A 56,116-nucleotide genomic window follows, 5' to 3' on the forward strand; every position below is an offset into this window, starting at 1 on the left:
GGCGGTGGGCCGGTGTGGAGCGGCGGGCGGCGCGGGGTGGGGTCGATGCCGGGGAGGTGTTCGGCATCGCGTGGGCGGTGGTGTGCCGGCGGTGGCTGGCCGGCTACCGGCATCCCCGCAACGGGGGTCGGCCCGACCTGATGTCCTCGGTGCTTGATGCCTTCACACAGGCGCGGCCGTTGATCGAGGGCGTCGAAGCGGTTGGCGATCCGATCGAAGTCCTCCCCTGCGCCTTCCACGCCCTGTGGCACGGGCGGTTGACGGCGTCCTTGGACGAGCCGTTGCACGAACGCGTCCTGGTCGGTCCCGGTGGCCCTTCCCTCGGCGGACACGATGTCCGTGGCGGTGGGAAGGACGAGGACGAGGACGACGTCGTCGGCGGCGAAGACGCGGGTGCCGGTCGTGGCGGAGACGAAGAGTGAACGAGGCGCAGCGGGGTGGTCGGCCGGTGGTGGCGGTCGGTGCGCAGGTGTGTTTTCGCGGTGGGTGGTGGCAAGTCGTCGGCTTGGCCGGAGCGCGGATCCATCTGGTCGGCGAGGGCGGGGCGGAGGAGGTGGTGCTGGCCGGGCACCTGTTCGCCGATCCTGGCTTCGCGGTCCTGGGCGCGGAGGTGGGGCAGCCTTGGGCGGTGCCGCGGTGGGGGTTGTTCGAGACCGCCTCGGCGGCGGCGCGGGAGAGGGCGATGGCGTGGCAGCGGCACATCCGTGAGATCGAGACCGGAGTGGCCGGTGTCGATGGTGGTGGGACGCCGCGGCCGGAGTACGACCCCGAGCGGTTCACCGTGGCACAGCGGGAGCGTGCCAAGGCCGAGGAGTTGACGGCGTCGGGCTTCGGGCGGGTGTCGCGGACGACGGTGCAGCGCATGCGCGGCCGGTATCGGCGGCAGGGATTGTGGGGCTTGGTCGACCACCGCACGACGCATGCCGCCGGCGGGGTGGGACGAACCGACGAGCGGGTCGTCGCTGCGATCGAGGACGTGCTCCGAGGGTGCCGGGGGCGTTCCAAGGGGACCGTCAAGGGCCTGATGCCGTTGGTCGCGAAGGTCCTCGAGGACCGGCACGGTGATGTGGTGGTGATGCCGTCGCAGGCCACCTTCTACCGGCTCGTCCGTGAACTCGCCCAGCCCGCCGACCATCCGGGGCGGCCTGTCCGCAATCCCCCGATCACCGAGGACGGGCGGGGGTTCGTCCCGGCGGTGGCGCCTCGAGCCGGGGAACAGGTCCAGATCGACACGACTCGTCTCGATGTTCTGGCCTTGTTCGAGGACGGCACGGTGGGGCGGCCCGAACTCACGATCGCCGTCGACGTCGCCACTCGGGCGGTCCTGGCGGCGGTGCTGTGCCCGGGCGGGACACAGGCCGTGGACGCGGCGCTGTTGCTCGCGGAGATGGCCGTCCCCCATCCCGCCCGGCCGACATGGCCCGACGCCCTGCGTTTCGCCCACACCCGGCTGCTCTTCCGTGACCGGCTGATGTCGCTGGACGAACGCCTCGCGGGCGCGGCGGCGCGGCCGGTCGTGGTGCCGGAGACGATCGTCGTGGACCGGGGAAAGGTCTTCCTGTCGGGGGCGTTCACCGCGGCCTGTGAGACGCTCGGGATCAGCGTGCAGCCCGCCCCGCCGTTCGCGCCGACGGCGAAGGGCATCGTGGAGCGCACCTTCGGGTCGATCAACTCCCTGTTCTGCCAACACCTTCCGGGATACACCGGCTCCGACGCCGGCCGACGCGGCAAAGACGCCGAGCGTAAGGCGTGTTTCAGTATCGCCCAGTTGCAGGATCTGCTCGACGAATGGCTCGTGCACTGGCACCAGCGTCCCCACGAAGGGCTGCGACATCCGGTGATGCCGAGGGTCGCGTTGACGCCGAACCAGATGTGGGCCGCCCTGGTCGCGGTGGCCGGGTACGTGCCGGTACCGCTGAGCGGCGGCGACTACCTCGAACTGCTGCCGGTGCGATGGCAGGCCGTCACCGAACGCGGGATCCGCATCGACCACCGCACCTACGACCACGAGGTGCTGGGCCCGCTCCGCGGGCAGTCCTCCGGGATCGCCGCCCGAGGCGGGAAATGGGAGGTCCACCACAACCCCCACGACGGCCGCCAGGTATGGGTACGCCTGCCCGACGGCGAGTTGACCGAGATCCCATGGATTCACCGCGACCACGCCCACCACCCGTTCGACGAACGCATGTGGCGATACGTCAAATCGGTCACCGCCCACCACGCGGACCGCGACCGGTACGAGGCCGACCTCGCCGACGCCCTCGCGGCGCTCATGCGCGAGGTCCGCCCCGCCGTGGGGCCCGCCCACACCGAACAACGCCTCCTCGCCCGCGACACACCCACCCGACCGACGACCAACCACCACCACAACCTATCTATTCCTCAAGTCTTCCAACCGGAACAAACGCAGGATAATCACCGTCCTCCGCTGGAAATACCGGAGGATCAGGATCCCCCGAAAGGCCTCGTACCATAAAATCCGCAAAGCTCATCCTATATTCATCCCACCCGAAACGCCAATCAAAAATCAGTGAACACGATGCCCCTTCCGGGGAGCTTCTACACAGAAGGATTTGCGAACCCGTCGATTCGCGTGCAATTGGCACTGCCCAGCCGGATTCCGGATAGATTGGCCACGGCACTAGAGACGCGTCGATCGACCGGGTATACCGATACGACTTGGCAGTTCTTTGGATCTCACGCCCCAGACTCAGGCTTCCTGGCTCCATCGGGGCCTTCGGATGAAAGAAGATGACATTGTTGCGAACTCGCCCGGGTCCGTAAGAGGAAATAAAATCCTTGTAGTCCGACGGCAGTGAGATACAAAATTCTTCCTCGAATTCTCGCCAATCCGCATCGACGCTACGATTTACTTTCGATCTCCCGAGGAACGAGGAAATGCTACTCAACATGCCACTCCTTCTCACGTGCACGTAACCCCACGGTTAGTGGATGCGCTCTGCAAGTCCAGATAGATCGTACAGTTGAGACTAAAACCCTTCGAGCCCTCCGCCTTGAAACGTAGTGCGGACGGGATCGCCAGACCGGACGGAAAGTTTCGATCGGAAGATCGTGTATATACAGGGAGAACACCGAGAGAGACGGTTTGGGTCTTGGCAGCCGTGTTCACCGGCTTTTCAAGAGCCCAGAACATATTTGGATAGTTCACAGGATCCTGATACCCGGGAACAAAGTTTCGGAGCGTATTCCCCGCCTCACCATTAGCACTGGCGATCAAATGTAGAGCGGCTCGATTGTCGGCGGGAAATTGATTAATCCCAGCCGAGTCATTCCAAGTCGGGTCAACGCGAGCATTTCTGCCCACTCGACGATCAGAATTATCGATGACGGCAACCGCACCTGTCGCTCTGCAATCGTTCGCCCCAGGGCCAAAGCGCGTCATCGGCGCATAGAAGTAGCCCACATCTTGCGATGGGTAATCCCGCTCACAAGCGGATAATGTTCTTCTACGCTGAATATCTGCGCTTGAGCCACCGTAACCCAATTCCGTATCTATATTCTCCCCCGGGAAAAATTGCTTTAGAAGCTCGAGCGAATACTTGTCCGCCTCGATCTGCTCTGGAGTGTGCCGGTCTTCCTGCTGCACCGCCGCTTGGATCGGGTCCAAGATCTGCGTCGCATCGAGGACCCCGCGGATGACGGCAGTCAAGGGATCGACGATCGGTGTGGCGGTCGTCGGGGGGCGATTCTTGGGGGCGGTGGGGCGGTGTGGGGGCTTCGGCTTGGGTTTGATCGGAGACTTGCCGCCAGGGCCCTTGCCGTCGTGGCCCTTGCTCCCGGGGCCTTTGCCGCTGCCGGTCCAGCACCCATTGTTGCCAGGGCCGTTGGGATTGCCGCTTGTCCCCGTGGACGGCCCGCTGCTCCCAGGACCGCGGGAGCCGGGTTGGGACTGGGCCCACCTGTTGTATTCGGACCACTTCGTAGAGGCCGCTTCGGCGCGAGCGTAGTCTGCGGCGTAGCTCTGGGCCCACCTGTTGTATTCGGACCATCGCTGTGCCTGCGCCCGCTCGTAGGCGCTCGCCCCACCCGATGACGATCCGTAACTGGTGGCGGCGTTCCATGTCTTCTCGCAGTAGGCGATGCATCCGAGGACTCCGACCGGGATAACTCCGACCATCGGATTGACGCCGCCGAGGTGGCGGCCTGCTTCGGTCGACCTCTGGCGCTCCTGGAGGGGGTGCGGCGGCTCGGGGATCCCGTGGCCGTGTGGCCGGCCGTCCACCACGCGTTGTGGAGCGGGGTGTTGCGCGCGGCCCTGGATCGACCCCTGCACGAGCGGACCATCGCCCGGGGCGACGCAACACGCGTGGTGACGCTTTGAAGGGCAACACACTCGCCGTCGGGGACCGGGTCCGTCTGGAGGGGCGGGAGTGGACGGTCGTGGTCCTGGCGGGGAGTTCGGCGCGACTCCTGGACGAGGCCAGGGCCGTCGCGGCCGTGTCGCTGCCCCACGTGTTCGCCGACCCGGGCTTCGAGGTCGTGGGGGCCGCGCGGCCCGTGGTGCCGCCGTTCGCGCTCCTGGACGCGCTCCCCGAGGACGTCCGCAACCGGGCCCTGGCGTGGGAACGCCACGTACGCGAGGTCGAGTCGGGCCTCGCGGACCCGCGGGGAGGGACTCCGCGGGCGCAGTACGACCCGGCGCTGCGGAATCTGACACAGCGGGAGAAGGCCAAGGCCGCGGAACTGACGGACGCGGGGACGCCGACGAGTGTGGCGACCGTACGCAGGATGCGGGCGCGGTACCGGAGCAAGGGCGTGTGGGGGCTGGTCGATCAGCGGGTGGTGCGCCCCGGGTCGCCGGTGGGGCGGGCCGATCCGCGGGTGGTGGAGGCGGTGTCGGCGGTGCTGCGGGAGCAGCGGGAGCAGCGGGAGCGGTCGACGGGCACGCTGACCGCGATGCGGGTGCGGGTGGGGTGGCTCCTGGAGGACCGGTTCGGGCCGGGTGCGCCGGCGGTGCCGCCCCCGTCGACGTTCAACCGGCTGGTGCACGCGCTCGGCGACGGCCAGGGGCTTTTGGGAAGTGCCGTGCGGCGGCGTGCTCACGCCTGTCGTCCCGAGCCGCCGTTTCGCGTGACGGTGGCCTTGCGGCCGGGCGAGTTGGTGATGATGGACAGCACGTCGTTGGACGTGTTCGCGGTGATGGCGGACGGGGTGCTCGATCGCCCGGAGTTGACGATCGCGATCGACGTGGCGACCCGGGCGATCTGCGCCGCGGTGCTGCGGCCGCCGGGCAGTAGCGCGGTGCACGCGGCGGTGTTGCTCGCGGAGATGGTCGCGCCGATGCGGATGCGCCCGGGCTGGGACGCGAACCTGGCGATGCGGCGGTCGATCGTGCCCTACGAGCGGCTGGTGGGTCTGGACAAGCGGCTGGAGGGGGCGGCCGCTTGGCCGGTGATCGTTCCCGAGACGGTGGTCGTCGACCAGGGGAAGGTGTTCGTGTCCTCCTCGTTCGTGGCCGCGTGCGAGAGCCTGGGGGTGTCGCTGCAGCCGGTGCCGCCGGCGAACGGCCCGGCGAAGGGTCACGTGGAGCGCACGTTCGACGAAAGACATAGCGGCACCCCGACCAGCACGGAATCACCCACGCCACACTCCGACGCCACTGACGACCAACCACCGCCACCCAATCACTCACACCGCGGCAGGCGCCCGGGCGGGTGGCTGACAGCACACCACACACTCACATATTGAATGGTCTGAATCGGGCACCCGGACGAGGCCATGACCTGTCCACAAAGGAAGGGCGCTCCGAAGAATGCTGGAAGCATCGAACGAGATATTCGGTGAACGTTCCGTCAGTTTTGAACCATTCTCCAGCCTCGCTGGTGATCACAATTTTCCAATCAGAGGCGTCTGGTGCGGACGGGAGGAAGAAATAGCTGTTCGAATGCTGGTCCGAACCCCATTCAATCAAGCCATTTCGATCCGGAGCGAAAGCGTACGGGTAAGCATCAGGACGGGACTCCCTTGCCCTCACCCACGACGCCAGGGACCAAAACTCCACAACCTCTTCGGATGACGGCCCTTCAGGGAGATCCAATAGCAGATACTCATCCAACAGACCCGGGCCGTAGAAATCCATAAATTGTTTATAATCTGACGGCAACCGAAGCCCCAGATATTCTTCGCTCGCAATCCATACATCGGAATTTGAACGAACCCACCAGTCCGGATCCCCCAGCAGTGAACGCAAAGATTCGAAACTCGACATATGTGCAAACTCCATTCACCGGATCGTGCGCCCATCTACGGACAACTACGGAACGCCGCCTCTGTTGGCGCAACTATCCCACGAATCGACTTGGCACCCACCAACGCAGGCACGTTCACTCGCCCCTGCTCTGCGAACACTCCCCGTCAACACCATCACACTCGACCAACCAACGTCGCCCGTACCCGCCGCGCCCCGTCTTCGGCGATATGCGCGCAGATCAACGCAAAGATGCCAGCGATGTTGACCCTTCCCGAGAGGAAACAAGCGGGGCATCATTTTCTGTAGTCCTGCGAGCTGCAGATCGGCGCCTGCGGATTTTGCACGTTCTGAACATAGCAATCGACATTCATGCCCCGATTGCCATTGGCCGTCAAGTGCATGTAATCGGGCCTTGCCCCCGCACCCGGCGAATATACCGGCCGTACTTCGTACACGACTTTCTGCCCATTCTTGATCTCTCCGGCGATTGCATTTTCGATAGTGCTCATTTCCGGGCTATTCGCCCTCTTCCACAAGGGGACAAGGTTTCTGAGATCGGTACCCGATCCACCGAATTGCCTGCCCATGATATGGCCACGAGCTCGCTTGTTCTCCGGAATTTCCCAGAAACCAGGAGGTTGAACCATTCCGGATTCGAATGCTTTATTCCATGCGGTGGGAGTGCCATCTTCGAGATCCAGAGGGCTATTGAACCTGCCTATGGCTCCCGTGGCCCGGCACCCGTCTCTTCCTGGCCGGAAACGCTCGCGAGGGTAGTAGGTTATATTTCCATGAAGATTCTGACCAGGACCGTCGTCGCATCTATCCGAGTCGGCAGAATCACCTCCGGGATTTCTGGCTTCGGGTGCAACCAAGAAGGCATTCTCCTCCTCAGAACGGGACAGAGTTTCATCTTGAGAATTGAAAGCGGTTTCAGGGCCCCCCAATGGATTTTGAATATTATCCAGCGTCCGGCTTCCGTCCAGAAAACCTCTAATGATGGCCACCAGCGGGTCAACAATCGGTGTTGCGGCAGTCGGGGGCCGGTTCTTGGGGGCAGTCGGGCGGTGTGGGGGCTTCGGCTTGGGCTTGATGGGAGGCTTACTCGATGGGCCCTTGCCGGGGCCCTTACCGCCTCCACCTCGGCATCCCACGACGCAGCGACCCGGTCCGCCGGAACCGCCGGGGCCGGTGGTGCTTCCGGGGCCCTTACCAGGGCCGCCGCTGGATCCGCAGGCGCCGTAAGTTCGGCATGCCCAGGCGTTGAGGTCGCCTGCCCGCGTCCCGGCTGCCGCCGCGCTGGAGGCGGCGCTACTGGCAGTGGTGGGGTGAGCTATCCACCAACTGGCCACTGCACCAGCGCCGGCCGTTGCTCCCCCGCTTCCGGTCCACGAGTTCCACTTGTTTTTGATCTTGGATCCGAGGCTTTGAGCACCGGACCATGTGTTCGACAGGCCGTTGGCCAAACCCTGCGCCAGGGACTGGCACTTGGCTATGCATGCGGCACCGACGGCAAGGGCCCCTGCGGCAGCCCAATAGACCGCAGATCCCTCTACCACGCAGCCATCCCATAGGCAATGTCCAGAGGGGTCGGTGTTCCCCATGGGATCGCTTCCGCCGTATGCATATCGGTTGGCATTGGCTGAGGGGCTTGGGTTGAGGGTCCAGGTGTCTCGGGAGTCGAAGCCGCCGGTTGATGGGTCGTACCAGCGGCTGGACATGTTGACTTGGCCGGTGGTGGGGTCGGTCCAGGCGCCCTGGTAGCCGAGGCCGGGCTTGGGGCCGGTCTGGGTGGTGACCTGGCCGAAGGGGTCGTATGTGGTGGAGCTTGTGCGGTTGAGGGTGGTGGGGTCGATCGCTGCGGTGACGTCGCCGTGTTGGTCGGTGATGGCAAGGGTGCCGGTGGTGCCGTTGCCGGTGGCGATCAGGTCGCCGCCCGCGCCTCGGGTGAATTTGGTGGTGCCGTCGGCGACGAGGTTGTTGGTGGTGCCGTCGTAGGCGAAGCCGGATTGGCCGTCGCGGGCGACCATGCGGCCCTGGGCGTCGTAGCCGTACGTGGCGCTGTCCTGGGCGAGTTGTTCGAACGCGTCGAATTGCAGCGACTTGGTCAGGCCGGGGACGGTGATCGTGGAGCGGGTGCCGCGTGGGGTGTAGGTGTAGGTGGTGTCGCCTGCGGTGAGCAGGCGGTTGCGTTCGTCGTAGGTGGCGGTCTTGGGGCCGGCGGTGGTGCGGTTGCCGGCGGCGTCCCAGGTGTAGGGGGTGGCTGTGGTGCCGTCGTTCCACTGGGTGAGGCGGCCGGCCAGGTCGTAGGTGTAGGTGTTGTCGCGGCCGCCGGTGGTGGAGTCGTCCTTGCCGGTCATGTGGTCGTCGGCGTCGTAGGTGTAGGAGGTGGAGATCCTCGGCAGGTCGTCCCCTCCTCGTACCTCGTCCGTCGTCATTCGGCCGAGGTCGTCGTAGGCGAATGCGCGGTCGGCTCGAACGGCGGAGCGGGCCGCTGCCGTGTTGGTTTGTGGCCATTCGATGATGGGCCAGTGGTCCCAGTACTTCTGCCCCACGACGTTGCCGGAGCCGTCGTAGGCGTATTCCACGGTGTGGCCGGTCTGCGGATCCGATGCGAGGTAGGGGCGTCCCTGGTGGTTGTACGCGAAGCGGGCGGTGCCGGCCGCGTCCGTGCGTTCGGCCATCTGGCCTTCGGCGTCCCAGGTGTAGTGCGAGGTGCCCGAGGTGCCGGCGGTGGTCAGCAGGAGGCCGCGGTCGTTGTAGGTGTAGGTGTTCGTGGACTTGGGGGCCGCCGCGCCGAGGGTTTGTGCCTTGGTCAGGCGTCCGGCGTCGTCGTAGGCGAACACGCGTTTGTCGGTGGTGGCTTCGGCGCCGGTGCCGGTTTGTTCGATCAGGCGGCCGAGGTGGTCGTAGGCGTTGTCGGAGCGCACGCCGCCCGGTGCCGATTGGATCGTGGCCTGGCCCACGGCGTCGTACGTGGTGGTCCAGGTGCGGTCGGCGGGGTTCGGGTGTGCGGTGGTGGCGGGCTCGATCACGCTCTCGGGCTGGTCCCAGGCCGTGTGGGTGTAGATCGTGGCGTTGCCCTTGCCGTCGGTGAAGCGCGTACGGTTGCCCACCGCGTCGTACCCGAAGGAGGAGACGATCGACTCCGTCGCGTTGATCTTCTCGGTCTGGCGGATCAGGCGACCGGCGGCGTCGTAGGCCAGGTCGGTGCGACCACCGGCGGGGGTCACGGTCGAGGTCTGGTTGCCGTTGGGGTCGTACGACTGGGACGACGTGCGCAGGGATGCCTCGCCCAGGACGTCGCCGTTGTAGCGCATGACGATGTCCTCGACCTTGTCCGCCCGGCCCAGCGGGCTGTAGGTCCATCGGTTGCCCCGCCCTTGCCCGTCATAGGCGCGGACCTGGCGACCCAACCCGTCGTAGTCGACGGTGACTTCGTCGGTGTCGCCCCATCGGCGCGTCGGCTCTCCCGCCGGGTTGTAGACCTGGAACGCCTCGCGGCCCGTCGGCGACGTGGTCGCGACCACGCGGCCCGCGTCGTCGTAGGTCATCGTGGTGGTGAAGTTGTTGGCCGTCGGGAAGCGTTCGACCCGGGTGGCGGTGAGTTGGCGGCCGAGTTGGTCGTAGGTGGCCTCGGTGCGGGCGCCTTCGGGGTCGACCGCGGACAGTTGGCGGCCGTTGGCGTCGTAGGTGTAGTGCCAGGTGGGGGGCGTGGGTGGGGTGTCCGTGAAGGTCTGGTTCAGCAGCGGGCCCCGGTTGGTGCCCGGGGCGGCCAACACGCTCGGCTGGGTGGGTGCTTGGGGGGCCGTCTTCTCGACGACGTTGCCCATGCGGTCGTAGCGCACCTTGCTGGTCCGGCCGAGCGGGTCGGTCGACTCGATGGCGCGGCCGGCCTTGTCGTAGCGGACCTGGGAGGTGGCGGTGATCGGCTGGCCGGCACCCGCGGGGGTGTACGGGGGCAGGGTTGTGGCGGTGGTGCGGCCCGTGCGGTCGGTGACGCTCGTGGTCACCCGGCCGTTCGCGTCGCGGGAGACGACCGGCTCGCTGAAGGTGTTGTAGCCGACGGTCGTGGTCGGGCGGGTGTTCGTCGGCGGGGCGCCGGCCACCGTGACCTCGACGGTCGGGGACGCCGTGGAGATCTCCCGGCCCAGGACGTCGTAGGTGTGGGTGATCGTGTGCGCGCTCGGCGTCGCGCCGGTGGCGTTTCCGTTGGGTGAGACCTCCTCCAGGACCAGGCCGCGTTGGTCCCGCTTCCAGGTGCCGACGAGGACGTCGTCGACGCGTGGGGCGGCGGTCTCGTTGTGGGCGGTCTGACGCAGGACGCGGCCGGCCTTGTCGTAGGTGAAGTCGGTCGCTTCGGGGGTAGTGATGCCGGCGCCGGTGCGCTGCGTGCGGGCGACGAAGCCGGCAGTGTCGTATTGCGTGGTGCTTTCGCGGTTCAGGCCGCCGGGGTCGAGGACGGTCCTGGTCGGGCGGTTCAGTGCGTCGTAGGCGATCTCGGTGATCGTGGTGCCGCCGGTGGTGCTGCGTGTGACGTTGCCGGCGCCGTCGTAGCCGAGGCGTTCCAGGACGATGTCTCGGGTCGTGCCGTTGGGTTGCCGGACGGCGCGGGCGATGGTCTCGGCCTTGGTGTCGTCGTCGTAGTAGGTGTAGGAGGTGGTCGCGCCCATGGCGTCGGTGATCGAGGCGAGGCGGCCGGCGGGGTCGTAGGCGCGGGACTGTACGACGAGGTCCCGTGGGGTTCCGGAAGGGTCGCCGTCCCAGCCGATCAGGGTGGTCTCGGCGGGTTGTCCGCCCGGTGTGTAGGTGTGGCGGGTTTCGGTGCCGACCGGGTCGGTGGTCGAGGTCAGGCGTCCGAAGGCGTCGTAGGCGGTTCGGGTCACTCCGCCCTCGGGGTCGGTGGCGGTTTCGGGTCGGCCCTTGGCGTCGTAGGTGTAGGTGGTGGTGCGGGTGGTGTCGCCGCCGGTGAGGTCGGCGGTGGATTGTTCGACCACGCGGCCGTCGGCGTCGTAGGTGGTGGTGCCGCGGATCGTGTGGGTGACGCCGGTGATCTCGTTGCGGACGCCCGGCCCGGTCGCGGTCGTCGGCCGCGACGCGTAGTCGTAGGACGTGGTCGTGGTGACGCCGGCGGGGACGCTGTCCGAGACCTCGGTGGTGGTGATCTTGCGGCCGATTCCGTCGTAGGTCTGGCGGGTGATCAGCCCGACCGGGTCGATCGTGGAGGCCAGGTCGCCGTTGGCGTGGTAGGCGAAGGTGGTGACGCGGTCGCCGGGTTCGGTGGTGGAGGCGAGCAATCCGGCCGGGACGGTGCCGCCGCCGACCGCGGCCTCCGTGCCGGTGGTGTAGGCGCGTTGGGTGGTGGATCCGTCGGGTCGTGTCTCGCCGCTGGGGTGGCCGGTGGGGGTGTACGTGTATGTGGTCTTGTACGTGTTGTCGCCGACGTCGGCGGTGCGCGGGTCGCGGATCGCGACGAGTTGGTCGTTGCGCGGGTCGAGCGGGTCGTCCTTGTTGAGATGGAACTCTTGGTACCCGGTCCAGCATTGGGTGGTGGTGCGGCAGGTGGTGCGGGATATCTCGTTGCCGCGTGTGTCGTGGCCGCTGATGACCGAGTTGCCGTTGGCGTCGGTGACGGTGTGTCGGAAGCCGCCGCTGTCGTAGCCGTAGGTGGTGGTGGCGCCCTCGACGTCGGTGACGCTGAGCGCGCGGCCGCGGAACGCGTCGTAGGTGCGCGTTTCCTGGCGGTTGTTCGGGTCGGTGACCGTGGTCGTGGTGGTGAGCGTGGCCGGGTCGGTGGTGGAGCCGCTCGCGTAGTGGGTGCCGATGGTGTCGGCGCCGAGTGCCTGGTGGTGGATGGCCACTTCGTCGATGGCGCCCTTGAAGTAGCCGCGGACGTCGGTGGGCTTGGCGGGCCAGGCGAGGTTGTTCACCGATCCGGCGCCGATGGTGAGGTACGGGTCCACGACGACGAAGGTGGCGTCGAGGGGGGTGCCGACGATGTTGCCGTCGAGGTAGAGCTTTTGTGTCTTGCCCGGGGTGTCGACGCTGAGGGCGAGGTGGTGCCAGCGGCCGTCGAGGACCGATTCCGGTGAGGTGATCGGGGCGGGTGTGCCGTTCCAGACCTCGCCGCGCAGTTGGCCGTCGGTGCCGACGTAGAGCATGGGTGTGGCCGGGGTGTCGGGGTTCGTGTACGGGAGTTCCTGGGTGGAGTAGCCCATCAGCACGCCCGGGCCCTCGGCTTGGAACCACATTTCCACGGTGAATTGTGGGACGCCCGTCAGTTGGTCCTTGGGCAGGCGGATGTTCGACGCGGTGCCGTCGAAGCCCGCCGCTCGGTCGCCGCCGGGGCCGAAGGCGCCCACGACGCCCTGTCGGACGTTCCAGGCACCGGCGGCGTCGGTGGCGGGTCCGGGCACGAGGTCGATCGGCGCGGTGGCGCTGTCGGTGAGCGTGAGAGGCCAGTATCCGGTCGGGCCGGAAGCGAGGATCGTCCTGCGGTAGTCCGCCGCCAGGTCCTGGGCCGCGCTCGCGTGTGCGGCGGCGGTGGTCGCGTCCAGGCTCTTGCGGTAGACGGCGACTTCGTCGATCTGCCCGTAGAAGTGTCCGTCGCCCGGCGGCGCCTTCTCGTATCCGAGCGTGGTTCCGGCGCCGATGAAGTTGCGCAGGCTCTTCTCGTGGAAGACCGCGCCGCTGATCGTGCCGGCCGCCACACCGTCGAGGTAGAGGGTGTGGACGAGGCCGTCGGTGGTCAGGACGACGTGATGCCAGTAGCCGTCGGTCACCGATGCCTCGGTGACGATCTGCGGTAGGGCGGTTCCGCTGGTCGTGAAGAACTTGCCGCGGAGTTTCCCGTCGGTGTCGACGTACAGGGCGGGTGTGTAGGTCGTCTGGGGCTCGCCGATCCCGGCGGATTGGTAGGCGAACAACACGCCCGGCGTCGACGTGCGGAAGGACAACTCGATGGTGGCCTGGGAGGAGCCGTGGATCAGGCCCTGCGGCAGTTCGATGTAGGACGTGGTGCCGTTGAAGTCCGCGGAGCCCTCGTCCTCCGTGGTGCCCACGGGGTAGCCGGTCGTGTCGTGGGCGCGTCCGGCGCCATTGGTGCCGCGGGTGCCCTGCTGGGAGTCGACGCGGGCTCCGGAGGTCTCGTTGAGGCGGTAGTACGACCACGGGCCCGAGGACGTGACCGCCGCCCGGTATGCGGGGGCGCTGTTCGGGACGGCCGCGCTTCGTGCCGCGAAGTGTTCGGTCACCGCACTCGCGTCGATCGCGCGGTCGTAGACGGCGACTTCGTCGATGGAGCCGTCGAAGCGGTTGTTGGTCGCGGGGGCCTCCGGCCAGCCGGTGGCGAAACCCGCGCCCAGGTATACGCGGCTGGAGGCCTCGTGGTTGACCGCGCCGTTGACGGTGCCCGTCTTGGTGCCGTCCAGGTAGAGCGTCTGTACGGTTCCGTCGGCGGTGAGCACCGCGTGGTGCCAGCGGCTGTCGGTGACCGACGTGGTGGAGGCGATCGGTGGCTGCCAGGGGGCGTCGGCCTGGAGGAACTTCCCGCGGAGTTTGCCGTTGGTGTCGACGTAGAGCGCGGGCGTGTAGTTTCCGCCGACCCCTGCGGGGTCGTCGATCGTGTTGGACTGGTGTCCGAGGATCACTCCGGGCTTGTCCGTCTTGAACCACAGCTCGAGGGAGAGCCGCGGCATCGTCCGCAGCAGGTTCTGCGGCAATTCGACCCAGGAGGTGGTGCCGTTGAACTCGGCCGCAGTGTCGTCGCCACCCGCGAACGTGCCGGCGCGGCCGGGGATCACCTCGTGGTAGGTGCCGGGTCCGGCGTTGCCCGAGGTGTTGCGCGCGGTGGTGCCGTTCTGCTCGCCGAGGCGGTAGTAGGCCACCGGCGTGGAGGCGGTGACGGCGCCCGCGTAGGCGGCGGAGGATGCCGTGTAGGTGGGCTGAGACAGCTTCCACGCGCCGCCGTTGACGTCGGTGACCTGCGTGACGCGGTCGGTGCGCGCGTCGTAGGCGACCTCGGCGTGGGTGCGGCCGGACGGCAGCGTGACCTTGGTCAGCTGGGTGGCCGCGGCACGCGCCGCGTAGTGCTCGGCCACGCCGGTCGCGCCCAACGGGCGCTCGTACAGGGCGACGTCGTCGATGCTGCCCGTGAAGTACGAAATGTTCCCGGGCGATTGGGGCGTGCCCTGGGCGAAGCCGGCGCCGATCACGGTGTTGCTCGCGGCAGGGTGGTAGACCTCGCCCGGGAGGGCGCCGACGGTCTGACCGTCGAGGTAGAGGGTCTGTGCGGTTCCGGTGGCGGACAGGACGGCGTGGTGCCACTGGTCGTCGGTGACGTTCGTCGTGGAGGTGATGGGGTCGGGGGTGGTGCCTCGGGTGAGGAAACGGCCGCGGAGTTTGCCGTTGGTGTCGATGTACAGGGCGGGGTTGAAGTCGCCGCCGACGCCCGCGGGGTCGTCGAGGGTGCGGGTCTGTTGGCTGAACAGGACGCCGGGGCGGGTGGTCTTGAACCACATCTCGATGCTGAGGAACGTGGACTTGCCGACGATGTCCGCGGGGAGTCGGATGTGGGAGGAGGTGCCGTCGAATCCGGCGGCCTGGTCGGGGGATCCGGCGAGCGCGCCGGGCCGACCGAGGGTGACGTTGCGGTATTCGGCGCCCTCGCGGGCGGTCGCGGTGGGCACGGTGTCGGCCGCGGTGGTGGTCGGGCCCGCCTCGCCGAGCCGCCAGTACGAGCGGGGGGCGGCGTCCATCACGACGGAGCGGTAGTGCGATCCGGTGGTGTAGTCGTACCGGGTGCACGGCGCGGCCGGGCCGCCGGCGGGGGCGGGCGGGCAGACGGTGGTCAGCCGGTCGCCGTCGTAGCCGTACGTCCACACCGGGCCGGGCGTGTTCGCGTCGATCGGGTTGGTGCCGGCCTGGGTGACGTGGGCGCCGGTCCAGGTGAAGGTCAGGTAGCGGCCCGAGGTGGCATCGGTGGCCCTGGAGATGCGGCCGTCGGTGCCGTAGGTGATCTGTTGGGTGCGGCCGGCGTAGTCGGCGACGGAGAGCAGGCGGCCGTTCGCGTCGAAGACCTGGCGGGTGCCGGACTTGTCGGCGAGTTGCCAACCCCCGCCGGGCACGGCGGTGAAGGTGGCGAAGCCGCCGGAGGGTGCGGCGTAGGTGCCGTCGGGGTTGCGGCCGAAGCGGACCTGTCCGCCGGTGGCCAGGACCACGACGACGTTGCCGGAGCCGTCGTTGTCGGGGATGGCCCGCATGTCCCAGCGGGATGCCCAGCCGGCGCCGAACGCGGTGTCGGTGCGCGGGTCGAGCGAGTTGTAGGTGCGCGAGACGGTCAGGTCGGGGCCGACCGCGCTCACCGAGGCGTCGGTGGCGGCGGTGGTGTAGTTGCCGACCTGTTCGTTGAACTCCTTGCCGGCCGAGCCCGCCGAGAGCCGGCTGGTGATCGCCGGCTGCGGCACCTGGGTCGAGAACATGGCGGCCCGCGCGAACGTGCCGTCGGCGCCGCCCGCGTCGCCGACGGTGCCGTACCAGGCGTAGGTCTTGCCCCAGGTGAGGTTCCACTCCTTGGGGACCGACCACGGCGACTGCGGTTGCCAGTCGGAGGTGTGGCAGTCCTTGCGGGTGTTCGCGCCGTCGACCTCGCAGACCTCGAACTTGTAGCGCAGCGGTTGGTTCGCGGGCCACGCGTCGCGGTCGTGCCCGGTGACGTGGAGCATGGGGGTCAGGGTCGAGAAGGTGTAGCCGCTCGGCGGCCAGGCGGTGTCGACGGCCGGCGGGCGGTTGGGGATGGTGAACACGGCTGGGTTCGGGCGCACCGACGGGCTCTCGCCATCGCCGATGTAGGCGTACCAGGCGTACTTGCCGCCCTTGGCCAGTCCCCAGCTCGGCGGAACGGTGAACGACGCGGACGTCTGCCAGGGGGTGTTCTTGCAGTCCTTGCGGTAGTCCTGGCCGTCGACCGTGCAGACCTCGAAGTAGTAGTCGAGGGACGGGCGGGGGTAGTTGTCGGGGTCGTTGCCCGCGACGGTGAACGTGGGGGTGGTGGTGTCGGACTCGTAGCCGTTGCCGGGGGTCATCGAAGTGATGACGGGCCATTTGTTGGCGGTGCCGAGTGCCATCGGCAGGGGCGGGACGCCCATCTGGGAGAACTTGGGAATGTTGGTGCCGTCCATGTCCCAGGCGAGGGTGTACGTGCCGGGGGGCAGTTTGGCGATGGTGGCGTCGAGGGTGACCGACTGGCCCGGGGGGACGTCGTTGGGCAATTGTGTCCAGGCGACCGTGTTCAACTCGGTGCCGCTCGCGTTGAACAGGCGGTAGTGGAGGGAGTGGATGCCCTTGGTCCAGCCGACAGCGCCGTTGTTGGTGACGGTGACGTTGGCGATGCCGTCCTGGGTCGCGGTCACCTCGCGCACGAGGTTGTTGAACCTGTACGCGGCGCGGTAGGGGGTGTAGTCGATGTCGAGTTTGACGCCGCCGTTGGGTGCGGTGTCGAACTTCTTCCACGTCTTCGGGTCGCCCTCGGTGGTGCGCACGGTCAGGCCGTTGTTCGCCGCTCCCGTAACCCAGCCCTGAATCAGGTCGCGCCCGCCCGAGCCGAGGTCGACGACGCCCCAGCCGTCGTTGCAGCCGTCCGACTCGTTGCCCAGCGCAAAGGAGGCCGAACCGAGGGCGGGGCCGTAGGAGGGGCCCGGCCAGCGCACCGAACTCGGGTTCCAGGCGGCGGTGTTGCCGTGTACCGACACCGCGCGCGGCGCCTGGCAGTCCCACGAGTGCACGTTCCACAGCGCGAGTCGGGCGCCGGTGATCGTGTTGTTCTGCAACTGGGCGGAGACCGCCGAGGTGTTGAGCAGGATCGCGGCGTTGGCGCAGCCGCTGTCGCAGTTGTAGCCGAGGCGGTAGACGTCGGTCTGGAAGAAGTTGCGGCCCTGGACGATGCTCACAGAGTTCGACGCGGGCGTGACCGCGACGGTGGGGTCGACCTTGACCGGGTACACGCGGCGGGCGTCGTTCAGCCACGCGCGGTCGAGCTTGACGCGCAGGACTCGGGTGTTGTCGTCGCGGGTGAGGAGTTCGTAGGTCACGCCGCCGGATGTGGCGCCCTCGCCGGAGGCGGGGGCGACGGCGGAATCCATCATCCACCCGTGCGGAACCATCGCCTGGACCGCGCCCGCGGTGTCGGTCAACACGACGTTGCCGTTCTCGTCCAACGTGGGGGTCAGGCCCGCCAGGTGCAGCGGGAAGTCCCAGGTGTCGGGCGCGGACGGCGAGTTGAGAAGGATCGTCTCCTTGATCTCGCCGTCGCCGGCCTTGAGGTTGACGTCCGACTGAGGACGGGCGCCGGTGAAGGTGATGCTGTCGGACGCCGTGCGGCCGACCGTGGGGGTCGCGTTGTCGAGGCCGAAGCCGACACTGGTTCCGTTGCCCGTGTGCAGGGTCGCCAGCCGCGCCGCGTCGGCCTTGGTGGCGACGTCGACGGGGTTGGCGGCGGCGCGGGTACGCCACCACGCCGGGTCGGCGGGGTTGCCGCCCATCGGGGCGAGGGTGTTGTCGACCCTGGCCCATGTCCCGTCCGGGAGACGGTAGTTGACCGGGTCCTGGGAGACCTTGAGGGTACGGCTGCCGTCGACGTTCTCGTAGACACTGGTGTGCGAGTCGCGCTCGGCCGGGAGTTCGCGGCTGGTCCGCTCGTCGAACGACGAGCCCGCAGCCGGCTTGGCGGGCTCCGTCGGGGCGGCGGTGATCGTGGTGCCGCCGGCCTGCGGCGCCGACTGGACCTGCTGCGTGACGGCGCCCGCGAGCGGCCGCTCCGGCGTGGACTCGACCGGGAGCGGCGTCAACGGCCCCTGATCGGGGCCGAGTTCACCGGGGGCCTTGCCGGCGGGACGCCCATCGGTGTCCAATCCCGCGCGGGTCCGGGCCGTGTCGACCTGGTGCGAACGGCCGGCGGCCGATCCCCACTCCTGGGACGGCTTGCCGTACCTCGTCTCACCCGGGGCGGCGGCGGACACGGCGGACGCCCCACCGACGACGAGACCCACGGTCATCGCCATCGCGGCGACGAACGCGGTCGGACGCTGCACACGCAGCCACAACAGCCCACCGAACACGGGACTGCTCCCCCACGAGATAGAGAAATGACAGGCGCACATCCAAACGGCTGGTGAAAACCCACGGCAATGTATGTAGAAACTTGTCGACAGATGATTCACGTCATACGAAATCCCTACAACCTTGCAGCCCCTTCAGGAGTCGATGGGGCACCAACAGGAATGCAGACGTGGGTATTTGGTCGGATTACGACCCGCCGGTGAGAGGCAGGGCGGATGCCCGGGCATCGCCACACACGGCATGCAGGACGTCCAGGCGAGCGCGGCCGAGCCGCTGCCCGGGCAGCGGCTCGTCGCCGGCAACTCCCTGCCACCGTGAGGCTGATCGCCGGTATCACCGGGGGCGGTGGTCCCGGTGTGCTTCAGCATCCACGCAGAATGATCCCGCCACCCTTCACGCACACGTGGAGGAGCGCTACCACGACAAGGCCCACGGCCTATCCGAAGCAGAGCCGAGGGCCGATCGTCACTCTGCCCGTTACCCGCGCTCCTGCCCCTGGCGGCGATCCTCACCGATCTTCGGCGTCTTCTCGGCTCAAGATTTATCCCTTCTCTTCGTTTTCGGAAGCCGCCTTTTTCACCCGTTCTCGGGCGTTCCGATCCGATGCGGTGGCGCGAAGCCGGGGTGTTTTCTTCTCCCGGGGCCGCCCGGAACCGGGTCGCGTGAATTTCGGCCCACGGGCCGGGTGCCCACTCGGTCTCGCCCGTGTCGAAAGGCGCTGCCGGAGGAAGCGGGAGACCGGGAAGGCGCCCACGCCCAACGCCCGTACCGCCCGGTCGCCGATTCCGGAAACGCCTACGCGGATTCGCGATCCGCGTGGTCGTCTCGCCCGGTACGGTGTGCAGCCGATCGTCCGGGGGATGGGTGGGGTGTCGTGGCGGGGTTGCGTGTGACGGTGTGTCTGCCCGCGAAGGCACCAGGCGGTGACCTCGCGGCGGCGATCGGCGCGGCGATGGCTCCGTTCGAGGAGGACCACACCTCGGACGAGGCGCGCGACATCTGGGACTCGTGGACCATTCGCGGCGGCAGCGACGGCTGCGGCTACTTCGTCGCCCCCGGCCACGCCGACGACCCGCGTCTCGTCCACGACACGCCGTGGTCCGACGGAGAGGAACTGCCGAGTCTGCCGGGCATGTCGGCCGGAGGCCCCCGGGAGACGCTCGATTTCACGCAGCCGCGGACCAGGGCGAGGGCGGCCCTCCGCTCCGGGTGGGAGCTGTGGCGTCGGATCCACACGGACGGGCGGCCCGTTCGGCCGCTGTCCTGGTTCGAGACCCGGTACGAATCGGAGCACGCGGTGTGTCCCGGCCCGGAGGCGTTCTGGGATTACGCCGCCCAACCGGAGGTCAGGGAGTTCCACGACCGCTGGAGCCGGATGAAGGACATCCCCGGGATGCTCAACTTCGGGTACTCCACCATCAGGGATCTGGATTCCTGGTTCGCGGGCGACCGCGAGGAGTTCGTCGAACGCGAAGCCCCCAGAGCGCTCCGGCACTTCGGGGACCTGCTCACCCTCGACGGCTGGTGGATCGAGGCGGGAAGAAGCGACGCCGGCGTCCACGGCCCCTGTGGTGAACCGGTGCCATGCGAGCACGCACCGCACGACCCCCTCTGCCTGACCGATCCGGTCAACTACCTGGAATCACTCCGCGACGACACACTCCTCGTCACACTCAGGTGCCACGTCTGAACCCCGCTCAACACACGACGGCCACCACCCCCGCCCACCCGGACCCCGGACCGCCGCCGCCCCCGCGAGGCCGACGAAAAACGAGAGCAACCACCCAGATCTTCCCAACGGAACCGACCATCCGTCCCGGATCCCGCAAAACCACAGGTCACAGGCCGAACGAAGTCGAACAAGACAGCAAAACCACAGGTCACCCAGTCAAGATCCCATATCCCAGATTCCGCAAATCCACTGGTCAACACATGGACGATCGACAAGATCTTTCAAAGCAGCCGGGACGGAGCAGACAGCACGGCCGGGCGACACGACGTCGAGCGGATTCCGAAATCAGGCAATGACCTTGGACACGACCGCGTCGCCCGCTCGCGCCGCTTCGTCGTAGAAGTCCCTGAGGCGGTCCAGGCCTCGCACGATGCGATCGGCATCGTCCTGCTCCCAGGTGAGGTTGCCCTTGCCGACGAAGGCCGCCTCCGCGGCGAGTTCCGTGTCCCAGCCCCGAACCCATGCCTCGTACGGGAGATCCCGCAACGACTCCGCGGCGGCTCGCACCGCGTCGGCGGTACGAACGAACACCTCGACGCCGACGAAGCCGTAGTCCGGGTCCTCCTCGCCCTCGACACGGACCTCCGCCGCCCCGTACACCGCACAATCGTCCTCGTCGGTACGTCCGGAAGCCCCGCGGGTGAGCGTGAAACTCATGAGCGCGTCCAGGTTCACCACGCTCAGGAGCAGCCCCCGTTCCACCAACGGCTCATATTCCGCGTCGAAACGAAACGGAATCAACCCATCCAGCTCACGTGGCGACAGCTCGGACAGCACGGGATCGGGAACCCTGCGCCAGTAGAAATCCACACTCATCGGAAAACCGCTCCCTCGACCGCATCCATGGTTGTGAGGAATCCGCGCCGGCAGGGCCCGCGCCCCGGCCGCGTGGAGTACCTGCGGGCAGAGCAGCAAACGCAAAGAGTCTTCCCCGGGATCCTACCGAGCGGCCACGTCCGGGCTCCACGCGATGGCCGCCGCAGCGACTGGTGCTCCTCCGGTGTTGCCCTGGGAAATCGCGCTCACCCCCGCGGGCGCCTGTACTGATCGGTCAGGCCGGCGTCGCCCCATCCCCGAGACGGGAAGCACAGCATCCAGCGCCGGGTCTCGACGGGCCCTGCGTGTGCCGGGACGTGGGGTTCGATACGTGTGACGAAAATCGAGGCGGCACGCGGTAGGCGACTCCGGAACACCTCGCCCCCATCGTGGACGAGGTGAACCCGCATCGGGTGTCGGACTGCAACCAGGATCTCACCGACACGACCGCATTCCCCGCGTCGAACGCCGGCGACCACGCCTGGCGGTGGCCCACCGAATCGGCCGAACAAGGCGCGACCGCTCTACGTATCCGGCTCGGCGAGGGTCGTGTGCGTGGACACGCGATCGCAGTGCGGACGAACCGGTGACGAAGCCGGGGCCACGCCCCGAAGCGGCCGTAGCCGGGGACGCCCTCGCAGCAACGAGAGGCGTCCGATTCACCATTGCGAACGACGCCGCTGCAGGCGCCCACCCGTTTCGTCGCGCCGCACTCCGGGATCCCGGCCGGCACTCGCGGACCGAGGAAAAGTCGAGAATTCACACGGATCGGTTGTGGCCCAGGCATGATGGCGCCAGGTACCGCAGTTCGGCTCTGCACCGAGACGCACACTCTCCGAGCATTCCGGCATTCCGCCGCGAAGACCATGGACCCGGCATCCCGCAACTGCGACTCGTCGCCGGGAACGTGCGATGGATGAATGTCCGACGACCCGACGGTCGGCGGGCCACCGCCGGCACGGGTAGGGACGCGCCGGACGCGAACGAGCGCATCAGCAACGTGTCGTCCTGGTAGTGACGACCCGGCCGGCGAAGGGAGGGCAACCGATTCGGATCCGGGGACGCCTGGCCCGCCGGGTGGGACAAACGCGTCGAGAGTGGGTGATCAATGATCCCGGATGAGCCTCGGGCCTCGGAACCCGCAATCGGGCGCGGTCCGGGGGAGGTCCACCTGGAGGCACACGCCTCCGACGCCGCCCGTGTCTATCTGGCCGCCGGGGACCAGCATTTCTACTTCGTCGACGACGTGCGTTACGTGCGTCGGACCACACCGGGCGCAGTAGCGGGGGAATGCCCGTATCCGGGGTTGTCATCGTTCGGTCCCGAGCAGGCGAGGTGGTTCTTCGGACGGGACAGGCTGCTCGCGGAGTTGACCGAGCGCCTGGACGACCGCCGGGACCGCGGCGGGATGCAGATGGTCATTGCCCCGTCCGGGGCGGGGAAGTCCTCGTTGCTTCGGGCGGGCCTGGTACCGGCGCTCGCGCGGACCGCCCTGCCGGGCTCGCACCGTTGGCCGATGTTGGTGTTCACCCCGGGCGCCGACCCGCTCCACACGCTGGCCTGCCAGCTCGCCTCGTTGACCGGCGCCGACCCGGCCGTACTCGCCCGGGACCTTGCCGAGGATCCGCCATCGTGCCTGTCCGCTGTGTCCCGCCTCCTGCGCGAACACCTCGACGCTCAGGAGGCCCGACACGCCCGCGTCGTCCTGGTGGTCGACCAGTTCGAGGAGTTGTTCACCCAGTGCCACGACCGGGCGCGCCGACACACCTTCGTCGACGTACTCGCCCGCGTGGCCGCCGGCGGCGACCAAGCGCCCTTGGGGCTGGTCGTGGTGGGGGCACGCGCGGACTTCTACACCGCTTGCGTGGACCATCCCCCGTTGCGTACCGCGTTGCAGGACGCGCCCCTGGTGGTCGGTCCGATGTCGGACGCGGAGTTGCGCGAGGCGATCCTGCATCCCGCGCGGTCCGTGGGCGTACACGTCGAGGACGGGCTGGTCGGGCTGCTGCTCCGCGATCTGGGGACCACGGCGAGGGAGGGCACGCCGGGATCGACAGGCTACGAGGCCGGGCGGTTGCCGCTGCTGGCCCACGCGTTGCGGGCCACCTGGCGCCGGTGCGGCGCCGGCGGCACGCTCACGGTCGAGGGGTACGAACTCACCGGCGGCATCCACGGCGCCATCGCCCGCACGGCCGACGACGTCTACGAGCGTCTGGACGACACCGGCAGACAGGTGGCGGAATCGCTGTTCCTGCGACTGGTCAGGATCGGCGACGGGACGGAGGACACCCGACGGCGCCTGTCCCGCGCCGAGTTGGCAAACACCGCCGCCGACCCCGCGGTCGTCGCGCGGGTCGTGGACGCGTTCACCGACAAACGACTGCTCACCCGGCACCGCGACACGGTCGAGATCACCCACGAGGCCCTGCTCCACAGTTGGCCGGAGTTGCGGGGTTGGATCGATACCGACCGCGTCGGCCGATTGACCCACCAGACCCTGGAGGACGCGGCGGCCATCTGGGATCGGGAGAGTCGCGACTCGTCCCTGTTGTACACCGGCAACCGGCTGGAGGTTGTCGATGCCTGGGCGGCAAGGCATCCGGCGGACCCGAGTCCCACCGCCGTGGCGTTCCTGCGTGCGGCGAAGCGTCGGGAGCAACGCAGCCGGCGTGTGCGACGGCGTGTTCTCGCCGGGATCACGGCTCTGGCGGTGCTCGCCAGTGGCATCGCGGTGTTCGCCTTCCGTCAGAGGGATCGGGCGCAGGCTGCCGCGACGACGGCCATCACCAACCAGATCTCGGCCGAGGCACTGCAGTTGTCGGCCACTGATCCGGCACTGGCCGCCCAGCTCGCCCTGCTCGCCTACCGCAGAGAGCCGAACCGGGACCGCGCGTCACAGTTGATGAACCTGCAGAACAGCCCGACGGCCACCGCCCTGACCGCCGCGGGCGAGGCCGTATCGTCGATCGCGTTCGCTCCCCGGGAGCACGTACTCGCCACCGGCAACCGGGACGGCACAGTACGGTTGTGGAACGCGGGCGACCCACACCGCCCGAAGGCTTTGGGTCAACCGGCGAACGCACTCGCCGGCCAGGTCGACTCGCTGGCATTCAGCCCCGACGGGCACACCCTCGCCGCAGTGACCACCGACGGCACCGTCGCGCTGTGGAGCGTGAGCGACCCCCGAGCCCCGGCACCGCTCGGCGAGCCCTTGCCCGGAACCGGCGACGCCAGCGCCGGCGGCGTCGTCGCCTTCAGCCCCGACGGGCACACCCTCGCGGCGGGCGGCGGCATGCGCACGAACAGTGGTGGAAGCGGCTTCGTGAACCTGTGGAACGTGACCGACCCAACCCGTCCGATTGCCCTGAACGAACCTCTGATTCGCCCCATGGGCGCTGTGAAGTCCGTGCTGTTCAGCCCGGATGGCAAGGTCCTGATCACCGGCAGTTGGTACCTCGACCTGTGGGTTCTGGGCAGCCCCTCGGGGCGTGGGACAACCGGCGAGCCCTCCGCGCGATTCAGCACCGCGGGTAACGTCTTGGCATCAAGCCCTGACAGCAGTGTTGTCGTCGCAGGCGGCCCGAACGACTCGATCGAGTTCTTGGACCCGGCGAACCCACATGATCCCCTTACCCCTCGAATTTCTCAGCCCTTGGCCGGACGCGCCAGCCCCATCCTCTCGCTGGCGTTCGGTCCCGATGGGCGCACTCTGGCCATCGGCCACGGCAACGGCGTCATCAGTCTGTGGAACACGACCGACGCCGTGCAACCCGCAGCCTTAGGTCAGTTGCCGACCGCTTCGGCCGCCCCTGTGGAATCGGTCGCGTTCGGCCCCGACGGGCATACGCTGGCCGCGGTCCAAGGGCATGGCACCGTCGCCCTGTGGAGCCTGTCACCAACACTGCTCGCCGGGGGCGGTCCGGTGGCCTTCAGCCCGGACGGGCACACTCTCGCGACCTTGAACTCCATCACGTCGCCCCGACTGTGGAATGTCGCCGACCCGCACAATCCGTCACGTCTCGGTATGCCCCAGTCCGGTTCCTCGGCACCTGTCGGGTCGGTGGCGTTCAGCCCCGACGGCCATATCCTGGCTATCGGGAGCATCGGCGACAACGGGACAATATGGCTGTCGGACATCACAGATCCGCGCAAGCCAGTACCTCTGGGGCCACCACCGACCGGTTTCGCCGCCCCCGTCAACTCGGCGGCGTTCGCTCCGAACGGCCGCACGATCGCCGCTGGCAGCGGCGACGGCACTGTCCGACTGTGGAACGTGAGCGATCCCCGAACCCCGACCGCCCTCGGCAAGCCCCTGACCGGACCCAACGGACCCGTCAACTCCGTGGCCTTCAGCCCCAACGGACACACCCTCGCCACGGCCGGCGTCGACAACACCGTCCGCCTGTGGGAACTCGACGTGGATGCCGCCATCCAGCGCATCTGCGCGACAAGCTCGGGCGCGCTCACCCGGGAGCGGTGGAAGCAGTACGTGCCTCAACTCGCCTACCGGCCACCCTGCCAGGCGTGATCGACCTCCCCATTGCCGCCGTCAGCCGTGCTGCGGCGGGCGGGGACCCTTCTGGTCGAGGGGGAAGTCCTGGGTGGGCTCCGGGGCCGTGGGAGCATCGACGTGCATGGACGTGTAGGCCTCGCCGGTCAGGCCTGTGACGGTCACCGTGGCGGGGTAGGGAATGCGCCTGCCCCGAGCGCAGCTCGGTGTGCAGTCCTTCCGCCAGAGCTGTCCGGTGGCGGTGGCGGTGGGTCGGCCCCAGGCCGACCAGGTCAGACCACTCAAGCTCAACCCGCCATCACCGCAGAGCAGGATGAACTCCTCAGGTTGGGCGACCGGTGCACCGCCACAGTCGTAGATCACTGTTGCGGACGCCGCCTTCGGTTCGGTCGTCGCCGGGCGCGACGGGGGTACGGCCGGGGCCGATGGCGTCGAGACCGCCTGCGGTCGCGTCGGGGTCGGGCTGCTTCCCGAATCGTCGCATCCCGACACCCCGATCAGCAGCGCGACCGCACCGCACGTCACAGCGAGGACGGGTAAACCACGCCGCCGGTCCGTCTTTCGCGTCGCCTGCCGCACGGGCCCTCCAAGAAGTTGTCTGGCTTCGGGAACGAACCGCGAAATGCAGAAATCATCCGCATACGGCCGGTGGTACCTGTCGCGTCGATACCTCAGGCCACCCCGCTCGCACACGGCGGCGCGATGGCGAGGTACAGATCTCGGGCCTTCCGAAACGAACGGACGGGCGGAGTTCTTCGAGGGCCACGACCCGACAACTCCCCGTACGCCTCGTGTATATCGCCTCCCACGACCCCGGGTACCCCGATCACGGGAATCGGCACGGCGCGGGCTCGCTTCGCCGGACGGGCGCCTGTTCCGCCGGGGATTCCCCGGCGGGGCGACCGGGTTCTACTGTGGGGACGTATCCGTGCCCGCACGGACCGTGACGGTTCGTGGAGTGGCGCGAGTGACGCACGGACGGGAGGAGACACGCATGGGCGAGCATCGCGACCCCAGCACCGACGACGGGAACCATCCCGGCAGGCCGATCCCACCACCGATACCGCCGGACAAGCCACCGAACCCCGGCACCCCCACGAAGAAGTGAGTGACATGGCCGTCGACACCGACATCGCGGCCGCGGATACGGAGCAGGCCCCCGGGGGCCTGCTCCGGCGCGTCGAGGACGTCGTCGGGGCGCTGCCCGGGCCCTGGCGCGAGGCGTTCGCGGGGGTGCCTCGGCACGCGTTCCTGCCCGATGTGATCTGGCTGCGCACCGCGGACGGTCTCGGGCACGAGCGGGTGGTCCGCGGGGAGGATCCGGCGCGGTGGTGGGACGCGGCCTACGCGGACGTCCCCGTGGTCGTGCAGGTGCGCGACGGAATGCCGTGGGAGGCGGGGCAGACGCCGTGGCCGTCGTCGTCGGTGTCGCAGCCCTCGATCGTCGCCGCGACGCTGCTCGCGCTCGAACCGGCCGTCGGCGACACGGTGTTGGAGATCGGCACGGGTGCCGGCTGGAACGCCGGGCTCCTGGCCCATCGGCTCGGCGGCGATCGGGTGGTCACCGTGGAGGTGGATCCGGTCCTGGCCGCGAGCGCGAGCGGGCGCCTGGAGGCACTCGACCTGCGCCCGCGCGTGGTCACCGGCGACGGCGAGCAGGGGTGGGCGCCGGGCGGGCCGTACCGACGGATCGTGTGCACGTGTTCGGTCACCCGCGTCCCCTCCGCGTGGCTGCAACAGACCGTACCCGGCGGGCGGATCGTCACGCCGTGGGCCACCGCCTGGGCCGCCTGGGGCACGCTGCGCCTAGACGTCGACGACGACGGCACCGCGCGCGGGCGGTTCGGGCCCGGCGGGGCGTTCATGGCCATGCGCGGCCACCGCTCCCCCGTCACCGACGTGGCCGACGTCGTCCGCCCCGACCACCGGCCCGACACGTCGATCACCACGCTGTCGCCGTGGGCCGTCGCGGGCGGCGACCGCCACGACGAGGCCGTCATGGGCCTGCTGCTGCCCGGACTGTGGACCCACTGGAACGACGAACCCGACGAGAGCGGCGTGCGGTCACGGTTGTGGGTCGGCGACGACGCCGGGACATCGTGGGCGAGCGTCGACTACGACGGACACCAGCTCGACACCTTCCGCGTCCGCCGGCACGGGCCCCGCCGCGTCTGGGACGAGGTCGAAACGGCGTGGGGGTGGTGGAACGAGCACGGACGTCCCGCCTTCGACACCTTCGGCCTCGACATCCACCCCGACGGGAAGCAACGCGTTTGGTGCGACAAGACACCCGGCGCGACCTGGGCGGTACCCCGACACTGACCACATCCTGCCCAAGCACGTGCGGGGGGCGTCGGTGCGAGGGGCACTCGACCCGGCAGGCATCGATTGCCAGGGGGCGCACCGGGGCGCGGGACACCACCGCGGCACGGTCGCCCCAGCCGGCTCGACAGCACCGACCGTCGCCCCGAAGTCGTCCTCGCGCCGGGCCGGCGCGGACTGGTCGTCTTGCGCCGGCGGTGTACACCCGCGACCGGCGGAAACAGCAGGACCCGCCCCCGGTGGAAACCTCCGATTCGTGCGGCACGCCGACCCTGCCCCACCCGGGCCGGGACCGGAACCCGCCCGGATGAGGCTCCCGGGGAGCACCTATACGCTGAGGCGATGACCGGGTTCGACGACACCGACCGACGGCAACTCGCCCTGGTGTTGCACGAATACGCCGAACACGTCCTGGACGAGGTGGCCATACTGCGGGTGCGGACGAAGTACGGGGACGCGTACCTCGAGATGTTCCGTACGATCCCCCCTGGCACCACCGACGGCTACTTCCACTCGATCGACCCTCTGCTGCCGCCGCTCGGCGCGCGGGAGAACCGATTCACCCCCGCCCACGAGATCCGACTCGCCGTCCTGCTCCACGCCTACGCCGAACACGAACTCGACCAGTGGACCGCGCTCGAGACACGCACCACCCGCGGTCCGGTCTACATCGGCATCACCAACTCCACTCCCTACAGCGGGACCCACGACGACGCCCGGCCGCTCGACCACCTCCTCCCCACACCGGCCACCGACAACCAAAGGGACACCCGCTGAACCTGCGGGAACGAGGCAAATCCCGTGGGTCGCACGCGGGGTTGCGGACGCGGGAGGGGATGAGGATCGGTCCGGCACGCATCACCGGCACGACGCGATCCCGCCGAATGGATCACGGGCGGGTCCGATCCTCGGCGAGGCGGGTGAGGTGGTCGGACAGCCCGTCCAGGCCCGTGACGTCCAGAGGTTGCGGGACGTCGCGCAGGAGCGCGATGCACGGTCCGCCGGGCAATCAACGTCCAGCCCGGGTGCGTCACCGTGACCAGGCGGGTGTCCCGGCGTGCCTCGCCCCACCGCACGCCCTGCGGGTTCGCGGTCGCGGCGAGCGCGGCCTACTCGGACACGAACGCGGCCGTTCGCGGATGGGTCAGGTCGGGCGTGACGGCCGGGTCGACCAGGCGCACCGGCGCCGGAGCGGGGTCGTAGTCGCCGTACATGTGGGCGTCGTCCAGCCACGCGTGCTCGTGGTCCCGGCGGGGCCGGTGGTACTCGAGTTCCTCGGTGATCCGGGCAACCTGCACACGGTGGGACCCGGCCCTCGCGGCTTCCCCCCGTCGGCGGGCGCAGGATCGGCCGGTCGGTGACCGAGTCACACGGCTCGGGGAGGCCGTGCAGGCCCAGGGTGCAGGTCAGGGGCCATCCCGGCGGGTCCGCGACGAGGTCGCCCGGCTCGACGTCCGCGTGGGCCCCGTCGTTTCCAAGTGCGACACCCCAGGCGACGGCGCAGGCGACGCCCCAGGCGACGGGTCAACGGTCCGGCGGGTCGGCGCCAACTCGATGCGGACGCCGACCGGAAGCAACAGGCTATCCAACTGGGAATGCCCCTGTTTCCTACAGCCGCCAGCCTGAACTCTGCCAATCCATAAAAGATAAGAAGCGGAATTGCGCGTTGTCCAGCACCCTGCCGGCGCGACAGGAGATTTCGCGTCACAAGTTCAACCCCTACGCAGGGCCGAAGAGGAAATCGCCCTGCCTACCGATCAGAGTCCCAATGCTCGTCGCCAACCGCATTGTCAGCGAACTCGCGGACGACTAGGTCAACTTCCCTCCGGTGTTCAACGTCGAGCTGGTTGTACAGATCATCAAACTCCTCATCGGGCAGAGACTCAATATTCGCGGTCAGTTCTGCTACGATGCCGGCTTGTTGATCATTGGATTCTCTGTCAGCTTGATCCCCCTGGTTTCGCAGTTGGGTCTCCATGTGGTCGATGGCGCAATCGCCACACAGATTACGTTCGGCAGAATTCAATTCCTGCGTGATTTCCGTTCGATAAGAAAGGTCATAATTGTAATTGGCATCAAATTGCGACTGCGCGTCAGCCACGTAGTATTTGATGCCACATCCACGACACATCATGCTCAAGAACCTCTTTCAACTGTGCAGCATGTCAACTCGGAAACGAGGGGCGCCAACCTCTACAGGAGTCCAACCTTCGGTCTGGGGTTCTCCTGATCCTCAGTCAGTCGTCCGCCATCCATGGGCAGGGACTGGTAGGCGGTGGTGATCGCGCGTGCTGAAGCCGCAGCACAGGGCATCGAGTTCGCATCATCGCCGTATCGTACGGACCGTTGAGACTCAGCCATGGCCGGTTCGGTGAAGTCGAGGACCTGGAGATCAACACGGCCAGCGCCGAGGACCAGGCGGCTCAGCCTGACGTCACACTCAATACCTCAACGGTCCTTCTGGTTGCCCATATTCGGCCTGATCGCCGGACGCTCCAGGCTCCCGTGACCACTTCTCGGAACCCGCCACGTCTGATTAGACGACCGGGCAGCTGAACCAGGCAGGATCTCGACGCCGATCCCCGGGATATCGCGCGTCCGGTCACGCCGGGCAGTGCCTCGGATCTCGGCAATCGTATGATCCTGGCGCCGATCGCCTTGAATCGGAATCTGGATGACGAAGCCGTACGGATCATGGCGAGGCAGTTCGCCAACGGCGATCGCGACGGGGACGGCTTGCCCGACGCCGATCCGATCAACGTGGTCGTCCTGGTCCCCGGCAGACGCGCGGCGACGGCCTGGGAACCGTATGCGGACCACACCCATTTCGTCGGTGACCTCCAAGAAGGCGTGGCGAGATTGCGGTCCGGCCATGTCGGCCTGGTGGTGCTGGTGAACAAGTACGACGGTGTGGACCTGCCCGACGACGCGTGCCGCCTGTTGATCCTGGACGGCGTTCCCCGCCCGTTGGACGCGGTCGAACGGCGCGAGGCCATCGCGCTGTCGAACAGCCCGGCACGTTTGACGCGCGAGGTCCAGCACATCGAACAGGGCATGGGGCGGGGCGTGCGCGACAGCAAGGACTACTGCGCGGTGCTCCTGCTCGGAGCCGAACTCGGTATGGCGACCCACGACGCGCGCCAGCTGAGGCTGTTCTCGCCCGCGACGCGGGCCCAGTTGGCCTTGAGTCGCGACATCGCGAATCAGATCACGGGAGAGGGCCTGAACTCCGTCCGCCAGGCGCTGTCGGCGTGTCTGACCCAGAACCCGGCCTGGGTGGAGCGCAGTCGGCGGGCGTTGGCCGATGTCCGCTACGAGCGGGACAGCACGATCCGGCCCCAGGCCATCGCCGTGCGTGAGGCGTTCGATCTCGCCGCAACGGGCCGATCCGGTGAAGCCGCCGAGCGCATCCGGAAGGCTGTCAACGGCAGCGACGATCGCGCGTTGCGCGGCTGGCTGGGCGAGCAGAGGGCCGCCTACCTCCACCTGACCGACCCCGTCGCGGCGCAGCACGCCCTGGTGAACGCGTTGAGGGAGAACCAGTTCGTGTTGCGCCCCGCCGCGGGTGTGGCTGCGCCGGCGTTGAAGCGGGTGTCGCTGGTGGGTCGGCCGACGGGGTCGAGGTCGGCATGCAGGGATCGTGTCCGTACCAAGCCCGCGGAGCGGCGGCGTTTTGTCCGTCGTCACGACGCCGACCATGGCCGGCACTCGCGGCTTTGTCGCTCGTCGTCGGAGGGCGTCCCGGATCGCTCTACCGTGGGCGGCATGGTGACGGTGCCGTGGCGTGCTCTGAGTGACAACGAGAAGAAGTATCGGGCGCTCGTGTCGATGCTGGTCCTGCGACTGCGGCCCCGAGCGCGGTCGATCGAGGGGTCCGGGGGAGACCGGGGGAAAGACCTCGTCGAATACGACGAGGACAACCGGCTGATCATCTACGAACTGAAGTCGTTCACGGGCCGGTTGGACAAGGACCGCCGTCGCCAGGTCAAGGATTCACTGATCACGGCCGCGCAGCACCAACCAGACGCATGGGATCTGCTGGTCCCCGTTCTGCCCACGAACGGCGAGTGGGAGTGGTTCGACGGCCTGCGCAAGGACTTCCCCTTCGTCCGCAAGATGTGGCACCGCGACCGCTTGGACGAGAAGCTGTCGAAACATACCGATCTGGTGCGCAGTGTCCAGGAGCCGGACGGCTATCTGGCGGAGCGGATGGCGGAACTCAACGCGGAGCATGCCGTGATGCATCGCGGTATCCCGGATCTGGTGGAGCGGTACGAGGCGCTGGAGCGCCGCGCGCGTGAGATATCCGTCCACTACGACGTGTCCGTCTCGCGGACCGGGTCGGGCACGACGACGAGGGTGTCGGCGAAGCGCGGGGGCGGGGCGGTCGAGCTGCCGCCCATCGTCTTGTCGGGGGAGGTGGCTTTCGAGCGCGGAGCGGTGGGCGACGCGGCGCGGCGGGAGTTGGAGGAGGCGCTGACGTACGGCGGGGACGTGCGGTTGGGCGGGGAGCACTTGCGTCGGTGGCGTGTGCGGGCACCGGGCGAGTTGGGGTTGTCCGAAACCGTGGAACGGCCCCATCGGCTGACGTTGTCGGCGCTTCGGATTCCCTTGCGCCCGGCGTTGTGTGCGACGTTGAGTCTGCTGGGTGGATCGGGTATTCCCGTGCGTTCGGTGCCGGTGCGCTTCGACGAGCGCGCGCAGGGCCGGATGGGCGCGACGTACCACGGCGAGGACCTCACCGGGCTGTGGTCGACGCGGCTGCGGGTGGACGAACGCGGGTGGACGCTCGACGTGACCCAACGCGAGGGGGCGATGCTGCCGGGAGCGGTGCTGCCGATGGTGCGGCTGCTCGCCGCGGCCCGGGCCGGAGACACGCTTCGCCTGGGCATGCCGGTCGACGGGCACACCCGCTTTCTCGACGTCGTGCTCACCGACGACCTCCAGGACGACGACTACCGCGTGTGGGCGAGCGCCGTGGAGACCCTGCACGCCGTCCAGGAACGCACCGCGGCGTCGTTTCCCGTCCCGGCGCGGATGACCGGTCTCGATGTCCGCAACGTCCGGGACGCCCTGTGTCTGCTCGACGGCGAAGCCGTGACGGTGGGGAACGGTGACGTCCTGACGATCAAGGGTCTGCATCCTGGCGCGGGGGCCCTGGGGCGATTGACCGCGCCGGGGCGGTTCCAGGTCGCGGTGGTCCGGCAGGCGTTCGCGTACGACTTCGAGGGATGGCAACTTCCCCTGGGGCCCTGTGCGGAGACGTGCGTGGTCGAGGGGCTGATCAACCCCGACGAGGTGCGCGAGGCCATCGCGTCGGGAGGCCCGACACGGTTGTGTCTTCGCCTGGCCCCCGGACAGGAACTGCAGCGGCGGCTGCTGGCACACCTGCCGCCCGGCGCCGACCTGCCCACGGCCTCGGGCATGTTGTACGTGCGGCCGTGGCCTGCGGAGGCAGAAGACGCGGTACCCGAACGAGACTGACCGGGCAACCGCCCGGGTCCGTCGATTGCACTCCTCGGCCGCGCTCCTGGTCGCGGACGAGGGCTACGTCCGCCTGGTGGCGTCCGCGCTCCGACCGGCCCGGCGGGCGCTGTCTACCAGGATGAGCCCGAGGCCCGGCAGGTGCCCTCGATCTGCATTCCTCAACAGGCCGCCAAGGAGCTGCCAGTGGAGCAACACGGCGTCCTGGACATCCTGCGCGAACCCAGGACCGTCGCGCGCCGGGGCGGGTGTCGGTTGCGGGGTGGGCGGGCGGCCCTCGTGGGGTCCTCATATATCCGCCTCGTGCGTGGTGTGCGGGCTGTGCCCCTCCGACGGAGGTGAACCGGTACGGCCTCGCCAGCGCATGCGCGCTGTCGAGGCCGTACCCTTCGCGACCCCGCCGGCCGCCGAGGACACCGCCGCCCGGCCCACGTGAAGGCTTCGCCGAGATGCGGTTCGTGCCGGGCCCCGGCTCTGCCTTTGCGGCGGCGCAGCGGGGCGGTCGTTTCGGGTGTTGCGGTTCGGTGGGTGAAGGCGCGATGCCACGATGGTCGGCATGAGGCAACGATTACGACAAGTGGTGCGCGATTCCTGCCGATCCGGCGAACTGTCCTGTCGTGATCGATGCCGCGCGGGGCGCCGAACCGGGCCCGGGCCGGGGCGAGACGGCGTCGGGCGGAGGCGGTCGATTCCGGCGCCGGCTCCGGCGGGTGTTCCGTCGGGCGGGGACGACGGTCCCGCCCGTGGACGGTCCCCCGTCGCCTCCGGCTGTGTCGAGGCGGGGTGGGACGCGCCGGAACAGGTTTCGGTCGGGCTGATGGACGGCGACGAGTTCGAGCGGCGCCTCACCGCGAATCGCGCTCGCCGGGCGGCGCTCGAGGAGCGACGCACCGCGGTGTACCGGCTGTTCGACGTTGACGGTGTCCTGTTGTACGTGGGGATCTCCACGGGCCCGAGGAAGAGGTTCCACGGCCACCGATACGGCAACAAGCGGTCGAAGCCGAAGGGCCGCAGGTCGCGTCGACCCGCATCGAGTGCTTCGCCTCCCGCGCGCAGGCCGAATTCGCGGAGTCGTTCGCCGTCGTCACCGAACACCCGCGCCACAACAAGGCCAAGACCGGGGAGGCGGCCGCCCGCCGGTTCCGCCACCGCTGGCTGGAGGAGCGCCTCGTCGGTGGACCCCGTCCGGTACCGGACGCGGGCGCGGACGTATGGAGGGTATGGGACGAGTTCACCGCCAAGATCTGCGGCCACGAGGTGCCGTTCGAGCTGTGGTGGAGCCCGCACCGGCCGTGCAACCGGCTGATGGCGGAACGCGCCGAGGCGGCACGCGAGCACGGTCGAACGATCCCGGAGCACACCGCGTGGCCGCTGCGGGCCGGGGAGCTGACACGCCTGACGCGTCATCGTCACGGTCACTGCGAGCGTTGCCGGGCGCCGTACCCGTGCGTGGTGGTCCGCTCGGCCGCCACGCGCTTCGCGAACGACCCGCAGTACGCACTGCTGTGGGGCCCGCCGGTTACGTTGTGAGCGCATTCCGGATCGGCGTACCGCGCGGCGATGGGACGTGATCGAGTCGGGCAGTTCGTCCGACATCGGAAGCACCTGAGCATGTACGCTCCCCCTCCGCCTGGACGGCCACCGGCACGACGACACGGCGAGGACTCCGGGCGCCCCAATCGGGTGGGCTGCGCAGACCCGGCTTGGTGGGCCTCGCGCTCGCGCCTGTGGTCCGTGCTCAGTCGTCGATGAAGTCTCGATCAACCGAGGTGGGCAGGGTCCTCACGACCACTAACCCAAATCACATCAACGAACTAGACCAACCCCAGCCCGGGAACCTGAAGCGCCAGCCCCAGAACCAGCACCGGCACCCCGACCACAAACCGCCGCCGCCGAAGACACGCGGTCGACACGAACCCGGCGAGGGTCACCACGAAGCTGAGCGCGCAGATCCCGAGCGTCCACCGAAAGTCACTTCGATACCGTGCCCGACACGCGGCGGCATCGCAGATCCCCGACCCATCCGCGACACCGTAGAGCGCGAACAGATCCACCATCGCCATCACCACGAACACCCCGAGCGTCGCGACCCCGGCCAGCGCGGCCAGAACCCCATGCACCCCACCACGCGGCGTCGAAACCGTCTTCTTCATGCCGAGCACCCTACGAACCGGCCCCACCCCGGAGCATCCGCACACATACTCAGCCGGGTACCCAAGTGGCCCCGCCAGCCCCGGCCGGCCGCGGCCGGGCCCCGGCCGGCGCGATCCACCACCCGACACGAAGTCCCCGTCGTTTCCCAGGAAGCGCCGGATCGATGGAGGAACCCGCCACCGAGACACGGCGGGTCCTCACGTGGCAAGCCCTCGGGCACCGTCGACCGGCAGGCCGCGTCGAACCTGCGGACGGTCCGCTACGTCCCGGGCCGGTCCGGGGAGCGGTGCCGGGCCGGTCGCACGCAGGTCGGTGCCGGTGAGCAGGCCCGCGCACGGAGGGCCCCGGGTGGGCTCGAGCACTGTGCCGAGGACGAAGCCGACTGGGGCGACGAAGGCGATGAACACGACAACGACGGTGCCGGAGCGTTGCGCATGCATGGCGGACGCCCGGTCCACTCGTCGCTGCCGTCCCGCCGCACGCGAACCCGGACACCTCCACGACGGCACCATCGCGATGGCATCCATCCGCCTTCGGCCCGATCGCTCCCGGCGCCACATCCGGCTCGACATCGTCGAACACCCTCGATATCGAGGAGACCTCGTCGGCGAACGCCGTCGGATCTTTCCCGGGCCCGGTCCGACCGTTCGATCACCTGCATCGGTCGGTCCGAGGGCCCTAGATTCACTCTTCTACAGCAGGGGGTAGATGAGCGACGACACCGACGACACCTCGACTCCCGAGGGTCTGGAGCGCTTGGATGCTCGCAAGAGTGACAAGAGGGACCTGGTCGACGGGCAACTGCCGATGACGGCCCGCGAGGAGCAGATCAGTCTCGCGTTCACCCGGATGATCACGTACGCGGCCGGGTGCGCCGTCAAGACGCACGACACCGACTACGAGGGTGTGGATCTCACCATCGCGTCGTCGGTGGAGTACAAGCGGATTCTCGGACCGCAGTTCGATCTCCAACTCAAGGCGACGATTCAGCACAAATTGCTCACCGACGAGCGCATGGCGTGGCCGATGAAGGTCAAGCCGTTCCGCAAGCTCGTGCGCGGCAACGACGGGAAACGGCACATCCCCGCCTATCTCGGGGTGCTCGTTCTCCCCGAGGACGCGTCCGAATGGGTCGTGGTCGACGAGAATCGTCTGATCACGGAGAGCCGCATGTTCTGGCAGGCGGCTTCCGCCTTTCCCGGTGGGACGGCGTCCAAGCTGACGCAGACCGTCCATTTGCCGAGACGTAACCTGTTTACCGTCGAGCAGCTGCTCGGCATCATGGAGACTATCGGCGAAGGCGAGAGGTGGTCGTGATGGGCGTTGCCGAGCTCGACGGCTACCGCGAGGTGGCCTCCACCCTCACACCGACCGCCGTGTCGCAATTCCTCGCCTCCCGGGACTGGGAACTCGAGGCACGACAGCCCGACGTCCGTGAAATCTGGCGCCTGGTATCCAGCGGCGGCGCAGTCGAAGGTCGGGTCCTGGTCCCCCTTGCCACCGGCTGGGCGGACTTCCGGCAGCGGTTCCAGGAAACCCTGGAATCGCTGGCCTACATCCACGACTGGGACGCGCAGGAGCTGTACGAGCGGGTCGTGGGCACGCACGCGGATCTGTTCTTCGTGCGGCTCGACCAGGCCATGACTGACGGGACCATCCCGTTCCACCAGGCCGAGAAGACCATCGAGGCGCTCTACAAGATGATCCGCGCGGCCGCGACGACCACCGCCTCCCCCGCGCATCCGCATCGCGGCCGGCTGCCGGCCGGTGTGTCCGACTTCCTGGACGACGACGTGCGGCTCGGACACACCAAACGGGGCAGCTTCGTCTTCACCCTCGTGACCCGGCTGGGGCCGCCGTCCGCACCCGATCGCGATGACGACGGCTCGTCGCGGGACGTCGTGCAGCCGTTTCCCCGACGGGTGATGGAGACCCTGGCGCGCGGCCTGGAGACCACGGAACGCCTCAGTCGCCAATGGGACGAGAGCGTGATCGAGAACCCGGGTGGACAGGGGGTGAGTGCCGGTCTGATCGAGTCGTTGGAGGACATCGTCGCGCCGCACCTGCGCTCGCTGAACCTGTCGTTCGAATGGGCCGCCGCCGCTCCCCGCCCGGACGTGGGGCTGGCGACCATCGTCTTCGATCGCGACGTGATGGTGGAACTGCCCCGCGTCCGCGAACGGCTCGTGCGCCAGGAGGAACCACCGCGGCAGGAGACCCTGGTGGGGGTGGTGCACGGCCTGCAACGCGACGAGGCCGGCCCCGACGAGGAAGAGACCGCGTCGGTCACCCTGGTCGCCGAAGTCCGCGGCAGAACACGCAAGGTCCACATGACCCTGTCCGGCGCCGACCACGACTGGGCCGTTATTGCGTATCGGCACAAGGTGCCGTTCACCCTCACCGGCATGCTGGCCTTCGAACGCCGGGCATGGCGACTGACCGACGTCGAGGTCGACTCCAGCTTCCTACGCCACACCTTGGCCCGGGGAAGCAACCCGTCCGGCGACACCGAGCCCGTTTAGGTTCCGCGGCTGAACGACGTCGCGTCGGGCGTCGGCTGTGACCCGGGCCCTCGTCCGGGTCACAGCACGCAACGCCGGACCCCTGCAGACCACAACGACATCTCGAGGTCGAAATTCCTTGAGCGCACGACTCTCCCGGCCGCGGCCGGGCGGTGATCCGACCTGATTCACAGGCATTCGCTGCGGAGCGTGGCGCCGCCGCGCCGCCCCGACGACGTTACCGGCGCGTCGTTGCGCGAAATGGCGGGGTGCGACGGATCACTGACGTAGCGTCGAGGGCGGTCGCCGGTGCCTGGAGCGCCGGCAGGAGCCGGTCCCAGAGGCCGGAGTCGGGAGTACTGCCATGCCTATTTCGTCGAGGCCGGACCCGCGCCCGGTGGTGTACACGATCCGGGACCGTGACAACCGCATCGTCTACGTCGGTCGCGGCCGGAGTGAGGACCGCGCGCAGAGCCACGCGGCCGACACCCACAACGCGAGGCTCGCCGCCATCCTGGACACCCCCGGCTACACGATCGACGTCGCCGAGATGCCCGACCACGCCACCGCCGCCGTGGTGGAGAGCATCCTGATCGACGTCCTGTCCCCCGGCGTGAAGGCGAAGCTCGCCAACGTCCGCCGGGAGAGGTGGCGCTTCACCCCGCTCGGCACACCTCCCGAATACGCCCACCGCCTCGGTATGGAGCCGCTGACGGTCGCCGACCTCGGACGGAGCCTGAACGGAGTCTTGATCGTGTTCCACAGCTCCAAGCCGTATCGGGACCTGGACCGACCGCGGGCCGACGCCGGCGGAACCGACCCGGCAGTACTCGCCGAGAACACCGTCCGCTGGTGGCAACTCGGCCCCTGGGCCCGACAGTGGGCCGCCGACCCGCAGACCGCGCCACGTGCCGTGGTCGCGGTCAAAGGTCCCACCGCCCGCCGCTACGTCCGAAGCGCCATCGCCACCGACCCCGCCGGTTGGACCACCGCCACCCGCGAAGGCGCGTCCTACCAGATCCCCACCATCCACAACGGTGACACGTGGACCCACGACAATCTCGACCACGCCCGGCTGCGCGGCCGGCTCGTCCACGACGCCAAGTTCAGCAACCGCGCCCAGGACCTGGTCATCTGGGTCGACTCCACCGGCACCGCGCACCACCAGTCCTGACCCGCCACGGCGCCGTGGCATGTGCGCCGACGCGCCCTCGCGGGTGGCGTCCGGACGACCGGTCGGGAGGGCTGGATGGGCGAGAGGATGCGTCCTCGTGACGTGTTGCCGGTCCGTGCGCGCTCGACGGTGGAGGCCTTGACCGGTCCGATCCACCGGATCACGCCCGTGGAGGGAGGCCATCACAGCGATCTGGCCGTGCGTGTGGACACCGCGACCGGGCCGGTGTTCGTCAAAGGACTGCGCACGTGTGACCCGCACGTGGCGGCACAGCGGCGCGAGGCCCTGATCGGGGAGAGCGTGGCGGGAGCGGGCCCGCGGGTGTTGTGGCGGCTGTTGGTCGGGGGTTGGGATCTGGTCGGGTTCGAGTTCGTCACCGGCCGTCACGCCGACTATCGCCAACACTCCCGGGACCTGGACCTGTTGGCCGACACACTCACCGCACTCGCCGGTCTTCGGCTGCCCGCGGTGGAGCTGCCGTCGGCCGGAGAGCGGTGGGCGCGGTGTGCTCCCGCCGGTCTCGGCGAGGCGCTGGCGGGGTCGACGTTGTGCCACACGGACTTCAACCCCGAGAACGTCCTCGTGGAGCCCGACAGGGCGGTGCTCGTGGACTGGGGGTGGGCCGTGCGGGGGCCGGCCTGGTTGGACCCGGCGCTTGTGGTCGTGCGCCTGATCGCCACGGGCGGACAGTCGCCCGCCGCCGCGCAGGCGTGGGCGACGCGACTGCCCGGCTGGCGCGGCGTGCCCGATCGGGTGCTCACCGACTTCGCCGAAGCCGAGGCCCGCTACTGGGCCAGCATCACGAGACGCAGACCGGCGCCCTGGTCCCGCGCGTTGGCGGAGGCCGCCCGCGCGTGGGCCGCGTACCGCGCGCTCTAACAGCTCGGCGATCCCGATCACGCACGCCCGACCTGCCTCTCCGAGCGATGGTGGAGACCGTGCCCGGCCTGCGGAGCTCACGACGTGCGGGCCCTGTCGACGTGGGCCGGGCGCAGGTGGGATCGGGGACCGGCGTGGGTCAGCCCAGGTGGACGGCCCCGAGACGAACGGCGTCGACCAGGCGGTGCACGGGGTCGATCAGGTCGCCCGAGAGTTCGATCCGATGGTGGGGTTCGAGCGCGTCGGTGACCGTGAGGACGGGCCCGGCTCCACGGCGGCGGACGACCAGGTAGCCGTTGCCGTTGATGTCCACCGCCACGATCTGGCGTACCTCGATCCGGTCGTCACGCTCGTGGAACAGCCGTTCTCCGGCCGCCCGTGACTGCTCCATCGCCTCGTCGAGCGCCGCGTCCTGTACCGACCATGCCTCGTACATGAAGGCGATGCCGGCAAACCCGTCCGGGGCGTCCGCGACGCGCCGTGCGGGGGCGCTGTCGGGCACGGGCTGCCGCAGGCCCCATCCCGCCAGGACGTCGGCCGGATTCCGATCCTCCTCGCCACCGCCGGGAGGGGACCACCCGCAACTCGATCACGCCGACGTCCATGGCCGGCAGGTGAAGGGCCCACAGCGTCGGCTGGCGGTCCCATCCCAGCCGCTCGCCCTTCCGGGCTTCGGCCGCGAGCAGGGCCGCGGCGAGCGCATCACGTTCACCGTCCCCGGTGAGGGCCTCGACGGCGGTGAACAAGACCTTGCGACGTTCCATCACGATTGGTGCCGGCTCCGAGTCCGCAGACGGTGACCGCAGGCGGTGGCAGGCGGCCGGGCAAGCGTACGGGCAGCGAACTTCACCGAGGACAACCGGGCTTATCCATCGATCCCACCCCTGTCCCTCGGGCGTACACGGCAGAGCCACCGTCGGTCACGGTGTCGCGGAACCGTAGGCGAGGACATGCGGAGCTCTGTGCGCGGGGCAGCCGCGCCGGCTCCTCACGGCAGCATGGGAGCGGTCGCTACGTGCGGCGCGGCGGCAATGCCCCTGTCGGCCGGCGACCGGAGGCGGGACGAGGCGAAGCGCCTCGCACGGGGGCTGTCGGTACACACGCACGCGGCCGTGCAGGCCCTGAAACCGGTCCGATCCCTGCGGTCACGCCCGCGGAGGGAACACATCACGGCGCGCTCGCCGTGCACGCGGACACCACCGACGACTCGGCCTTCGTCGAGGGAATGCGCACCGACGAGCCGCCGGCGGCGGCGCAGCGGCGGGGTGGGCGCGGAGGCGGGGCGGCGGTTGCTCGCCAGCAGGAGAAGTCCCCGGCGAGCACGTCCACGACCCACCACGGACCCGGACGTGGCGCGACGGCGAAACGGTGCGGCTTCTTCGTCGGCCTGCCGCGGGAGGTCGGCCGCCCCGGCCGGTGTTGCGATGGGGGGTCGGCGCCGTCGGCGAGCGGCAATGGCCCCGGTCTCTCCGGGCGGGATGACCTTGAGGCCCGTGAGCCCGACGCCGCACGGGACCGGGCGATGTCGGCGCGCTCAGGACCCGAAGGACCGAGGGCACGCGCTGCCTGCCCGTGCCGGGCCGACGAGGTAGCGGATGCCCTGATTGTCGGCGGGGTTGGTCCAGAGACTGTTCCCGAACACCGTCGCCGCCCTCTTCGTGTCGCCGAGCCTCCACCACGTCAACCCGAGGCCGTGCAGGGCCCGATGGAACGGCCGGTTGTCCAACTCGCTCCAGGCCAGGACTCCGTCGAACGCCGGCAGCAGGGACAACTCGGCGACGGCCACGGCGCTCTGGTAGAACCCCAGGGCCTCGGACAACGCGGCCTCGTCGGCTTCGGCGCGGTCGAACGCGTCGGCGCCGAGGTGTGCCCAGCAGTCGAGTTGCCGGGGGTCCTCGCGCACCGCCGCGAGCAGCGCGGCGCGGTAGGCCCGATCGTCCTCGGTGGACTCGCGCAGGTCCAGCGCGCGGTCGACGGGCGGCGGGCCGTCGCCGACGTACGGATCGGGCATCCGGTACGACGGCCGCGCACCCGCCTCGCGCACGACCCGCCACCACCCCCACGACGGCGTGCCGGCCGTGTCGGGCACCGTGGAGGGGCGGGCGCCCCACCCGTGTTCCGAACGCGGGTCGTACTCCCGCCCGTCCGGGCGCGCCGGAGTGATCCCGGCGTGGTGGATCCGTTCGAGGACGCGGCGGGTGTCGCACCGCGCGTACCGGTCGGTGATCTCGGCCAGGTACACGTACCGGCGGCCCCGGGCACCCGGCGGCACCTCCGGCGGCGGGAGCGTGCGTCGCAGGCCGTCGAGCAGGGCCGACAGGACCTCCTCGGCCCGGTCGCCGGTCAACGGCCACGACACCCCGAACACACGCGGCACCTCGTGCACCGGATACCAGAGCGAGGCCTCGTCCAGGCCACTGCGCCGGGCCAACATCGCGCGCAGCTCGCTCTCGTCCACCGAAGTCCCCACCGCCACCACGCGCTCCCCGCTCGTTCCCGGCACGCGGTCGAGCGCACCGTGTCCGGAGCGTAACCGGCACCTGCCCACCGGACCTTTCCTTCGGGGAAGAGTGGTCCGTACGGGGGTCGGGGATTTCTCGTCACCGGTTCGCTTCGTGTTCGCGACGTCGGGCGGGAGAATGGACCATGCCCCAACTCATCGGATATCTCGGCCCGTCCCCCGTCTGCGCGGACGGTCGTCACGCGTTGACCGGGCCCGGACTCGACGCGGTGTTCGTGGGCCCGGCGCCGACCGAGGAGGACCTCGTCGAACTCGCCGCCCGTCACGGCCTGGACAAGGTGGAGCGCCTGCCCCCATTCCGATTTCGCCTGTGTACGGCGGTCTACCTCGACGGTCCGATGGCCGGCCAAGCGAACCGCTACACCACCGACGAGCTCGGCTCGCTCAATACGTTCGCCACCGCAGGCCACACCCACACCGGGGTCCACGAGCTGGTCGCACTCCCCGACGGGGACCGGCCCGGAGAGCTCCGACTCGTCGAACTCGACGGCCGGCCCGTGACCTCGTGACAACACCGGCAAAACCTCCGCACCGGTCGTGGCAGACATGGTCGAGCCATGTGCGCGGTGGCGCGGCGCCGTGTCGCGGTGGTCGGCGGTGACCCGGCGGGAAGGTCTACGGAAGGTGTGGCTCGACGGTCGCGCTGATCCCGCCGGGTCGGGGGTGCTCGGGAAGGGCACTCACCCGGGGCGCAGGAGCCATCGGCACCCGCCTGGACCGGTAGCCCGGGACCACGACGTCCGCACGTGTGCCCTTCGCGGGCCGGCCGTGCGGATCCCGCGGGTCGGGTTCGAGGTATTGCCGCTCGAGAAGGGCGCGTTGGCTGTTGGGCAGACGCACCATCACCCCGTACGGCGGGTGGGTGTCCACGACCGCCGGGACGACGCTGCCGCGCCTGTAGGGGATCACCCGTCGATTCGCGCGGACACGGCGCACCGCCGCGCCCGGTCGTGGATCGCCCACGTTCGTCTCGGCAGCCGGCCGGACGAGGTCGCCGAGTGTCTGTGCGGGGTGGAAGACCGGCCGGGTGAGGATGTGGATGCCGAGGCCGTTCGTGGGTGCGGGGCCGCCGCGCTTCGGGCAGGTTGTCGTCCCGTGCCCGTAGCCTCCCCCACGTCCGGCGCGCATCGGCCGCGCGCCGCGGGATCGACGGACGAGCGGCGGAGGTTCGGCGTGGCGGGTGTGTGGGACGTGGTGGAGGAGTCGCGGCGCGCGGTGTGGTCGTTCACGCCGTTCGAGCACGTGGGCCCGCTGAGGTTCGGCATGACCCACGAGCAGGCGGCGGCCGCGCTCGACGGGGTCCTGAAGACCATCGGATCGCAGGGGGACGGCACCGGGTGGGTGTCGCGGGCCGACATGTGGCCCGTCCAGTACGGCGCGGGGGCGGGGGCGGGGGTGCACCTGTACTACGACCGGGCGTTCGGCTTGGCTGCGATCGTCGTCGACGCGCGGAACGGTCCGCAGGTGGACTTCGGCGGGATCCCGCTGGTGGGTCGGGTGCCGTCCGTCCTGGAGGACGCGTTGATCCACCGTCTCGTCGCGGACGGCATCGCAGCGGTGTTCTCCCTGGAGGCGAACCTGTGCGCGCCCGAACTCGGCGTCGTGATGCGTGTCCAACGCGCCGGGGACCGCGTCCTGACCCGGCCGGTCCTCGTCGCCCGGGAATGGGCACCCCGATGCTCGGACTCGACGCAGAGCCGCATCCCCGACGACGAATGGCGCAGCTTTTCCTGAGCACACGCGGACTCGGGTCGGTCCCCTCCAGGCACCGGTCCTCGTACCTGATGCCGAGTGGCGGATGAGTGTTCGATTTCCCGTGGAGCGTAAGATCGTTTCCCGAGCCGGAGTTTCGGGGACAGCGCCTGTGGTCCCGTGCTCAGTCGTCGAAGAAGTCTCGATCAACCGAGGTGAGCAGGGTCCTCACCTCGTCCGGGTTGTTGAGGATGCGGTGCAACACGCCGTGTAGCCGCCGCAGCGGTTCGGGCCCGGCGGAGACAACGCAAAACATGCCCCCTTCGCAGTCGTAGTCGAGGTCGTCGGCGATCTCGGGCAGTTCGTTGCCGACCGCGAGTTGCACAATCCCCTCCCACAAGTAGCCGTTGCCCTCGAAGCCGAGTGCGTCGAACAGCGAATGGAGATGACGCCAGTCCATGTCCGACAGGGTCAGGCTCCATGTGTCGTCGGAGGGGTGGTGAAGCAGGTGGAAAGGCTCTGCAATCTGCATGCCGGAGATCATATGAGCGCGTTCGGACAGGGCTGTTGGCCGCTCGACCCGGTGCCGCAGCCCGGTCGGTCAAGGCTGTTTGCGGTGGAGTGCAGTCGTGCCTGCAAGTTCTGCGGCTCGTGTCCGCATACCGTCTCGCCCGATCTGTCACGTCTGGACGGATGAGGTATCGGAGTTGTCCGAACGTGGCAGTTCAGGTCATGCGGCATCAGCCTTGCGGGCGAGCGGTTGCCGCCCCAGGCGGGGTGGCGGGCGGCACGAACGTGAGGCGGTCGGCATGCGGTTGGACGAACTGTTCGCGTGGCTGGATTCCGAGGAGGCGAAGGCCCGAACGGAAGCCGTCGCGGACGTCGAGCGGCATCTGCGCCACCGTGGCAGATCGGGGAATCGCTGCGGCGCTCGATCCGCGTCACGATCGTCGTGCCGATGTGCACGCTGTGCGCCGCCGTGGCGGAATGCGTCGCCGATCTCGTCTTCTACGACAAGGCGTTCGTCAGATCCTCGTCAAGGCGACCCTGACCGGGCCGACTCCGACAGGTCGGGTTCACCCCGAGGAACGCGAGATCGCCGGTGTCATCGACGAACGTACACCCGAAGTCGTCACGCTCGCAGCGCGGCGACGGCCTCGACGAGGCCGTCGCGCTCCAGGCGATCGAGAACGTCCGCGGCGTTCCCGGGAGGGTTCTTCCACGAGTCCGCGATCTGTTGGACGGCGGCGAACACTCGTTGCCGATCGAGATCGATCTGCGCCAGGACGAAGTCGTCGGGGTGTGCCGCCTCCACGTTCCATTCGGCCAGAGACTCCCGGGGAAGTCCTTGAGGTTGTGGGTGACGATCATCTGGGCCCGGGACTTGACGGCGGCCGCCAGGACGTGACGATCGTCGGGATCCGGCAGATCCAGCACGGACTCCAGCTTCTCGTGGTTCGTGATCAGACAGTCGCGCACCGCCCGGCCCATGAGTTCACGGGTGCGATCCAGCCGCTCCCGGCGCAGGTCGGGCCGATTCTTTGCGAGATTGTCGAAGACCTCGTCGAGAATGCGATCGGTCCACTTCGCCTGGACCAGGCCCGCCTGCGCTGTCCGGATCAGCAGGTCACGAAGGGTGCGCAACTCGCCGAACACGCGCACGAGACGCACTACGTCCACCGGTTGTGCGGCGTGCTCGTGCTCGAGGGGCATCTGGCCTGGGCGTGGGGGCTCGACGACCTCACCGACGCGTTCCTCGCCGTCCACTGCCCGCACTGCGGTGCCGACGTCACCGTCGTGGTGGGCGAGCACGGCGACTACTCCGCGATCCGGGACTGGCATCGCGGTGACATCGACCGCCGTCCCCTGTGCGCGAGCCCGCCCGAGGAGATGTCCCCGCCGGGTGCGCGGCTGCGCGCGATCGCGATCCGTGACGGGCATGCCTCGCTCGCCCGCGGCCTGCCGTACGTCTTCGGGACGGCGCAATGCCCGCCCTGCGGGGGCGCGTTCCCGATCGCTCCCGCGTTCGAGAAACGCGTCGCATCCGACGGCACGCCCAAGCTCCCGGGAACATGAACGCCCCGGCCGCGCCCGGGAGTCCGTCGGCCCGGGCCTCGGCCCACCGCGGTTCGAGCGCGGGACGTCAGAAGCAGGGCTCCGTCGGGGGGCCGGGCCAGGTGTCGGGGTCGAGCATCCGCCACAGGGTGTGCGACAACCCGGCGACACCCATGTAGTCGACCTGCGTCAGCCACGGCGTCGGGGACAGGAGTCGGTGGAGTTCGGGAGTGACGATCTCCTCGATCATCGTGCGCAGCGTTTCGGGGACGGGGTCCTCGACCAGACACAGCCACCCCAACGCGGCGCACACTCGCACCTCCGGGGAGCGGGTCGTGTCCGACCACAGGGCGCGGGTGAACGCGGTGGCGTCCTCGTGCCGGTGTTCCCGGGCGAGTTGGGCGATCGCCAGGACCAGGCCCGCGCGCACGCGGGCGTGCTGCTCGACGTCGAGGCGGGTGTGCAGGGCGGTGGCGATCTCCCGGGCCCGGTCGGAGGCGGCGGCCAGGACGTAGGCAGCCATCTCGCGCACCTGCGGGTCGGGGTCGTCCAGCAGTGCGATCGGGATGTGCGCGTCCGCGGCGATCGCGTCCCGCGCCGCGCGGATCACCCAGTTCTGCACGGAGCCGTCCACGCCGTAACGCACGTCGTCGTCCGTGTACGCCACCCGCAGCAGACCGGCCCGGGACCCGTCGTCCCAGAAGTTCCGGCGTGCCACCAACGCACACATCCTCAACCCCGAGGATCGATCGTGTGTGGACGCGTCGGCCGCGATGCGCAGCAGGAACGGCACCGCCAACGCCCCCACCGGGAAACGACACCCCTCGCAGTACATGGCGCACCCCAACGCCTGCCTCGCCTCGCGTGCCGTGACGGGATCGGCGGAGCGCATCCGCTCCAACTCCCGCGGTACGTCGGGCTCGTCGGCGAACCGGGCGAACGGCACCCGCTCGTAGCGGAAACCCTCCCGAACGTCGAACGACATCCCCGCCACCACCATCCACACGTCCCCGTCGGTCCCCTCCCAACGCTGCGACCGGTACTCCTCCCCCGACGGCTCCGCAGCGCTCCACACGTCCCGCGACGACGCGCTCGAAGTCCCGTGTGACGCCTCGACGTCCCCGCCCTCGCCCATCCCCGCCCCTCCCCTGTCCCCGACACCGGGTGACAACACGTCCACCCACGACGCGCCGGCGCGCACCCCACCCACCCCGGGACGGCCACGTCGCCGCGCCGGACGCCGGCGCATGCGCAGCGTAGCCGGCCCCCACCGACACCCCGTGATCCCTCCGGGGCGGCGTCGGAGCGGCGCACGCCGTCGTGGATGGCGCCGGTCGCCGGCAGTGTGCCGTCCGGAGACAAACGCGGCCGGGCCGCACCGTCACGGTGGTCGAGCGGCCGCAACGACTGCATCCGCCGCCGCGCCGCCGACCTGCGCGCCGCCCGACGCGGCCTGCTGCCCGGTGTGCTCGTACTCGCCACGAGCGCCGCAGTGGCCCCGGCCGTGCTCGGCGCGGCCGACGACCGCAGCGCCCGATACGCCGAACTCGACGCGGCCGATTGGCGGATGCTCGCCGTCCTGCCGCCCTACCCCGGGATCGTCGCGGTCTTCGTCACCGCCGCGGGGTGGGTCGATCGACGGGTACCCCGTCCCGGCGCAGGGGTCGTCCCAGGATGTGGTGCATGTCCTGTTCGATCTCGTCCAGGAGTTCCGCGCCGAATACGCAGAAGGTGTGTTCCCAGGGGTGCCCGAAGGTGCCGAATCGCAGGTCCTGCGCGAGGAAGACGTGGTAGTCCCCGGCCGGGTATGGGCCAAACGGCCAGCCCTCGCGCGAGCGCCCCTCGAGGACGCGCGGCAGGAACATGTCGGTCTCCGGGACGTCCGGGCGCAGCCGGTGGCAGGTGTGCTGCCAGTCCAGGAGCCACAGCGACTCCCCCGGCGCGCAGCGGGCGGCGAGCCCGTCCTGGACGACGTCGACCAGGCGGTCGAGGTTGCGGTCGCCGGGGTCGTCGCGCAGCGCGTCCAGGCTCCACGTGATCGACGGCGAGGGCTCCGTGATCCCGGGAAACTCGCACACGCAGGGCCGGAAGGCGAAGCGGGCGTCGAAACGGTCCCAGACATCGGTGTATTCGGAGCCGGACAGCAGGCGCAGGCGTTCGACCGTCACCCGGCGAACCTATCGTCACGCGGCCCGCCCGCCGCCGGCGCCGGTAGCCCGGGACCTCGACGTCCGGGCGTGGCCCTTCGCGGGCCGGGCACCGGGGTGCCGCGGGTCGGGTTCGAGGTATCGCGGCTCGGGAAGGAGGCGTTCGCCGTGAGGAATGGCGCAGCTTCCCTGAGCACACGCGGAGCTCCCGCGGGGGCACCGGCCGGGGCGGGCCGGGCCCGGGAGCGAATTCGCCGACACGGCGCGCTGTTCCCGGCCGGCGGAGTCCTCGTCCCGGAATACCTCCGACCACCGGTCCCGCACCCGTTTCCCCGCCCGCCACGGGGGTTCGCCGCTGTCACAATCTGCAACCTCGGCGCCGGAATACCGGTCCCTGAATTCGGCCCCGTCGATGCCGATGCCCCTCTCACCGCGATCTCGATCCCGAGGGGCACGGGCGCCGGCGACCGTCACCGTGACGGACCGAAGCGAGATGTTCGCCGACGACGCCGAACACGGGACGGAGCCGCGCATATTGCGGACCCGGGTGGGTCGGTTCCTCGTCCGACGGGACGCGCCGTGCCTGTCGCCGTCGTTCCCCGCCGCGGGGAGCGGCGCCCGTGGCCCGGTTCCTGCCGGCGGGCGTTCGAGATTCGGTTGAACGGCATGCGGCTGCCCGGTGGTCGTCCTAATCTGACGGCGACGAACATCGAAGTTGCCGCGTTCGTGGGCCCGTCCACCGGCGAAGGCGGTTTTTTGGGGGGACGATGGGCTACTTCCGTGTGCGTGTCGAGGGTGGGGTCGACGGCGAGCCGACAGGGTTGACCGAGTTGTTCGCGGACTGGCTGATCGAGGACCGTGCGGTCGGCACGCACGCCGAGATCGGCAGGGTTCGGTCCGCGGCCGCCGGCGACGGGGGGATGTCCGGCGAGGTGGTCGAATGGATATCGTTCGTCACGTCATCGGGGTTCTCGACGGCGGCGTTGGTGTACGCACATCGGTCGTTCCGCGCGTCGCTGCCGCGGCGGGTCCGGGACGGGGTGCGCCTGGTCGTCGAACGCGACGGTACGACACTCATCGTGGAGGGAGTGTCGGCGGACGACGCGGCCCGGATCGCACGGGTGCTCGGGACGGCCGACACCGATACCGCTCCCCCGGTGTGAGGGGCTGCCGTGGTGGTTCCCAATCCTCGGGGCAGTCGGGCGGTGCTCGTGGGGGTGCACGCCTACACCGGGCTGGAATCCCTCCCCGGCGTGGCCGCCGGGGTCACAGGGCTGGCCCGGTTGCTGCAGGATCCGTCGGTGTGGGGGCTGCCCGACGCCCATGTCACACAACTGGGGTCGCGAGCGTCACGCGACTCGATTCTCGGCGCGGTCCGGGACGCCGCGAAGGGCTGCACCGACACCCTGCTGGTCTACTTCGCGGGACACGGCCTGCGGGACCGCAGCGGCGAGCACCTGTATCTCGCGTTGGCCGACGCCGACGAGGACCATCCGGAGATCGGCAGCCTGGCCTACGCGTCGCTGCGCAGGGTCGTGGCCCGGGCCGGGTATCGGGCACAGTGCCGAATCACCGTGCTGGACTGCTGCTACAGCGCTCTGGCCGGCGGCATGGGCGCCTCGACACTCGCCCGCCCGGAACTGACACGACTGCTCGAGGCGGACGCCCCCGATGTCGCCGACGACGGATACGACGACGAGCACGGCAGTTGTCTGTTGGCCTCGGCCCCCAGGACCGGGCGCTCGTTCACCCCTCCGGGGGCCCGGTACCCGGAGTTCACCGGCACACTGATCGACGTCCTGGAGGAGGGCATTCCCGGCGCGGGGCCGGCCCTGAGCACGGAGCAGGTGTGGCGTCGCGTGCGGCGTCGGCTGCTTGCGCAAGGCAGTCCCGAACCCCAGCAGTTCGGGCAGAACTCCGTCGTCCGACGGGACTGGGTCCACAACCGCGCACACCCGCGTCCGCCGGCCGGGCCGCCGACGGGAGGGACGGGCGGTGCACCCGCCACGGCGACCGAGGACACCGATCGGCCCACGTCCGCCACCGACGTCCATCGGCGCCCGGGCGCCGACACCACACCCGGCCCGGTGGCATCCGCCTCCCCGATCCCGACGGGTGGCCGGCCACCGGCGGCAACGCCCGCGACACTCGACCCGGGCTCGGCCCCGGCACCGCACCAACCGCACAGCGACACCGCCCCCACACGGGCACACACACGCCCCCGGACAACCACGACGTCCCCGTCCGCACCGGACGGCGAACCGGTTGACAGCACACCGACCGCCGCTCCCGAACCGGCACCCGCCACCGCTGAACGCGACAGCGACACCGGCGTCGACAGGTCCACGGCGGCGCCCGCATTCCCCGGGCGCCGCCGGTTCCTGTGGATCGCCGCCGGAGCTGCGGCCGCCGCCACCACCGGCATCACCATCGCGCTCACCCACACCGGGAGCGGCACCGCGGCACACAAGACGAACCCGCGCACCGACCTGCGGACACAACCGGCGACGTCCACTCCCGAAGCCCCCTTGACCGCAACGACGTCCACCTCCGGAGTCCCCACGCCCCCCTCGACCGCGACCACGATCGTTCGACCGTGGCGCTTCACCACCGGCGACTGGGTCCGGTCGTCTCCGACGGTGGCGGACGGCGTGGTGTACGTCGGCAGCCAAGACCACAGCGTGTACGCCCTCGACGCCGCCACCGGCGCCAAGAAATGGTCCTACACAACCGGCGACTGGGTTTCTTCGTCCCCGGCGGTGGCGGGCGGCGTGGTGTACGTCGGCAGCTGGGACAAGAATGTGTACGCCCTCGACGCCGCCACCGGCACCAAGAAATGGGTCTACACCACCGGCAAGGGGGTCGAGTCGTCCCCGACGGTGGTGGACGGCGTGGTGTACATCGGCGGCCTCGACAAGAATGTGTACGCCCTCGACGCCGCCACCGGCACCAAGAAATGGGTCTACACGACCGGCGACGAGGTCGGTGCGTCTGCGACGGTGGCGGGCGGCGTGGTGTACATCGGCGGCTTCGACATGAACGTGTACGCCCTCGACGCCGCCACGGGCACCAAGAAATGGTCCTACACCACCGGCAGGGGGGTCATTTCGGCCCCGACGGTGGTGGACGGCGTGGTGTACATCGGCAGCCAGGACACGAACGTGTACGCCCTCGACGCCGCCACGGGCACCAAGAAATGGTCCTACCCCACCGGCAACTGGGTCTCTTCGTCCCCGGCGGTGGCGGACGGCGTGGTGTACATCGGCAGCGTCGACCACAGCGTGTACGCCCTCGACACCGCCACTGGCACCAAGAAATGGTCCTACACCACCGGCGACAGGGTCGAGTCGTCCCCGACGGTGGCGGACGGCGTGGTGTACATCGGCGGCTTCGACACGAACGTGTACGCCCTCGACGCCGCCACCGGTACCAAGAAATGGTCGTTCACGACCAACCGGCTCGTCATTTCGTCTCCGACGGTGGCGGGCGGCATGGTGTACATCAGCAGCTACGACCGGAACGTGTACGCCCTCGACGCCGCCACCGGCGCGGGGCCGGCGACGTAGGTGGCGACAGCTCGCCGGCCGGGTGCGGGCAGGTGGTCCGCTGCTCGCCCGCGAGCACCCGCGGGAACGTTCGCCACGCGCGTCCACGGATCCCGGCACTCGCGCGCGCGGGGGTAACGCGAGTCGCGGAGCAGGTACTTCGCCGGTTTTCGAGTCGTGGTCCGGGGCTTGGGGTCAGACTTGGCCGGTTCGGGGGTGGTGTCGATCGGGAGGGCGCGTCGCGTGTGGGTGGAAGCCGAAGCGAGTGTCGATGTGGTGTCCGGGTGGGGCGCGGCGGCCACCGTGGGGCTGTTGGAGGTCGGGGAGGCGGTGCGGGAGGCGGTCGCGACACCGGCCGTGCTGTGCGTCACCGGGGTGCCCGGTGTCGGCAAGACCGCCGCCGTCGCCGCCGCGCTGGGCGAGGCGCGGGGTGAACGGGGCCGGGACGCGGCGTGGTTGACGTTTCGTTCCCGCCCGACGATGGCGGGCGTGCGCGAGGCGTTGTGGGGGCGGTTGTGGCCGGGGCGGGTGGCGCCGCGGTCGCGGATCGACTTCGAACACGGCGTCACCCGCGCGTTCGAGCGCACCCCGCGCGCCGTGGTCGTCGACCGCGCCGACGTGCTGCCGAGGGACGCGTTGGAGTATTTCGCGGCCCTGGCCGAGGACCCGCACGTCGACCTCGCCCTGATCGTCGTCGGCTCCCCCGCCTGGGGCGCGGCGCTGCCGAAACGGGCGCCGAGCCTGCACTCCCACACGTATCGGCGTGTGCGGTTGGAGCCCTTGACGGACGCCGAGGCGGTCACGGTGGTCCCGGGCCTGCACCCGTTGTGGGCGGACACCACGGCCCGCGAGATCACCGACCTGAACCGCGACGTCGGCGGAACGCTGCGCGGATGGCACCGGGTCACCGCACACCGACTCGCCGCCTCCGCCGCGGGCCCGTGACGCGCACGTGCGGACCATCGTGCGCCCTGGGCCGCCTCGGAAGGGAGCGGGGTCGTGTCGGGTCGCTCGGGTAGGTTGCCGAGTCCCATGACGGTCGAAGCATGCGAAGGAGTCGAGCCGTGAGTGGCGACACCATCGAGTGGCTGCAGGACTCCTGCTTCACCGAGTTCGGGTACTGCGTGACCTTCGGGCGCGGGCTGTCGGCGAGGGAGTTGTTGCGGCGCATGGGTTGCGACGTGACGCGCACGGCCCGCAAGAGCGTGATCGACGCGAACCACTGGATCGAGGACGTCGCCGAGGAGTTCGGCCGCGCCGCGGTCGCGGGCAGGGAGGGGGTGATCCGGGCCGGCGAGGCCGACGGGTGGGCGTTCGCCGTCGAGGACGCCGGCAGTCGCGGTACCCACCGCGACGTCCTCGCCGCGGTGTCGGCCGGCACGGTGGCGCTGAGCACCTTCGAGAATATCAACGCGCTCACCATGTTCCACTACGCGCAGGCCGGGGACGTGGTGTGCGGGTTCGACCGGCCCCGGGACCGCTGGGGCTCCGACCCGGATCGGCTGGTGCCGCACCTGACCCGCGCGGGTCTGCTGCTCGCCGACGGAACCCAACCCGACCTCGGCATCGACGAACGGCAACGACTCCTCCACCGCATGATGCACACCGAGTTCGGCACCACACTGCCCCGCGAGGACGTCGAGCACGGCGAACTCCTCGCCGCGATGTACTGAACCCGGCCCTCGTCCACGACACCCGATCGGGCACGGCACACCATGCGGTCCAGCGCGCGCGCGGAGTCCCCGCGCGCTCCGACGACGACGGTTCCATCCGCGCGGTCGGGCAGCAGCTCGGCAACCGCGTATCGGCCGGCGGCATCTACACGCCGGGGCCGCTCGTGATACCGGCACGACCCCGTGCCGCGACGACCGTTCCCGAGAACGCCGAACAACGCGCCCCACGCGAGGAGTTCACCCGCACCGGTTCGTCGAACGTCGAACGCACTCCCGTCGCCGGCGCCCGCCCTCCCGAGGGAGGCGGACCGTGCGATGCCCGGACCGTCGCGGGCCGCCGCCCGGTCGCGCGGTCGATCCGTCACACGCGTGTCCGCGGCGTCGACGGATGTCGTGCCCGACCCGGTGAATTGTCGGACGCCGGCTCTACCGTGTGGGCATGAGTGCCCGGGACGGTATCGCGTGGCTGCGCGAAGCCCGCGAGTTCGGAACCGACTACTGCGTCACGTTCGCCCGCGGTTTGGAGCCCCTGGAGTTGCTGACCCGCATGGGTTGCGACCCGACCACGGCGGTGCCGCTGGGGCTCGTCGACGCCACCGAGACCTATTTCGACACCGGTGTCGAGACCATCCGGGCCGGCACCTCGCACGGATGGGCGTACGCCGTGGAAACCACCGGGAACCGCGGATTCGAGGACGGTGTCCTGGCCGCGGTCTCCGCCGGCACCGAGGCGGTACTCGTCCACAGCGACTGCAACCCCGTCGCGTACCTGATTTACGCCGAGGACGGCGAGGTCGTGTGCGGTTTCGAACAGGACGCTCCCGAGGATCGCTTCGGCACCGACCCCGACCGGCTCCTCCCGCACATGATCACCGCCGGGCTCCTCGCCCCGGACGGCACAGCCCCCGACGACGACGCCCCGCGCGGATGCGAACTGCGCATGGCCGAGACCGTGTTCGGCCTCGCCCTCCCCCACCACGACGTCGTCCACGGCCCACTCCTCGCCGCCGGACTGCGCGAAGGACTCTCCGCACCCCTGCCCGTCGACACCTCCCCACCACAACCGATCCCCGACACCGGACCCGTCACCCTGACGGCCACCGCCATCGCCGCCGAATCACCCGGCGAGTAGACCACGGCAACGCGTTGCGCTCCTTCCCGACCTCCCACGGTGCGGGCACCGACCCGGACCGCTTCCGAGGCGCCCGAAATCGGTGCCGTGGTGCGCGCTCGAGGATCGCCCGGGGCCGTGGGTGTTCAAGATTGCGCCGCGCGGGATGCACGCGGCGAAACCCGACTGCCCCACGCGGCTCGAAATCCCCGGAAGCTGCGAGTAGCCACCTCCGGTGTCGAACCCGCACACACCGCCGCGTCACCGGAGGATGGGGTAATCCGGGTCGACGGTCAGCGCATACCCCCTGCGTGCTTCCTCGGCCGGCGGAGGAGGCGGACCGTCGCCGAAGCCTACGAAGGTGAACCTGGGCACACCGAGCGCAGGTGGAGAACCCTCACGGGAGCACGCGGCGCGCGCCCGGGGACGTCGCGGACGGTCGCGGACGACCGCGGACAATCGCGGTCGAGGTGCTCGGTGGACGTATTCCCCGGCGCCGCCGACGGCGGCGGCTCACCCGTCGTGCCCTGCGCTCAATCGTCGGCGCGGGGCGGCGGGGATGTGCCGCCGGCGCGCCACACGTGCCGGAGGTGGTCGGTGAGCGTGTCGACGACGTCGCGGCCGTCGCGGCAGGCCAGAACGAAGTCGACGTCGGTGTAGCCGTTCTCGACTCCGTCCTCGGTGTTGAAGACGACGCTCGTGACGTGTGCGGGGAGCTGTGGAAGGAACCAGGTGGTCCACGCCTCGGCGGCGGCGCCCTCCTGCGCCTGGTCGCAGGCGACGACGGCACGGCGTCGGGGAAACTCGTGCGCAGCGTGGCGTTCATGGAGCTGCGCGGCCAACGCGACGACGGCGCGGGCGGGTTCGAGGCGGCGCGCGAGGCCGAGCCGGCCACGAGCGAGGCGGCGGTGGAGTGGGTGTTGGAGTCGCTGTACCGGGACGGGAACTTCACCCACGCCGTCGCGCTGCACCTGCCCGACGTGCGGCTGGAGACGCTCGGGGGCGGCACCGTGTGGCGCCTGTGGGACCAGGGTCGTTCCTGGGCGCTGGTCGACGACCGGCCCGGAATCGGCAAAGCCGTCCAGGGCGGGCCGCGCCGGCTGTGGGACGAGGTCGACGCCGCCCTGCAATGGCAGGACGAACACCGAGTGCAAGGCTACGACTTCGGCATCACCGTCGAACCCGACCGACAATGGGCCTGGGCCCGGCAGCCTGATCGGCACTGGGAGATGTAGCCGGCGGCTCCCGAACGCGTGAACCACCGAGGCTGCAGGTTCGGGTGCGGCGCAGCGGCCGGCGGTGAGCCGGTCGGGTATCGATCGTCGCCGGTGTCGGTGTGCCGAATATCGGGTGCGGATCCGGCGGAGCGCCCGAGGTGGTCTAGGTTCTGTTTCTTGGATCTTCTGACGCGGTCGTGGTTTGTGGTCCAGGCTGTGTGGTGTGGTGGGTCGAGGTGATCTGACGAATGCCGAATG

The 56,116-nt window shown here is 69.5% G+C and carries 38 protein-coding genes and 2 pseudogenes; 22 read left to right on the forward strand and 18 right to left on the reverse strand.

Going from position 1 to position 56,116, the window contains the following annotated elements:
• Both ACFRCG_RS37945 and ACFRCG_RS37950 read left to right on the forward strand, forming a co-directional pair.
• A pseudogene (locus ACFRCG_RS37945) lies at positions 1–422 on the forward strand (hypothetical protein); the annotation flags it as partial.
• Positions 419–2,476, forward strand: a complete 2,058-nt coding sequence (locus ACFRCG_RS37950; RefSeq protein ID WP_380040094.1) for a Mu transposase C-terminal domain-containing protein — start codon at positions 419–421, stop codon at positions 2,474–2,476. The pseudogene ACFRCG_RS37945 and the gene ACFRCG_RS37950, both read left to right, overlap by 4 nt.
• On the opposite strand, the gene ACFRCG_RS37955 is transcribed toward ACFRCG_RS37950, so the two are convergent.
• Both ACFRCG_RS37955 and ACFRCG_RS37960 read right to left on the reverse strand, forming a co-directional pair.
• The gene (locus ACFRCG_RS37955) at positions 2,376–2,912 is read right to left on the reverse strand and encodes an SMI1/KNR4 family protein (protein WP_380040096.1); all 537 of its coding nucleotides are present in this window, start codon (positions 2,910–2,912) and stop codon (positions 2,376–2,378) included. The genes ACFRCG_RS37950 and ACFRCG_RS37955 overlap by 101 nt on opposite strands.
• Positions 2,913–2,923: 11 nt before the next feature.
• Complete coding sequence (locus ACFRCG_RS37960; protein WP_380040098.1) at positions 2,924–3,670, reverse strand: hypothetical protein; 747 nt, start codon at positions 3,668–3,670, stop codon at positions 2,924–2,926.
• A 486-nt stretch (positions 3,671–4,156) separates the two neighbouring features.
• On the opposite strand from ACFRCG_RS37960, the gene ACFRCG_RS37965 reads away from it, so the two are divergent.
• Both ACFRCG_RS37965 and ACFRCG_RS37970 read left to right on the forward strand, forming a co-directional pair.
• Positions 4,157–4,342 (forward strand): hypothetical protein, encoded by a 186-nt coding sequence (locus ACFRCG_RS37965; protein WP_380014906.1) that lies wholly within the window; start codon positions 4,157–4,159, stop codon positions 4,340–4,342.
• Positions 4,339–5,709, forward strand: a complete 1,371-nt coding sequence (locus ACFRCG_RS37970) for a hypothetical protein (RefSeq protein WP_380040100.1) — start codon at positions 4,339–4,341, stop codon at positions 5,707–5,709. Before ACFRCG_RS37965 ends, ACFRCG_RS37970 begins: the two co-directional genes overlap by 4 nt.
• On the opposite strand, the gene ACFRCG_RS37975 is transcribed toward ACFRCG_RS37970, so the two are convergent.
• Together ACFRCG_RS37975 and ACFRCG_RS37980 are read right to left on the reverse strand one after the other, a co-directional pair.
• On the reverse strand, positions 5,699–6,244 hold the full coding sequence (locus ACFRCG_RS37975) for an SMI1/KNR4 family protein (protein ID WP_380014900.1): 546 nt from the start codon (positions 6,242–6,244) through the stop codon (positions 5,699–5,701). The two genes, ACFRCG_RS37970 and ACFRCG_RS37975, sit on opposite strands and share 11 nt — an antisense overlap.
• A 260-nt stretch (positions 6,245–6,504) precedes the next feature.
• Entirely contained in the window at positions 6,505–18,324 is an 11,820-nt protein-coding gene (locus tag ACFRCG_RS37980; RefSeq protein ID WP_380040102.1) for a LamG-like jellyroll fold domain-containing protein, read from the reverse strand.
• Between the two features lie 875 nt (positions 18,325–19,199).
• Here ACFRCG_RS37980 and ACFRCG_RS37985 point away from each other — a divergent pair.
• A complete protein-coding gene (locus tag ACFRCG_RS37985) occupies positions 19,200–20,015 on the forward strand; it encodes a hypothetical protein (protein ID WP_380040104.1) in 816 nt (271 codons plus the stop codon).
• Between the two features lie 327 nt (positions 20,016–20,342).
• On the opposite strand, the gene ACFRCG_RS37990 is transcribed toward ACFRCG_RS37985, so the two are convergent.
• On the reverse strand, positions 20,343–20,873 hold the full coding sequence (locus ACFRCG_RS37990) for a DUF1877 family protein (protein WP_380040106.1): 531 nt from the start codon (positions 20,871–20,873) through the stop codon (positions 20,343–20,345).
• Positions 20,874–21,981: 1,108 nt separating this feature from the next.
• Here ACFRCG_RS37990 and ACFRCG_RS37995 point away from each other — a divergent pair.
• Complete coding sequence (locus ACFRCG_RS37995; protein ID WP_380040108.1) at positions 21,982–25,401, forward strand: AAA family ATPase; 3,420 nt, start codon at positions 21,982–21,984, stop codon at positions 25,399–25,401.
• A gap of 21 nt (positions 25,402–25,422) precedes the next feature.
• Here ACFRCG_RS37995 and ACFRCG_RS38000 read toward each other — a convergent pair whose 3' ends face one another.
• Positions 25,423–25,548, reverse strand: coding sequence for a hypothetical protein (locus tag ACFRCG_RS38000; protein ID WP_380040110.1), 126 nt, complete (start codon positions 25,546–25,548; stop codon positions 25,423–25,425).
• A gap of 948 nt (positions 25,549–26,496) precedes the next feature.
• On the opposite strand from ACFRCG_RS38000, the gene ACFRCG_RS38005 reads away from it, so the two are divergent.
• Together ACFRCG_RS38005 and ACFRCG_RS38010 are read left to right on the forward strand one after the other, a co-directional pair.
• A complete protein-coding gene (locus ACFRCG_RS38005; RefSeq protein WP_380040112.1) occupies positions 26,497–27,705 on the forward strand; it encodes a methyltransferase domain-containing protein in 1,209 nt (402 codons plus the stop codon).
• Between the two features lie 342 nt (positions 27,706–28,047).
• Positions 28,048–28,482, forward strand: coding sequence for a hypothetical protein (locus tag ACFRCG_RS38010; protein WP_380040114.1), 435 nt, complete (start codon positions 28,048–28,050; stop codon positions 28,480–28,482).
• A 332-nt stretch (positions 28,483–28,814) separates the two neighbouring features.
• Here ACFRCG_RS38010 and ACFRCG_RS38015 read toward each other — a convergent pair whose 3' ends face one another.
• Together ACFRCG_RS38015 and ACFRCG_RS38020 are read right to left on the reverse strand one after the other, a co-directional pair.
• Positions 28,815–29,003, reverse strand: coding sequence for a hypothetical protein (locus ACFRCG_RS38015; RefSeq protein ID WP_380040116.1), 189 nt, complete (start codon positions 29,001–29,003; stop codon positions 28,815–28,817).
• A 452-nt stretch (positions 29,004–29,455) separates the two neighbouring features.
• A complete protein-coding gene (locus ACFRCG_RS38020; RefSeq protein ID WP_380040118.1) occupies positions 29,456–29,806 on the reverse strand; it encodes a hypothetical protein in 351 nt (116 codons plus the stop codon).
• 593 nt (positions 29,807–30,399) lie between these two features.
• On the opposite strand from ACFRCG_RS38020, the gene ACFRCG_RS38025 reads away from it, so the two are divergent.
• Positions 30,400–33,189: a helicase C-terminal domain-containing protein gene (locus ACFRCG_RS38025; RefSeq protein ID WP_380040120.1), complete on the forward strand. Its 2,790-nt coding sequence runs from the start codon at positions 30,400–30,402 to the stop codon at positions 33,187–33,189.
• A gap of 1,257 nt (positions 33,190–34,446) precedes the next feature.
• The gene (locus tag ACFRCG_RS38030; protein WP_380040122.1) at positions 34,447–34,719 is read left to right on the forward strand and encodes a hypothetical protein; all 273 of its coding nucleotides are present in this window, start codon (positions 34,447–34,449) and stop codon (positions 34,717–34,719) included.
• Between the two features lie 284 nt (positions 34,720–35,003).
• Here ACFRCG_RS38030 and ACFRCG_RS38035 read toward each other — a convergent pair whose 3' ends face one another.
• A complete protein-coding gene (locus tag ACFRCG_RS38035; protein WP_380040124.1) occupies positions 35,004–35,351 on the reverse strand; it encodes a hypothetical protein in 348 nt (115 codons plus the stop codon).
• Between the two features lie 700 nt (positions 35,352–36,051).
• On the opposite strand from ACFRCG_RS38035, the gene ACFRCG_RS38040 reads away from it, so the two are divergent.
• From ACFRCG_RS38040 to ACFRCG_RS38055, 4 genes are all read left to right on the forward strand, one after another.
• Positions 36,052–36,660, forward strand: coding sequence for a DUF4365 domain-containing protein (locus tag ACFRCG_RS38040; RefSeq protein WP_380040126.1), 609 nt, complete (start codon positions 36,052–36,054; stop codon positions 36,658–36,660).
• The gene (locus tag ACFRCG_RS38045; protein ID WP_380040128.1) at positions 36,660–37,865 is read left to right on the forward strand and encodes a hypothetical protein; all 1,206 of its coding nucleotides are present in this window, start codon (positions 36,660–36,662) and stop codon (positions 37,863–37,865) included. Before ACFRCG_RS38040 ends, ACFRCG_RS38045 begins: the two co-directional genes overlap by 1 nt.
• Positions 37,866–38,208: 343 nt before the next feature.
• Positions 38,209–39,018, forward strand: a complete 810-nt coding sequence (locus tag ACFRCG_RS38050; RefSeq protein WP_380040130.1) for a hypothetical protein — start codon at positions 38,209–38,211, stop codon at positions 39,016–39,018.
• A 129-nt stretch (positions 39,019–39,147) separates the two neighbouring features.
• Positions 39,148–39,897, forward strand: coding sequence for a phosphotransferase (locus tag ACFRCG_RS38055; RefSeq protein ID WP_380040161.1), 750 nt, complete (start codon positions 39,148–39,150; stop codon positions 39,895–39,897).
• Positions 39,898–40,036: 139 nt separating this feature from the next.
• Here the strand turns inward: ACFRCG_RS38055 and ACFRCG_RS38060 are convergent, their stop codons facing one another.
• Both ACFRCG_RS38060 and ACFRCG_RS38065 read right to left on the reverse strand, forming a co-directional pair.
• Positions 40,037–40,399, reverse strand: a complete 363-nt coding sequence (locus tag ACFRCG_RS38060; protein WP_380040132.1) for a hypothetical protein — start codon at positions 40,397–40,399, stop codon at positions 40,037–40,039.
• Positions 40,400–41,431: 1,032 nt separating this feature from the next.
• Positions 41,432–42,400 carry a hypothetical protein gene (locus tag ACFRCG_RS38065; protein ID WP_380040134.1) on the reverse strand — a complete coding sequence of 323 codons (969 nt, stop codon included), beginning with the start codon at positions 42,398–42,400 and terminating at the stop codon, positions 41,432–41,434.
• A 143-nt stretch (positions 42,401–42,543) separates the two neighbouring features.
• Here ACFRCG_RS38065 and ACFRCG_RS38070 point away from each other — a divergent pair, with 143 nt between their 5' ends.
• Positions 42,544–42,927: a hypothetical protein gene (locus tag ACFRCG_RS38070; RefSeq protein WP_380040136.1), complete on the forward strand. Its 384-nt coding sequence runs from the start codon at positions 42,544–42,546 to the stop codon at positions 42,925–42,927.
• 106 nt (positions 42,928–43,033) lie between these two features.
• Here the strand turns inward: ACFRCG_RS38070 and ACFRCG_RS38075 are convergent, their stop codons facing one another.
• Complete coding sequence (locus tag ACFRCG_RS38075) at positions 43,034–43,327, reverse strand: hypothetical protein (RefSeq protein ID WP_380040138.1); 294 nt, start codon at positions 43,325–43,327, stop codon at positions 43,034–43,036.
• A gap of 186 nt (positions 43,328–43,513) precedes the next feature.
• Between ACFRCG_RS38075 and ACFRCG_RS38080 the strand changes: the two genes are divergently transcribed.
• A complete protein-coding gene (locus ACFRCG_RS38080; RefSeq protein ID WP_380040140.1) occupies positions 43,514–44,152 on the forward strand; it encodes a hypothetical protein in 639 nt (212 codons plus the stop codon).
• A gap of 142 nt (positions 44,153–44,294) precedes the next feature.
• Here the strand turns inward: ACFRCG_RS38080 and ACFRCG_RS38085 are convergent, their stop codons facing one another.
• The 5 genes and pseudogenes from ACFRCG_RS38085 to ACFRCG_RS38105 all read right to left on the reverse strand — a co-directional run bounded on the left by ACFRCG_RS38085 (position 44,295) and on the right by ACFRCG_RS38105 (position 48,333).
• Positions 44,295–44,642 (reverse strand): Imm51 family immunity protein, encoded by a 348-nt coding sequence (locus tag ACFRCG_RS38085; RefSeq protein ID WP_380040142.1) that lies wholly within the window; start codon positions 44,640–44,642, stop codon positions 44,295–44,297.
• A 600-nt stretch (positions 44,643–45,242) separates the two neighbouring features.
• Complete coding sequence (locus ACFRCG_RS38090) at positions 45,243–45,425, reverse strand: hypothetical protein (RefSeq protein ID WP_380040163.1); 183 nt, start codon at positions 45,423–45,425, stop codon at positions 45,243–45,245.
• A gap of 95 nt (positions 45,426–45,520) precedes the next feature.
• Positions 45,521–46,051 (reverse strand): annotated as a pseudogene (locus ACFRCG_RS38095) (hypothetical protein); the annotation flags it as partial.
• A gap of 202 nt (positions 46,052–46,253) precedes the next feature.
• Complete coding sequence (locus tag ACFRCG_RS38100) at positions 46,254–47,300, reverse strand: hypothetical protein (protein ID WP_380040144.1); 1,047 nt, start codon at positions 47,298–47,300, stop codon at positions 46,254–46,256.
• A 478-nt stretch (positions 47,301–47,778) separates the two neighbouring features.
• A complete protein-coding gene (locus ACFRCG_RS38105) occupies positions 47,779–48,333 on the reverse strand; it encodes a DUF2716 domain-containing protein (RefSeq protein WP_380040146.1) in 555 nt (184 codons plus the stop codon).
• Between the two features lie 746 nt (positions 48,334–49,079).
• On the opposite strand from ACFRCG_RS38105, the gene ACFRCG_RS38110 reads away from it, so the two are divergent.
• The 5 genes from ACFRCG_RS38110 (at position 49,080) to ACFRCG_RS38130 (ending at position 54,662) form a co-directional block, all read left to right on the forward strand.
• A complete protein-coding gene (locus ACFRCG_RS38110; protein WP_380040148.1) occupies positions 49,080–49,475 on the forward strand; it encodes a hypothetical protein in 396 nt (131 codons plus the stop codon).
• A 9-nt stretch (positions 49,476–49,484) separates the two neighbouring features.
• Positions 49,485–51,878, forward strand: coding sequence for a PQQ-binding-like beta-propeller repeat protein (locus ACFRCG_RS38115; RefSeq protein ID WP_380040150.1), 2,394 nt, complete (start codon positions 49,485–49,487; stop codon positions 51,876–51,878).
• Positions 51,879–52,100: 222 nt separating this feature from the next.
• A complete protein-coding gene (locus tag ACFRCG_RS38120) occupies positions 52,101–52,802 on the forward strand; it encodes an ATP-binding protein (protein WP_380040152.1) in 702 nt (233 codons plus the stop codon).
• A gap of 119 nt (positions 52,803–52,921) precedes the next feature.
• Positions 52,922–53,530 (forward strand): DUF6461 domain-containing protein, encoded by a 609-nt coding sequence (locus tag ACFRCG_RS38125; RefSeq protein WP_380040154.1) that lies wholly within the window; start codon positions 52,922–52,924, stop codon positions 53,528–53,530.
• A gap of 439 nt (positions 53,531–53,969) precedes the next feature.
• On the forward strand, positions 53,970–54,662 hold the full coding sequence (locus ACFRCG_RS38130) for a DUF6461 domain-containing protein (RefSeq protein ID WP_380040156.1): 693 nt from the start codon (positions 53,970–53,972) through the stop codon (positions 54,660–54,662).
• A gap of 512 nt (positions 54,663–55,174) precedes the next feature.
• On the opposite strand, the gene ACFRCG_RS38135 is transcribed toward ACFRCG_RS38130, so the two are convergent.
• Entirely contained in the window at positions 55,175–55,483 is a 309-nt protein-coding gene (locus tag ACFRCG_RS38135; RefSeq protein WP_380040157.1) for a hypothetical protein, read from the reverse strand.
• Here ACFRCG_RS38135 and ACFRCG_RS38140 point away from each other — a divergent pair.
• Complete coding sequence (locus tag ACFRCG_RS38140; RefSeq protein WP_380040159.1) at positions 55,466–55,876, forward strand: hypothetical protein; 411 nt, start codon at positions 55,466–55,468, stop codon at positions 55,874–55,876. The two genes, ACFRCG_RS38135 and ACFRCG_RS38140, sit on opposite strands and share 18 nt — an antisense overlap.
• Positions 55,877–56,116 lie beyond the last annotated feature (240 nt).

The sequence above is a fragment of the Embleya sp. NPDC056575 genome, assembly GCF_042793325.1.
Taxonomy (GTDB): Bacteria; Actinomycetota; Actinomycetes; order Streptomycetales; family Streptomycetaceae; genus Embleya.

Excerpts from the sequence above, each read along its gene's own strand:
- ACFRCG_RS38130 (WP_380040156.1), top strand. The coding sequence starts at position 53,970 with ATGAGTGCCCGGGACGGTATCGCGTGGCTGCGCGAAGCCCGCGAGTTC.
- ACFRCG_RS38140 (WP_380040159.1), top strand. The coding sequence starts at position 55,466 with ATGGAGCTGCGCGGCCAACGCGACGACGGCGCGGGCGGGTTCGAGGCG.
- ACFRCG_RS38050 (WP_380040130.1), top strand. The coding sequence starts at position 38,209 with ATGCCTATTTCGTCGAGGCCGGACCCGCGCCCGGTGGTGTACACGATC.
- ACFRCG_RS37995 (WP_380040108.1), top strand. The coding sequence starts at position 21,982 with ATGATCCCGGATGAGCCTCGGGCCTCGGAACCCGCAATCGGGCGCGGT.
- ACFRCG_RS38085 (WP_380040142.1), bottom strand. The coding sequence starts at position 44,642 with ATGCAGATTGCAGAGCCTTTCCACCTGCTTCACCACCCCTCCGACGAC.
- ACFRCG_RS37955 (WP_380040096.1), bottom strand. The coding sequence starts at position 2,912 with ATGTTGAGTAGCATTTCCTCGTTCCTCGGGAGATCGAAAGTAAATCGT.
- ACFRCG_RS38110 (WP_380040148.1), top strand. The coding sequence starts at position 49,080 with ATGGGCTACTTCCGTGTGCGTGTCGAGGGTGGGGTCGACGGCGAGCCG.
- ACFRCG_RS38070 (WP_380040136.1), top strand. The coding sequence starts at position 42,544 with ATGCCCCAACTCATCGGATATCTCGGCCCGTCCCCCGTCTGCGCGGAC.
- ACFRCG_RS38025 (WP_380040120.1), top strand. The coding sequence starts at position 30,400 with ATGGCGAGGCAGTTCGCCAACGGCGATCGCGACGGGGACGGCTTGCCC.
- ACFRCG_RS38100 (WP_380040144.1), bottom strand. The coding sequence starts at position 47,300 with ATGGGCGAGGGCGGGGACGTCGAGGCGTCACACGGGACTTCGAGCGCG.
- ACFRCG_RS37990 (WP_380040106.1), bottom strand. The coding sequence starts at position 20,873 with ATGAGTGTGGATTTCTACTGGCGCAGGGTTCCCGATCCCGTGCTGTCC.
- ACFRCG_RS38045 (WP_380040128.1), top strand. The coding sequence starts at position 36,660 with ATGGGCGTTGCCGAGCTCGACGGCTACCGCGAGGTGGCCTCCACCCTC.
- ACFRCG_RS38010 (WP_380040114.1), top strand. The coding sequence starts at position 28,048 with ATGACCGGGTTCGACGACACCGACCGACGGCAACTCGCCCTGGTGTTG.
- ACFRCG_RS38005 (WP_380040112.1), top strand. The coding sequence starts at position 26,497 with ATGGCCGTCGACACCGACATCGCGGCCGCGGATACGGAGCAGGCCCCC.
- ACFRCG_RS37975 (WP_380014900.1), bottom strand. The coding sequence starts at position 6,244 with ATGGAGTTTGCACATATGTCGAGTTTCGAATCTTTGCGTTCACTGCTG.
- ACFRCG_RS38040 (WP_380040126.1), top strand. The coding sequence starts at position 36,052 with ATGAGCGACGACACCGACGACACCTCGACTCCCGAGGGTCTGGAGCGC.